The 57,671-nt window shown below is 45.9% G+C and carries 51 protein-coding genes and 3 pseudogenes (2 of these 54 running past the window's edge); 44 read left to right on the forward strand and 10 right to left on the reverse strand.

The window, feature by feature from the left end; genetic code table 11:
* From BV11031_RS01200 to BV11031_RS01215, 4 genes are all read left to right on the forward strand, one after another.
* A protein-coding gene (locus BV11031_RS01200; protein WP_010329964.1) for a homoserine dehydrogenase crosses the window boundary here: on the forward strand, positions 1 to 644 show its end. It extends 658 nt beyond the left edge of the window; 644 of the gene's 1,302 nt are visible here — the last part of the coding sequence; its start codon lies off the left edge, out of view; it ends in the stop codon at positions 642 to 644.
* Positions 644 to 1,702 carry a threonine synthase gene (gene thrC / locus BV11031_RS01205; protein ID WP_010329963.1) on the forward strand — a complete coding sequence of 353 codons (1,059 nt, stop codon included), beginning with the start codon at positions 644 to 646 and terminating at the stop codon, positions 1,700 to 1,702. Before BV11031_RS01200 ends, thrC begins: the two co-directional genes overlap by 1 nt.
* Positions 1,699 to 2,628, forward strand: a complete 930-nt coding sequence (gene thrB / locus BV11031_RS01210; protein ID WP_010329962.1) for a homoserine kinase — start codon at positions 1,699 to 1,701, stop codon at positions 2,626 to 2,628. Before thrC ends, thrB begins: the two co-directional genes overlap by 4 nt.
* A gap of 106 nt (positions 2,629 to 2,734) precedes the next feature.
* Positions 2,735 to 4,708 (forward strand): S9 family peptidase, encoded by a 1,974-nt coding sequence (locus tag BV11031_RS01215; RefSeq protein ID WP_010329961.1) that lies wholly within the window; start codon positions 2,735 to 2,737, stop codon positions 4,706 to 4,708.
* 40 nt (positions 4,709 to 4,748) lie between these two features.
* Here BV11031_RS01215 and BV11031_RS01220 read toward each other — a convergent pair whose 3' ends face one another.
* A complete protein-coding gene (locus BV11031_RS01220; RefSeq protein ID WP_180298684.1) occupies positions 4,749 to 5,084 on the reverse strand; it encodes a NifU family protein in 336 nt (111 codons plus the stop codon).
* 97 nt (positions 5,085 to 5,181) lie between these two features.
* Between BV11031_RS01220 and BV11031_RS01225 the strand changes: the two genes are divergently transcribed.
* Entirely contained in the window at positions 5,182 to 5,508 is a 327-nt protein-coding gene (locus BV11031_RS01225) for a YuzD family protein (protein ID WP_010329959.1), read from the forward strand.
* A gap of 25 nt (positions 5,509 to 5,533) precedes the next feature.
* On the opposite strand, the gene BV11031_RS01230 is transcribed toward BV11031_RS01225, so the two are convergent.
* Positions 5,534 to 6,601 (reverse strand): NAD(P)/FAD-dependent oxidoreductase, encoded by a 1,068-nt coding sequence (locus BV11031_RS01230; RefSeq protein WP_010329958.1) that lies wholly within the window; start codon positions 6,599 to 6,601, stop codon positions 5,534 to 5,536.
* 262 nt (positions 6,602 to 6,863) lie between these two features.
* Here BV11031_RS01230 and BV11031_RS01235 point away from each other — a divergent pair, with 262 nt between their 5' ends.
* From BV11031_RS01235 to BV11031_RS22835, 10 genes are all read left to right on the forward strand, one after another.
* Positions 6,864 to 7,100, forward strand: a complete 237-nt coding sequence (locus BV11031_RS01235; protein WP_003222913.1) for a YuzB family protein — start codon at positions 6,864 to 6,866, stop codon at positions 7,098 to 7,100.
* Positions 7,101 to 7,234: 134 nt separating this feature from the next.
* A complete protein-coding gene (locus tag BV11031_RS01240; RefSeq protein WP_121643212.1) occupies positions 7,235 to 8,449 on the forward strand; it encodes a NupC/NupG family nucleoside CNT transporter in 1,215 nt (404 codons plus the stop codon).
* A gap of 120 nt (positions 8,450 to 8,569) precedes the next feature.
* The gene (dapF, locus tag BV11031_RS01245) at positions 8,570 to 9,424 is read left to right on the forward strand and encodes a diaminopimelate epimerase (protein WP_010329957.1); all 855 of its coding nucleotides are present in this window, start codon (positions 8,570 to 8,572) and stop codon (positions 9,422 to 9,424) included.
* A 78-nt stretch (positions 9,425 to 9,502) separates the two neighbouring features.
* Positions 9,503 to 9,865 carry a HesB/IscA family protein gene (locus BV11031_RS01250; RefSeq protein WP_010329956.1) on the forward strand — a complete coding sequence of 121 codons (363 nt, stop codon included), beginning with the start codon at positions 9,503 to 9,505 and terminating at the stop codon, positions 9,863 to 9,865.
* A gap of 551 nt (positions 9,866 to 10,416) precedes the next feature.
* The gene (locus BV11031_RS01255; RefSeq protein WP_010329955.1) at positions 10,417 to 10,989 is read left to right on the forward strand and encodes a hypothetical protein; all 573 of its coding nucleotides are present in this window, start codon (positions 10,417 to 10,419) and stop codon (positions 10,987 to 10,989) included.
* Between the two features lie 65 nt (positions 10,990 to 11,054).
* Positions 11,055 to 11,390, forward strand: coding sequence for an uberolysin/carnocyclin family circular bacteriocin (locus BV11031_RS01260; protein WP_003222927.1), 336 nt, complete (start codon positions 11,055 to 11,057; stop codon positions 11,388 to 11,390).
* Between the two features lie 82 nt (positions 11,391 to 11,472).
* On the forward strand, positions 11,473 to 13,128 hold the full coding sequence (locus tag BV11031_RS01265; protein WP_010329954.1) for a hypothetical protein: 1,656 nt from the start codon (positions 11,473 to 11,475) through the stop codon (positions 13,126 to 13,128).
* Positions 13,121 to 13,825 (forward strand): ABC transporter ATP-binding protein, encoded by a 705-nt coding sequence (locus BV11031_RS01270; protein WP_010329953.1) that lies wholly within the window; start codon positions 13,121 to 13,123, stop codon positions 13,823 to 13,825. The genes BV11031_RS01265 and BV11031_RS01270 overlap by 8 nt, the downstream gene beginning before the upstream one ends.
* Complete coding sequence (locus BV11031_RS01275) at positions 13,822 to 14,349, forward strand: stage II sporulation protein M (RefSeq protein ID WP_010329952.1); 528 nt, start codon at positions 13,822 to 13,824, stop codon at positions 14,347 to 14,349. Before BV11031_RS01270 ends, BV11031_RS01275 begins: the two co-directional genes overlap by 4 nt.
* 16 nt (positions 14,350 to 14,365) lie before the next feature.
* Positions 14,366 to 14,587, forward strand: coding sequence for a DUF5970 family protein (locus BV11031_RS22835; RefSeq protein ID WP_003222937.1), 222 nt, complete (start codon positions 14,366 to 14,368; stop codon positions 14,585 to 14,587).
* 72 nt (positions 14,588 to 14,659) lie between these two features.
* Here BV11031_RS22835 and guaC read toward each other — a convergent pair whose 3' ends face one another.
* A complete protein-coding gene (gene guaC / locus BV11031_RS01285; protein WP_010329950.1) occupies positions 14,660 to 15,640 on the reverse strand; it encodes a GMP reductase in 981 nt (326 codons plus the stop codon).
* A gap of 277 nt (positions 15,641 to 15,917) precedes the next feature.
* Between guaC and BV11031_RS01290 the strand changes: the two genes are divergently transcribed.
* Positions 15,918 to 16,058: a hypothetical protein gene (locus BV11031_RS01290; RefSeq protein WP_010329949.1), complete on the forward strand. Its 141-nt coding sequence runs from the start codon at positions 15,918 to 15,920 to the stop codon at positions 16,056 to 16,058.
* A gap of 39 nt (positions 16,059 to 16,097) precedes the next feature.
* Here the strand turns inward: BV11031_RS01290 and yumC are convergent, their stop codons facing one another.
* A complete protein-coding gene (gene yumC / locus BV11031_RS01295; RefSeq protein WP_010329948.1) occupies positions 16,098 to 17,096 on the reverse strand; it encodes a ferredoxin--NADP reductase 2 in 999 nt (332 codons plus the stop codon).
* Between the two features lie 333 nt (positions 17,097 to 17,429).
* Here yumC and BV11031_RS01300 point away from each other — a divergent pair, with 333 nt between their 5' ends.
* The 4 genes from BV11031_RS01300 to spsC all read left to right on the forward strand — a co-directional run bounded on the left by BV11031_RS01300 (position 17,430) and on the right by spsC (position 20,098).
* Positions 17,430 to 18,650: an NAD(P)/FAD-dependent oxidoreductase gene (locus BV11031_RS01300; protein WP_041952577.1), complete on the forward strand. Its 1,221-nt coding sequence runs from the start codon at positions 17,430 to 17,432 to the stop codon at positions 18,648 to 18,650.
* A gap of 172 nt (positions 18,651 to 18,822) precedes the next feature.
* A complete protein-coding gene (locus BV11031_RS01305) occupies positions 18,823 to 18,966 on the forward strand; it encodes a YuiA family protein (RefSeq protein WP_003243733.1) in 144 nt (47 codons plus the stop codon).
* Positions 18,967 to 19,017: 51 nt separating this feature from the next.
* On the forward strand, positions 19,018 to 19,338 hold the full coding sequence (locus BV11031_RS01310) for a YuiB family protein (RefSeq protein ID WP_010329945.1): 321 nt from the start codon (positions 19,018 to 19,020) through the stop codon (positions 19,336 to 19,338).
* A 103-nt stretch (positions 19,339 to 19,441) separates the two neighbouring features.
* Positions 19,442 to 20,098 (forward strand): stationary phase survival protein SpsC, encoded by a 657-nt coding sequence (gene spsC / locus BV11031_RS01315; RefSeq protein ID WP_082246354.1) that lies wholly within the window; start codon positions 19,442 to 19,444, stop codon positions 20,096 to 20,098.
* A 28-nt stretch (positions 20,099 to 20,126) separates the two neighbouring features.
* On the opposite strand, the gene BV11031_RS01320 is transcribed toward spsC, so the two are convergent.
* Positions 20,127 to 20,603 carry a divergent PAP2 family protein gene (locus tag BV11031_RS01320; RefSeq protein WP_010329943.1) on the reverse strand — a complete coding sequence of 159 codons (477 nt, stop codon included), beginning with the start codon at positions 20,601 to 20,603 and terminating at the stop codon, positions 20,127 to 20,129.
* 157 nt (positions 20,604 to 20,760) lie between these two features.
* On the opposite strand from BV11031_RS01320, the gene BV11031_RS01325 reads away from it, so the two are divergent.
* The gene (locus BV11031_RS01325; protein WP_010329942.1) at positions 20,761 to 22,263 is read left to right on the forward strand and encodes a leucyl aminopeptidase; all 1,503 of its coding nucleotides are present in this window, start codon (positions 20,761 to 20,763) and stop codon (positions 22,261 to 22,263) included.
* Positions 22,264 to 22,406: 143 nt separating this feature from the next.
* Complete coding sequence (locus tag BV11031_RS01330) at positions 22,407 to 23,735, forward strand: Na+/H+ antiporter family protein (RefSeq protein ID WP_010329941.1); 1,329 nt, start codon at positions 22,407 to 22,409, stop codon at positions 23,733 to 23,735.
* A gap of 69 nt (positions 23,736 to 23,804) precedes the next feature.
* Here BV11031_RS01330 and BV11031_RS01335 read toward each other — a convergent pair whose 3' ends face one another.
* Positions 23,805 to 24,407, reverse strand: a complete 603-nt coding sequence (locus BV11031_RS01335; RefSeq protein WP_010329940.1) for a biotin transporter BioY — start codon at positions 24,405 to 24,407, stop codon at positions 23,805 to 23,807.
* A gap of 101 nt (positions 24,408 to 24,508) precedes the next feature.
* On the opposite strand from BV11031_RS01335, the gene BV11031_RS01340 reads away from it, so the two are divergent.
* From BV11031_RS01340 to BV11031_RS01375, 8 genes are all read left to right on the forward strand, one after another.
* Positions 24,509 to 25,105 carry a sulfite oxidase-like oxidoreductase gene (locus BV11031_RS01340; RefSeq protein WP_010329939.1) on the forward strand — a complete coding sequence of 199 codons (597 nt, stop codon included), beginning with the start codon at positions 24,509 to 24,511 and terminating at the stop codon, positions 25,103 to 25,105.
* 214 nt (positions 25,106 to 25,319) lie between these two features.
* On the forward strand, positions 25,320 to 26,186 hold the full coding sequence (besA, locus tag BV11031_RS01345; protein WP_010329938.1) for a ferri-bacillibactin esterase BesA: 867 nt from the start codon (positions 25,320 to 25,322) through the stop codon (positions 26,184 to 26,186).
* 200 nt (positions 26,187 to 26,386) lie between these two features.
* Complete coding sequence (locus tag BV11031_RS01350) at positions 26,387 to 27,172, forward strand: 2,3-dihydro-2,3-dihydroxybenzoate dehydrogenase (protein ID WP_010329937.1); 786 nt, start codon at positions 26,387 to 26,389, stop codon at positions 27,170 to 27,172.
* A 24-nt stretch (positions 27,173 to 27,196) separates the two neighbouring features.
* Positions 27,197 to 28,393: an isochorismate synthase DhbC gene (dhbC, locus tag BV11031_RS01355; RefSeq protein ID WP_010329936.1), complete on the forward strand. Its 1,197-nt coding sequence runs from the start codon at positions 27,197 to 27,199 to the stop codon at positions 28,391 to 28,393.
* Between the two features lie 28 nt (positions 28,394 to 28,421).
* Positions 28,422 to 30,041, forward strand: a complete 1,620-nt coding sequence (locus BV11031_RS01360; RefSeq protein ID WP_010329935.1) for a (2,3-dihydroxybenzoyl)adenylate synthase — start codon at positions 28,422 to 28,424, stop codon at positions 30,039 to 30,041.
* 28 nt (positions 30,042 to 30,069) lie between these two features.
* On the forward strand, positions 30,070 to 31,002 hold the full coding sequence (locus BV11031_RS01365; protein ID WP_010329934.1) for an isochorismatase: 933 nt from the start codon (positions 30,070 to 30,072) through the stop codon (positions 31,000 to 31,002).
* 19 nt (positions 31,003 to 31,021) lie between these two features.
* A complete protein-coding gene (locus BV11031_RS01370; RefSeq protein ID WP_010329933.1) occupies positions 31,022 to 38,161 on the forward strand; it encodes an amino acid adenylation domain-containing protein in 7,140 nt (2,379 codons plus the stop codon).
* Between the two features lie 15 nt (positions 38,162 to 38,176).
* The gene (locus BV11031_RS01375; RefSeq protein WP_010329932.1) at positions 38,177 to 38,386 is read left to right on the forward strand and encodes an MbtH family protein; all 210 of its coding nucleotides are present in this window, start codon (positions 38,177 to 38,179) and stop codon (positions 38,384 to 38,386) included.
* Between the two features lie 41 nt (positions 38,387 to 38,427).
* On the opposite strand, the pseudogene BV11031_RS01380 reads toward BV11031_RS01375, so the two are convergent.
* The 3 genes and pseudogenes from BV11031_RS01380 to BV11031_RS01390 all read right to left on the reverse strand — a co-directional run bounded on the left by BV11031_RS01380 (position 38,428) and on the right by BV11031_RS01390 (position 41,726).
* Positions 38,428 to 39,106: pseudogene (locus tag BV11031_RS01380) on the reverse strand (DUF2278 family protein).
* 112 nt (positions 39,107 to 39,218) lie between these two features.
* Positions 39,219 to 40,355, reverse strand: a complete 1,137-nt coding sequence (gene ald, locus BV11031_RS01385; RefSeq protein ID WP_010329931.1) for an alanine dehydrogenase — start codon at positions 40,353 to 40,355, stop codon at positions 39,219 to 39,221.
* 101 nt (positions 40,356 to 40,456) lie between these two features.
* Positions 40,457 to 41,726 (reverse strand): annotated as a pseudogene (locus tag BV11031_RS01390) (PucR family transcriptional regulator).
* Positions 41,727 to 42,205: 479 nt separating this feature from the next.
* Between BV11031_RS01390 and BV11031_RS01395 the strand changes: the two are divergent.
* From BV11031_RS01395 to BV11031_RS01435, 9 genes are all read left to right on the forward strand, one after another.
* Positions 42,206 to 42,499 (forward strand): WXG100 family type VII secretion target, encoded by a 294-nt coding sequence (locus BV11031_RS01395; RefSeq protein ID WP_003220661.1) that lies wholly within the window; start codon positions 42,206 to 42,208, stop codon positions 42,497 to 42,499.
* 70 nt (positions 42,500 to 42,569) lie between these two features.
* Entirely contained in the window at positions 42,570 to 42,809 is a 240-nt protein-coding gene (yukD, locus tag BV11031_RS01400) for an ESX secretion system protein YukD (protein ID WP_010329928.1), read from the forward strand.
* A 14-nt stretch (positions 42,810 to 42,823) separates the two neighbouring features.
* A complete protein-coding gene (gene essB / locus BV11031_RS01405; protein ID WP_010329927.1) occupies positions 42,824 to 44,176 on the forward strand; it encodes a type VII secretion protein EssB in 1,353 nt (450 codons plus the stop codon).
* 60 nt (positions 44,177 to 44,236) lie between these two features.
* Complete coding sequence (gene essC / locus BV11031_RS01410; RefSeq protein ID WP_010329926.1) at positions 44,237 to 48,724, forward strand: type VII secretion protein EssC; 4,488 nt, start codon at positions 44,237 to 44,239, stop codon at positions 48,722 to 48,724.
* Positions 48,721 to 51,957 carry a type VII secretion protein EsaA gene (gene esaA / locus BV11031_RS01415; protein WP_010329925.1) on the forward strand — a complete coding sequence of 1,079 codons (3,237 nt, stop codon included), beginning with the start codon at positions 48,721 to 48,723 and terminating at the stop codon, positions 51,955 to 51,957. Before essC ends, esaA begins: the two co-directional genes overlap by 4 nt.
* A gap of 31 nt (positions 51,958 to 51,988) precedes the next feature.
* Positions 51,989 to 52,444 carry a type VII secretion protein EssA gene (gene essA, locus BV11031_RS01420; RefSeq protein WP_082246358.1) on the forward strand — a complete coding sequence of 152 codons (456 nt, stop codon included), beginning with the start codon at positions 51,989 to 51,991 and terminating at the stop codon, positions 52,442 to 52,444.
* 63 nt (positions 52,445 to 52,507) lie between these two features.
* The gene (locus tag BV11031_RS01425) at positions 52,508 to 53,239 is read left to right on the forward strand and encodes a (S)-benzoin forming benzil reductase (protein WP_010329923.1); all 732 of its coding nucleotides are present in this window, start codon (positions 52,508 to 52,510) and stop codon (positions 53,237 to 53,239) included.
* 196 nt (positions 53,240 to 53,435) lie between these two features.
* Positions 53,436 to 53,966: an HD domain-containing protein gene (locus BV11031_RS01430; RefSeq protein ID WP_010329922.1), complete on the forward strand. Its 531-nt coding sequence runs from the start codon at positions 53,436 to 53,438 to the stop codon at positions 53,964 to 53,966.
* A gap of 190 nt (positions 53,967 to 54,156) precedes the next feature.
* Positions 54,157 to 54,393, forward strand: coding sequence for a YuzF family protein (locus BV11031_RS01435; protein ID WP_010329921.1), 237 nt, complete (start codon positions 54,157 to 54,159; stop codon positions 54,391 to 54,393).
* Positions 54,394 to 54,433: 40 nt separating this feature from the next.
* On the opposite strand, the pseudogene BV11031_RS23240 reads toward BV11031_RS01435, so the two are convergent.
* A pseudogene (locus BV11031_RS23240) lies at positions 54,434 to 54,825 on the reverse strand (DUF2283 domain-containing protein).
* Between the two features lie 114 nt (positions 54,826 to 54,939).
* On the opposite strand from BV11031_RS23240, the gene BV11031_RS01445 reads away from it, so the two are divergent.
* The 5 genes from BV11031_RS01445 to BV11031_RS01465 all read left to right on the forward strand — a co-directional run.
* Complete coding sequence (locus tag BV11031_RS01445) at positions 54,940 to 56,049, forward strand: AI-2E family transporter (RefSeq protein ID WP_010329919.1); 1,110 nt, start codon at positions 54,940 to 54,942, stop codon at positions 56,047 to 56,049.
* Between the two features lie 59 nt (positions 56,050 to 56,108).
* Positions 56,109 to 56,330, forward strand: coding sequence for a spore germination protein (locus BV11031_RS01450; RefSeq protein ID WP_010329918.1), 222 nt, complete (start codon positions 56,109 to 56,111; stop codon positions 56,328 to 56,330).
* Positions 56,331 to 56,404: 74 nt separating this feature from the next.
* Positions 56,405 to 56,656, forward strand: coding sequence for a YueH family protein (locus BV11031_RS01455; RefSeq protein WP_010329916.1), 252 nt, complete (start codon positions 56,405 to 56,407; stop codon positions 56,654 to 56,656).
* Between the two features lie 70 nt (positions 56,657 to 56,726).
* Positions 56,727 to 57,125, forward strand: coding sequence for a YueI family protein (locus BV11031_RS01460; RefSeq protein WP_010329915.1), 399 nt, complete (start codon positions 56,727 to 56,729; stop codon positions 57,123 to 57,125).
* 96 nt (positions 57,126 to 57,221) lie between these two features.
* Positions 57,222 to 57,671, forward strand: partial view of a cysteine hydrolase family protein gene (locus tag BV11031_RS01465; protein WP_010329914.1) — the 5' portion only. It continues 102 nt past the right edge of the window; only the first 450 of its 552 coding nucleotides appear in the window; the start codon lies at positions 57,222 to 57,224; the stop codon falls past the right edge of the window.

Consider the following 57,671-nt stretch of genomic DNA (forward strand, 5'->3'; position numbering starts at 1 on the left):
TGGAAGACGTAAAGGTAAAAGGAATCTCGCAAATTACAGATGAGGACATCAGCTTCAGTAAACGCCTTGGCTATACGATGAAGCTGATCGGGATTGCACAGCGTGACGGCAGCAAAATTGAAGTTAGCGTACAGCCGACACTGCTTCCTGACCATCATCCGCTTTCTGCCGTGCATAATGAGTATAACGCTGTTTATGTTTACGGCGAGGCTGTCGGTGAGACGATGTTTTACGGGCCGGGAGCCGGAAGCATGCCGACCGCGACATCCGTTGTTTCTGACCTTGTCGCTGTCATGAAAAACATGCGACTCGGCGTAACCGGCAACAGCTTTGTTGCGCCGCAATACGAGAAAAACATGAAGTCGCCGTCTGATATTTACGCACAGCAATTTTTAAGAATTCACGTCAAAGATCAGGTCGGCTCATTCTCAAAAATTACGTCTGTATTCTCAGAGCGGGGCGTGAGCTTTGAAAAGATCCTTCAGCTGCCGATTAAAGGCCATGATGAGCTGGCGGAAATCGTAATTGTCACGCACCATACATCAGAAGCAGATTTCAGTGATATCCTGCAAAACCTAAATGATTTGGAAGTCGTTCAAGAAGTCAAAAGCACATATCGTGTAGAAGGGAACGGTTGGAGCTAATGTGGAAAGGACTTATCCATCAATATAAAGAATTTTTGCCTGTAACAGATCAAACACCGGCGCTTACTTTACATGAAGGAAACACGCCTCTCATTCACCTTCCCAAGCTGTCAGAGCAGCTCGGTATTGAGCTTCATGTCAAAACGGAAGGCGTCAATCCTACGGGATCATTTAAAGACCGCGGAATGGTCATGGCGGTGGCGAAAGCAAAAGAGGAAGGCAACGACACGATTATGTGCGCGTCTACAGGAAACACTTCCGCTGCTGCGGCTGCTTATGCAGCCCGCGCCAACATGAAATGCATCGTCATTATCCCGAACGGCAAAATCGCGTTTGGGAAACTCGCTCAGGCTGTCATGTATGGAGCCGAAATTATTGCGATCGATGGAAACTTTGATGATGCGCTTAAAATTGTCCGTTCTATCTGTGAGAAATCACCGATTGCTCTTGTCAACTCAGTCAACCCTTACCGCATTGAAGGCCAAAAAACAGCTGCCTTCGAAGTGTGCGAACAGTTGGGAGAAGCACCGGATGTGTTGGCGATCCCGGTCGGAAACGCTGGAAACATTACAGCGTACTGGAAGGGCTTCAAGGAGTATCATGAGAAAAACGGCACTGGCCTTCCGAAAATGCGCGGATTTGAAGCGGAAGGCGCGGCGGCAATCGTGCGCAATGAAGTGATTAAAAATCCGGAAACAATAGCGACAGCCATTCGTATCGGAAACCCTGCAAGCTGGGACAAAGCTGTAAAGGCAGCTGAGGAATCCAACGGAAAAATTGACGAAGTCACTGATGATGAAATCCTTCACGCGTATCAGCTCATCGCCCGTGAAGAAGGTGTGTTTGCAGAACCGGGTTCTTGCGCGTCGATCGCAGGAGTGCTGAAACAGGTGAAGTCCGGAGAGATTCCGAAAGGGAGCAAGGTCGTCGCTGTATTAACAGGAAACGGTCTGAAAGATCCGAACACAGCGGTCGATATTTCAGAAATCAAGCCGGTCACACTGCCGACTGATGAAGACAGCATTCTTGAATATGTAAAAGGAGCGGCGCGTGTATGAACGAAGCCGACATGCTGTTCACTATCACTGTTCCCGGAAGCACGGCTAACCTAGGCCCCGGCTTTGATTCAGTTGGGATGGCACTCAGCAGGTATTTAAAGCTTACCGTCTTTGAAAGCGGCAAATGGTCTTTTGAAGCTGAAACAGAAACAGTCGCTGGAATTCCGGCGGGTACAGATAATCTGATCTATCAAGTGGCAAAACGGACAGCAGATTTGTACGGCAAAGAAATGCCGCCAGTCCATGTGAAGGTGTGGAGCGACATCCCGCTCGCACGCGGCCTTGGCAGCAGCGCCGCAGCGATTGTAGCGGCCATTGAATTGGCTGATGAATTATGCGGATTAAAGCTGTCTGAAGCGGACAAGCTGCATATAGCCAGCCTTGAAGAAGGACACCCGGATAATGCTGGCGCTTCACTCGTTGGCGGGCTTGTCATCGGCCTGCATGAAGATGATGAGACACAAATGATCCGTGTTCCGGATGCCGACATTGACGTTGTCGTTGTCATTCCTTTTTACGAGGTGCTGACAAGAGACGCAAGAGACGTGCTTCCGCAGGAGTTTCCATATGCGGACGCTGTAAAAGCAAGTGCCGTCAGCAATATCCTTATTGCGGCGATCATGTCCAAGGATTGGCCGCTTGTCGGGAAAATCATGAAGAAGGATATGTTCCATCAGCCGTACCGGGCAATGCTTGTCCCTGAGCTGTCAAAAGTAGAACACGTCGCCGAGATGAAGGGGGCATATGGAACAGCTCTCAGCGGAGCAGGCCCGACGATTCTCGTGATGACTGAAAAAGGTAAGGGAGAAGAGCTGAAAAAGCAGCTCGCGCTTCACTTCCCTCATTGCGAAGTTGACGCTTTGACCGTACCGAAAGAGGGAAGTATCATAGAGCGAAATCCTTTATATCAAGTGAAAAGTGTATAGATGTGTCAAGCGTTCCTCTGCGTCAGCGGAGGGCGCTTTTTTCTGCTGGAGATAAAGGAGTTTTTATTTAGAAAAACGAAATAGATGTACAAAGGAGGAGATAAATATGAAAAAGCCGATAACCGCAGAAGGCATCACAGCGATTGTCTCTGTGACCGATCCGCAATATGCTCCAGACGGCAGCCGTGCCGCATACGTGCAGTCGCAAGTGAATCAAGAGAAGGATTCGTATACATCAAATATATGGATCTATGATACAAAAAGCGGCCGATCTGTTCCTTGGACGTACGGAGAAAAGCGGAGTACGGACCCAAGATGGTCTCCGGACGGGCGTACGCTTGCCTTCATATCTGATCGAAAAGACGATACCGCACAGCTGTATCTCATGGGCTCTGAAGGCGGGGAAGCAAAAAAACTGACAGATATCCCGTATGGCGTGTCAAAGCCGGTATGGTCCCCGGATGGCGAGTCGGTTCTTGTCACTGTCAGTTTGGGAGAGGGAGACAGGATTGATGATCAAGAGAAAAAAGAGCCGGACAGCTTTGAACCTGTTGAAGTGCAAGGCTTGGCATATAAACGGGACGGTAAAGGGCTGACAAGAGGTGCGTATGCCCAGCTTGTGCTTGTCAACGTAAGGACTGGCGAGGTAAAGCAGCTGACAAACCGCAAAGCTGATCATGGTGATCCTGCTTTTTCTCCTGATGGCAAATGGCTTGTTTTCTCAGCGAATATGACGGAAACGGATGATGCCAGCAAGCCGCACGATGTCTGCATGTTGTCGCTGGAGACTGGAGAGCTTAAGGAGGTTACATCCCAACGCGGCTCATTTGGGCCAAGTTCATTTTCACCGGACGGAAGGTATCTCGCTTTGCTTGGACATGAACAGGAATATCTGAATGCAACGCTGGAAAAAGCGTGGCTCTATGATTTAGAACAAGACCGCCTCACATGCCTGACTGAAATGCTTGACGTTCACTTAGCGGATGCGCTCATTGGAGATTCACTGATTGGGGGAGGCGAGCAGCGCCCCATTTGGATGAAGGACAGCCAAGGGTTTTATGTCATCGGCACAGACCAAGGCAGCACGGGAATCTACTATATTTCCATTGAAGGCCTTGTGTATCCGATTCGTCTCGAAAAAGAGTACATCAATGGTATTTCCCTTTCACCTGACGAACAACACTTCATTGCCAGTGTGACAAAGCCGGACAGACCGAGCGAGCTTTACAGCATCCCGCTTGGACAGGAAGAGACACGGCTGACTGGCGCGAATGACAAGTTTGTCGAGGAGCATGTGATTTCAGTACCTGAAGATATTCAATATGTCACAGAGGACGGGGTGACGGTGAATGGCTGGCTGATGAAACCTGCACAGATGGAAGAGGAGACATCATATCCACTTATTCTTAACATACACGGCGGTCCGCACATGATGTACGGGCATACATATTTTCATGAATTTCAAGTGCTGGCGGCGAAAGGATACGCGGTGGTTTATGTTAACCCGAGAGGAAGCCACGGCTACGGGCAGGCATTTGTGAATGCCGTCAGAGGGGATTATGGCGGAAAGGATTATGAGGATGTGCTGCAGGCTGTGGATGAAGCTATCAAAAGAGATCCGCAGATTGATCCTAAACGGCTTGGTGTCACGGGCGGGAGCTATGGAGGTTTTATGACCAACTGGATCGTGGGGCAGACGAATCGTTTTAAAGCCGCTGTCACCCAGCGCTCGATTTCAAATTGGGTCAGCTTTCACGGCGTCAGTGATATCGGCTATTTCTTCACAGACTGGCAGCTAGAGCATGACATGTTTGCAGACACGGAAAAGCTTTGGGACCGATCCCCTTTAAAGTACGCAGCAAACGTGGAAACACCGCTTTTGATTCTGCATGGCGAGCGAGATGACCGGTGTCCGATCGAGCAGGCGGAGCAGTTATTTATCGCTTTGAAAAAAATGGACAAGGACACCATGCTCGTCCGTTTTCCGAAAGCATCGCACAATTTGTCACGCAGCGGACACCCGGAACAGCGGATCAAGCGCCTGAATTATATCAGCTCATGGTTTGATCAATATCTCTAATAAAAAGCCAGGCTGATCAAATATCAGCCTGGCTGCTTTATTAAAAGACTTGTTCTACTTCAACGACACCCGGCACTTCTTCAAGAAGAGCGCGTTCAATTCCGGCTTTCAGCGTAATTGTTGAACTTGGGCAGCTGCCGCATGCGCCTAGAAGGCGAAGCTTAACGATGCCTTCATCTATGTCTACAAGCTCACAGTCACCGCCGTCACGAAGTAAAAACGGACGAAGTTTGTCCAGTACTTCCTGCACCTGTTCTTTCATTTCAACTTCAGTCATGACATTCGCTCCTTTCGTCATCATAAAACCATTATATTCAGTGTAACAATAAAAATCTATTGTTTGGTTTGAAAAGTTGCTTTCCCTATTATAGCACATTCAGACTTGAACACAAAAACGGTTTTTTTCTATCAAAACATCTCTTCGCTCTGTATACTGAAAAGAAAGAACTTACAGGCAGAAGGGGGCGTTGCCAGTGACAAAACCAGTCATGCTTAGCGTGTACGGCGCAGAAACCATTTGCGCTAGCTGTGTCAATATGCCGACAGCCAAAGATACATACGAGTGGCTTGAGGCTGCGCTGAAAAGAAAATATCCAAAACAGCCTTTTGTGATGCAATACATTGATATTTATGAGCCGCCTGACAATGAACATGCGAAAGAGCTTGCAGAAAAAATCAAAAATGATGAGTATTTTTATCCGCTTGTGCTCGTAGAAGACAAAATTGTCGGTGAAGGCAATCCGACATTAAAAGACGTTTATGAGGAAATGGCGAAGTATGGGTATACAGAAAACCGCTGACAAGATCAGCGGTTCTTCTCTATCATTAACCGTTATGGTGTTTGTACATCCACAGCAATCCGGATTTCAGCATGCGCGGAACACGGCCGATCAGCGGGCGGTCAGCAACAAGGCCGAAGCCGGCTTTTTTTCCGAGTGAGCCAAGAACGCCTTTCAGCTTGAACTGCGGCATTGATTCTGGAAGGGCTTCTCCATTCCAGCGTTTTTGCAAGATTTGGACAATCTGCTCTGCTTGAGCCTCGGCCAGCTGGGCGCTCGGTGCATGCGGGAGGCTGGCGCAATCGCCGACAACATACAGGTGCTCATCATCGGGAAGATTGTGATGCGGCGTTAATACGATACGCCCTTGTGCGTCTTTCTCCACATCTAAATCCCTGACGACTTTGTTCGGCTGTATGCCGGCGGTCCATACGATGGCGTCCGCAGAAATCGGATCCTCGTGGTTATACACAACACCTTCTTCTACTTTGGTGATATTTGCCCTGTTAATAATGCGGACACCGTGCTCTTCGAACCATTTTTGCACATATTTGCTCAAACGCTCGGGAAAGCTTGATAAAATAAGATTGCCGCGGTCAAACAGAATAATGTTCAGGTCATCACGGCTTTCTCTCAATTCACTTGCAAGCTCAACACCGCTTAAGCCCGCGCCGACAATGGCGACAGTGGCATTAGCGCTCAGGTTATTCAGCTTTTGATACGTTTCGCGGGACTGGTCGATCGTTTGAATGCTGTAGGTGAATTCAGGCGCTCCCGGCACGTTGTGATATTTATCTTCACAGCCGAGCCCGATCACGGCGTCATCATAAGAAATCGGTTCACGATCTTGGAACAGCACTTGTTTTTGTGCAATATCAATTGATGAGATATCACCATATTGGACATCCAGGCGAGGGTGCTCTGGGAATGACACTCTGATATGATGGTCAGAAATTGTGCCTGCGGCAAGGGCATAATATTCTGTTTTCAGGCAGTGATAAGGATTTCTGTCAATTAACGTGATAGAAACATCATCAGGCAGCTGGTTTGGCAATAAGCGATGAAGAACACGCATGTTCCCGTAACCTCCGCCGATCAAGACCAATTTTTTCATTTGAATTCCCCTTTAATCCGAAGAGTATGATAGACACATTGAAGAAAATACGAACTATGTAAAATAACATCTAGAATTATATCGAATTTGATGTAAAATCACAATAATAGTTTGAAAATAACCTACAAATTAGCCTGAAATCACAAATTAGTAAAACGTTATTTGATTAATGATATGTTACGATAATAAATTTTGAAGAATCCATTGTCTTTGACGAATCGTGAAAAATTCGCGATAATGGACATATGTGAGGTGAAACCACATGAATCCAATGATTGAATTTTGTGTTAGCAATCTGGCTCACGGCTCTCAGGAAGCCCGGGCGATTCTAGAGAAAGATCCAAATCTGGATGTCCTTGAATACGGCTGTTTAAGCTACTGCGGGACATGCATGGAGTCGCTTTTCGCTCTTGTAAATGGGGAAGTTGTCATGGGTGAAACGCCTGCTGAGCTCGTGGAGAATATATATACCTTTATTGAAGAAAACCCAATGTTTTGAAGAAAAGGGCCTAGGACAGGCCCTTTTTTATTTTGTCGTACAAAAGAACTAAAAAATGTGTAGACATCAAAAACGATTATTGTTATCGTATAAAAGATTTGTTTTAAATAATGTTAAGAGGTGTAGGTGTATTCATGAGTGTTCTGTGGGGACTGCTGGGCGCAGTTGCGATCATGGCTATCGCGTTTTTATTTTCGGAAAAGAAAAGCAATATTAAAATAAGAACCGTCATCGTTGGTTTATGCACACAGGTGGCGTTTGGATACATCGTGTTAAAATGGGAAGCGGGACGCGCTGTTTTTTTATGGTTTTCAAGCCGTGTACAGCTTCTGATTGATTATGCGAATGAAGGGATCAGTTTTATTTTTGGTCCGCTTCTAAAAGTCGGCGATAGTCCGGCATTCGCCTTAAGTGTACTGCCCGTTATCATTTTTTTCTCCGCATTGATTGCCGTTTTATATCATTTGAAAATCATGCAGCTCATTTTCCGTGTTATTGGCGGCGGATTGTCGAAGCTTCTAGGGACAAGCCAAACGGAATCTCTTGCAGCTGCTGCTAATATTTTTGTGGGACAATCAGAATCCCCATTAGTGATCAGGCCCCTGATTGCCGGGCTGACGCGCTCTGAGTTATTCACGATTATGACAAGCGGTCTCTCGGCTGTTGCGGGTTCAACCTTGTTTGGATACGCGCTTCTCGGCATTCCGATTGAATACTTGCTGGCGGCCAGCTTTATGGCTGCTCCTGCGGGTCTTGTCTTTGGTAAATTGATTATTCCTGAAACAGAAAAGACGCAAACCGTAAAAAACGATTTCAAAATGGATGAAGGTGAAGGCGCAGCCAATGTCATCGACGCAGCTGCAAAGGGAGCGTCAACCGGATTGCAAATCGCCTTAAACGTCGGAGCAATGCTGCTTGCATTCGTAGCATTAATCGCCGTAGTAAACGGTGTTCTCGGCGGGGTGTTCGGCTTGTTCGGCTTACAAGGCGTCACATTAGAATCCATTCTCGGCTATGTGTTTTCTCCAATCGCCTTTTTAATTGGCGTGCCTTGGCATGAAGCGTTGCAGGCGGGAAGCTATATCGGGCAGAAATTGGTGCTGAATGAGTTTGTCGCTTATTCTAATTTCGGTCCGCACATCGGCGAGTTTTCTAAGAAAACCGCTACCATTATCAGCTTCGCGTTATGCGGATTCGCCAATTTCTCATCTATTGCCATTATGCTCGGTACGCTTGGCGGTTTAGCGCCGAGCCGCCGTTCGGATATCGCGCGCCTCGGCTTGAAGGCTGTTCTTGCTGGAACACTAGCCAATCTCCTCAGCGCAGCGATTGCCGGCATGTTTATTTAAACGATAAAAGCTCCTTGCGATATGCAAGGAGCTTTTATGTATGAAAAACGGGGGATAATTGTATTGTGTCCGTTTATAATAGCTTTTATACTAAGGGAAAGAAAAAAGTTGGAGGCACCTATGAACTCATTTCGATTTACCAAAATGCACGGACTTGGAAACAGCTATATCTATGTGAATCAATTTGAAGAACAGCTTCCGGAAGAAAAACTGTCTGAGATTGCCGTTCAGGTTTCTTCTGTTTATACAGGGATCGGTTCCGATGGAATGATCCTAATATGCCCTTCGGATCAAGCGCCTGTTAAGATGCGGATTTTTAATAATGACGGGTCTGAAGGGAAAAACTGCGGCAACGGCCTGCGCTGCGTCGCAAAATACGCGTATGAGCATAAGCTGGTGGAGGAAACATCTTTTCTGATTGAAACCCTCTCCGGGCTTGTGAAAGCGGAGGTTCAAGTTGAAAACGGAAAAGTGAATGTGGTCACTGTCGATATGGGCGAACCGCGCCTGACAAAAGCCGAGCTTCCGATGCTTGAAGGCGGGGAAGAGCACACGATTAATGAAACCATGACATTTGGTGAAGTAGAACTAACAGGCACTGCTGTTTCAATGGGAAATCCCCATATCGTTTTTCCAATCGCTGACATTGAACAGGCACCCCTGACGACACTGGGTCCGGTGATTGAGAAAGATCCGAGATTTCCGGAAGGCGTCAATGTGGAGTTCGTCGAAACCGTGAATGAACAAGAACTGCATTTCCGCGTCTGGGAACGGGGGTCAGGCATTACCCAGGCATGCGGGACAGGAGCGTGCGCAGCGGCCGTCGCATCTGTATTAAACGGTGTATCAAAACGAAATCAGGACATCACGGTGCATTTAGCAGGCGGAGATTTGGTGATTAACTGGAAAGACGACGGCCACGTGATGATGACAGGGCCGGCTGAAACCGTTTGTGAGGGCGTCTATTTCTTGTAAAACACGTTGTTTGAGAATTAGGCCAATCATGTTTATAATAAAAGACAACATCCGGTTTTAAAAAGGAGGTTCACAAAGATGAGCAACCCGGTAACGATTACAGAAGCAGCAGCTTTGCATATAAAAGATATGATGAAAGAGCATGAGGAAGAAAACGCGTTTCTGCGTGTCGGCGTCAAAGGCGGCGGCTGCAGCGGACTATCTTACGGCATGGGCTTTGAGCATGATAAGGCCGAATCGGACAGTATGTTTGATGAGCACGGCATCACTGTTCTTGTTGACAAAGAAAGCCTAGACATCATGAACGGCACCGTGATTGATTATAAACAATCCATGCTCGGCGGCGGCTTCACCATTGACAATCCAAACGCCATTGCTTCATGCGGCTGCGGTTCTTCGTTTAGAACAGCGACGAATACAGGTACGCCTGAAGAATGCTAGGCGCTGAGCTTGATTTATCGGGGTTTGTTCCCCGTAAATGTTTCTGAGTTAGGCACCGTTTGATGCCGGAAACAGTCTTGGAAGGGGCGGATTTTATTAGAAAATCTGTGCTTAACCCTTTATCATTCGAATAAAAACATAATTTTTAAAGCCTTTCTTAACGATGAAACTCAAACCATCGTTAAGAAAGGCTTTTTTATTTGAATGAAATCAACAACGGAGAAGCTCGTGTTTTTGAGAATCGGTCTTTAGAGGCAGCATCTTGGGCATTGAATTTTAAATATCCATCAATTTTATTATGAAAAGTAACAAATAGATTGGCAATCACCTATTGAACTCTATAGATAAAAGACTGAATAAAGAATATATAGGCGTATTTATATACCGGATAAAAAAGAAAGAGCAATCAGGACTAAAAAAACAGAAAAATTCTTTTTGGTAAATAGTTCTAAAGTCACATCTTATAAAACTTAGTTGATTTTTTCATAGGATTATACTAAATTGTAAAAGTATAGAATGTTTAATCTATTTTGTAAGAAAAGGATGATAATATGATAGGTCAATTGAGTAATAAAAAAATATTTTTAAGTTCTTTTTTCATAATTTTGATCTGTTCATTACTCTTCCAATTTAGTATTTCAGATAAGGTTATGCACATATATTACTCTTCTGTCGGTGAAAATACCTACGATATCGGGGAGAAAAGTGTGCGTACAATTGTCATGTTTCTGCAAGGATTTATGATCTTCACAACTTTCATAGAGATTTTAATTGGCGGATTTATATTATTTATTGTTGCTTTTATTCTTGGTTCAAAGAAACCAAAAAAAATATATTTGCTTCTTTATACATTAACTTCTTTAATTTCGGCGTTCAAAATGTTAATTCTTTCTGTTGTTAACTATTTGACTGCCGATTCCTCACTTATATATTCAGCCAGCGGTTCTGAATTAAGTTTGCAGCTGCTGGACCCATTTCTGCTTATATCCATTGCGGCTCTATATGTTGCTGCAGGGAAACTTACTGATCTCGACAAGAGCAAGAGAATCATTTTGACGGGTTGTTTTGTTTTAATAAAGCTCTTTAATATTTTCTTTAATTACTTTATGGTGGATAAAATTTAGCTCGGGAGAGAGTCATTTTAGCTAAATTTTATTATATATTAAAAAGAAGAATAGGAGATGTTATGATGAACTTAGTAAAATCTAATAAAAAATCTTTCGTTTTATTTGGTGCTGCTCTTGCTGCAGCAACATTGGTTTATGCACTTTTATTAACTGGTACAGAATTAAATGTGGCGGCGGCTCATGCATTCTCAGCCAACGCTGAATTAGCATCGACTCTTGGAATCTCTACAGCAGCGGCTAAAAAAGCAATTGATATCATTGATGCAGCATCAACAGTTGCGTCTATCATTTCTCTAATCGGTATTGTTACAGGTGCAGGTGCTATTTCTTATGCAATTGTTGCAACAGCAAAATCAATGATTAAGAAATACGGCAAAAAATATGCAGCCGCTTGGTAAAATCAATCAATAAATAATTGCTCTTTTTGTACAAGCTGCAAAAAGAGCCTCTCTCCCAAATACATATGTAAGGATTGAAAGTATGATAGGAAAACAAATTGCAGCTCTTATCAAGTATAATACTCTGTCATCGTTTCGTAAAAGAAAGGAAGATTGGGGAATTCCTCAACTAAGCAATAAGCTACTGTCTACTATTATTATTTCTTTATTATGTTTTTATTTCATTTTGTTAGGATGCGGTGTTGTATTTGGAACGAAACTGATTAATCTGCCTGTCAGCGCCTGGGGTCAATTTGTTTTAATAGCAGTTTCACTGGAGCAATTATTTTGGGCAGCCGGTTTCTTTAAAGAAAATCATCATGCATTTCTTCTGGATACACGTAAAGTCATTCATCAATTAAAAAAGGTTCGTTTTTTACAACTGTTTTCTGTTTTTGTCAGTCAGGCACTCAAAAAAACCATTATCATATGGTATCTTTTTGTTTTTCCTGTTTTTTTGTTTTTAAGCACTGCTGGGTTGTCTAAATCTAAAACAGCTATCGTATTTCTCTTAGGCCTAGTTTATTTTTTCTTTAGTTTATTTTTATCAATGCTGTTTTCGTATATTGGTTATGTTCTTACAAATATTTGGAGTAAGTTGTTTTACTTTAAGATCATGAAGGGGATTTTATTTAGCCTCAGTTTGTTGGTTCCACTTGCAGTTGGATATGCTGTTTATCTTCTCGTATTTGGGGACTATACAATAAAGGATATTTCAGGGTTTATGGAATCACCTGCTTTTAGAAACATATTAATGAACACGCCGTATGTATTTTTAGCAATGCGTTCCCACTCTGTTTTGGTCTTCGCTGGGGTGTTTGCTGGTGCAGTCCTTTTGGCGGTGGGGCTGTTTAAGTTGTGGTCCGCTACCCTGAAGAAAATGGATCTTATCCCTTATATGCATTTAACAAAAGCTGATTATGCGCCAAAGCTGAAATTGCATAGTAAAAATAAAATATTTCATGCTGTTTTCCAAAAGGATCTATTATTTCTATCGAGAATTGACGGGTTTTTTATTCGAAACTTTGGTAGCATGCTTTATCTGTTCATGTTATTTCTAGGTTTTTGTATTCCGCTCCTCTCTCATCATTTTACTGGCTATTCGACAGCGGCAATTGTAACAGCTTCGGTCATTATTGCTAACTTTTCTTATCAGCTTGTTGGAGATGCACTAAAAACTGTATTGTCAATTGATGGAGAAATAAAAAATCAGCACCTGTTTCATTGGAATATCAAAAATGCTTGGCAATTGGTACTTCCAAAAGTATGTATTTATAATCTTGCAGCTTTTATATATTCATTTATCATTTCCATTTTGATAACAGTGTTTTTTCCGTCTTCTGCTGCGCTTGCGATATACTTGTTTATTGTATTTTTATGTTCAGGTTTTTTATACAGCCTTGTCCAAATTTCAAGCACTGCCCTGTATCCCAAGAAAAACTGGGAACATTTATACGAAATTGGAGAAGCGGGGAAGGCAAAGACCTATAACAACTTATACAGTGCTTTGATTTTCATTGTGTCACTGCAAATCGCAGCAATCACGTCGTATTTTATTTATAAAAAACCAGAACTTGAAACACTAATCATTCATTCTTCTTCAAGTATTTTTATCCTGTTTACTCTATTAAACTATGGAGTCATGTTTCTTTTTCTTCGAAGAATCAATATGGCGGAAAGGTTTGCGAACAATGATTAGATTAGAAAATATACAAAAAAACTATAGTGAAAAACCGGTGTTAAGAGATATTTCTTTTGAAGTGAAAAAAGGGTCAATCTATGCTTTGCTGGGGACAAATGGGGTCGGGAAAACAACGACTTTAAAAATTATTTCTGGCTTACTTAATCCGACTTCAGGGCGCGTCATGATTGATGGTAAGGAATTGGATTCAGAGCAGGGAGGACAACTGTCAGCTGATATTGGTTTTGTACCTGATCATGCCTTTTTATATGATTATTTAACGGGAGTCGAATACTTGCGTTTTACTGCCGAAATGTTTCAAGTTCCGTCTCAGCAGGCAAATGATTATATTGACAAAATGTTAGAGAAGCTGAAGCTTGCTCAAGATGGAAATCAGCTTATTAAAACATATTCACATGGAATGAAACAAAAATTATCAATAGCAGCCGCACTCATTCATCAGCCTAAAATCTTAATTCTTGACGAACCCCTGACAGGCATTGATTTAATCAGCGGCAAGACGATACGCATGTTGTTAAGGGAGTACGTCAAAAAAGGAAATACGGTTTTGTTATCGACTCACTTGCTGGAACTGGCCCATTCTTTGTGTGATACGATTGGTATTATTCATGAAGGGACTTTTGCGGCTGAGTATCAATCATCAAAATATTCATTAGAAGAAATTGAAGAATTGGCTGAGAGTATTTATACATGATGAATCGAATCTCATCGTCAATCAAGATGTCGTTCATTCCGTTAACCGCATCATTGCTGTTTTTTTTAGGCGGTGTTATCGCTGCCATATTTTCTGATCAGTTTTTTTCAACAGCGCCCTATAATGGTTCGTCAGGCGCAGTTGAATTGTTAAAGAATAATGCAATGGCTTGTCTGTTTTTAGCGGCAGGTTTTTTTACTTTTGGCTTAACCTCGATCTTTTATTTATTCACCAATGGATTTATTTTAAGCGGCTCAATTATAGAAAATCTGCATAATGGGGTCCCTTTATATCAGATTATTTTACTGCTAATTCCTCATGGTATATTTGAAGTTCCTGCGTTATTATTAAGTGGCGCCATTGGTTTTAAGGGGATTGAATTGGTCATTAGGCTATGCTTTTCTAAGGAAAAAAAGGTAATGACCTCTACCTTTACGCATATCGGAATTTTGATACTGGTTATTATGTGTTTACTAATCGCCGCTGCAATTGTAGAAGCTTATATCACACCAATATTTAAGTAAAAGGGGCAGAAATCATATGAGAAGCAAGTTATCATTGATAGGTGTGCCGATTGTTATGATTATCGGTTATATCATTTCTTTATCCTTTGAGTGGTTATTTCCTGTTCTTACATTTGGAGTAGCTGGATTATATCTATTTATATTTGCTCCAATACATAATAAACTCATTCGTTACTTTTTTTTATTTGTTTTTCTGATTAATCTTTTATCGAGTGTTGCTCTCTATTTGAAAGTTTAGCAAAAAAATGACATTCAGTTTATGAATGTCATTTTTTTATCTTTATTTGAAAGTCCACTTTGGTCTTTTTGTTTAAAACTTGTCACCATTAAAAATAGAGTTTTTCACGATAACGTAATCGACATTTCGAATAGCATCGAGTTTGTTCCCGCCTGCATAAGAAATAGCAGACTGTAGATCCTGCTCCATTTCAATCAGCGTATCCTTGATTGAGCCTTTATGTGCCACGTGCATTTTCTTGCCTTCTACATTTTTCTTTTCGCCTTTTTGGAATTCAGAGGCTGAGCCGAAGTATTCTTTGTAGAGCTTTCCGTCTTTTTCGATCGTTTGGCCTGGTGATTCTTCGTGGCCGGCAAATAGTGAACCGATCATGACCATTGTGGCGCCGAAGCGGATTGATTTTGCGATATCTCCATGTGTGCGGATGCCGCCATCCGCGATAATTGGTTTGCTGGCAGCTTTGGCACACCAGCGCAGTGCAGCTAATTGCCAGCCGCCTGTGCCGAAGCCTGTTTTGATTTTCGTAATGCATACTTTTCCCGGTCCGATGCCGACTTTAGTGGCATCCGCTCCAGCATTTTCAAGCTCTCTGACTGCTTCCGGCGTTCCGACATTGCCGGCAATGACAAAGGTGTCAGGCAAATGTTTTTTGAGGTGCTGGATCATTTCAATAACGGCATTTGAATGACCGTGAGCAATGTCGATTGTCACGTAATCGGGAGTCAGGTTTTCTTCTGCCAGCTGGCGGACAAATTCGTACTCCTCTTCTTTGACACCCACGCTGATAGAAGAGAATAATCCGCGTGCGTTCATATCTTTCATAAAATCTATTCGTGTTTCAGGTTCAAAGCGGTGCATCACATAAAAGTAGCCATTTTCGGCTAATTGAATGGCCAGCTTTTCATCTATAATCGTCTGCATATTGGCAGGAACGACAGGCAATGTAAACGTACGTCCACCTAAACGTACGGATGTATCACATTCTGAACGGCTGTTTACAATACATTTTGCAGGAATTAACTGAATATCTTCGTAATCAAATACGTTTTCCATCATTTTCACTCCTAAAAACGAATATTTAAAAGAATAATATATAAATCGTTCGCCTTGTATAATGTACTCTGTTTTATTTAGGATGTCAAACGTTTTATTTGCTTGCAGGGGTGTGCAAGTGCCTAAGCTTGTCATGCACAGTGAGTTTGGGTATGATAGTTTTAACGAATGGTCCTAGAGAGCGGATGAAAAACGCGAATTATATACGTTCAGCAAAGCTTGGTCGTTCAGCACCAAGCTTTCTTTATGACATGAGCGTGCGAAAGGAGCGAATGAGATGACGCAAAACGAAGAAAAAACACCGAAGTCGCAAAAGATCCAAGATCGCATTATCATGGCAATGATCTGGATCGTCGCAGCCCTTGTGATTGCGCTGGTTCTTGGAACTGCATTGAATTATATCAATATCTTCAAATAAAAAAAGGAGCTGTGTCGCTGACACAAACTCCTTTTTTTCTTATTTATTTTCAAAAAGACTTGTTGAGTGAAGAGGCTGTACACGGGCTTTCGGATCCATGTAAGCCTTGGCGTTGTTCACTGCTGTCGGTGCCTCGCCGAAGCCGCTTGCGATCAGGTTGACTTTTCCTTCGTATGTACAAATGTCACCTGCTGCAAAGAAGCCTTCGATGTTTGTTTCCATCGTTGATTTGACGACAATGGAATTTTTTTCGATGTCCAGACCCCAGTTTTTGATCGGTCCAAGAGATGACACGAAACCGTAGTTGACGATTAAGTCATCGATTTCTAAAATCTCTTTGCGATCGCCTTTCACTTCTTCAAGCACTAGCTGTTCAATTTTGTCTTCACCAATCAGCTCCGCAGGGACGAATGGCGTCAGGACATTAACCTTCGACGCATGAAGGTTTTCCACACTGTGCTCGTGCGCGCGGAACTTATCGCGGCGGTGAATGATGGATACTTCTTTTGCGATTGGCTCAAGCATAAGCGCCCAGTCAACCGCTGAATCTCCGCCTCCAAGGATCGCAACGCGTCTGCCGGCGAATTTTTGCAAATCGTCAACGAAGTAGTGAAGGTTTTTGCCTTCATACTGCTCGGCATTTTCAAGTTCCAGCTTTCTCGGTTTGAATGCGCCGTTTCCTGCAGTGATAATCACTGTTTTGGAGTAGTGGATTTCTTCATTTGTCACAAGCTTAAACACACCGTCCGCTTGTTTTTCAACAGATTCAACCGCTTGCTCCAGGCAGATGGTTTGGTCGAATTTCGCCATTTGCTCTTTTAGGTTGTTGATAAGCTCTTGGGCGCGGATTTTCGGGAATCCCGCTACATCATAAATATATTTCTCAGGGTATAGGGCGCTAAGCTGTCCGCCGAGCTGAGGCAGGCTTTCGATAATTTTGACGCTTGCCTGTCTCATGCCTCCGTAAAAAGCGGTGAATAAGCCGACCGGTCCCCCGCCTATAATGGTAATATCATAAACCTTTGTATCCTCTCGCATACGAAAATGGCCTCCTAAATGAAAATTGTTATTAATTATACCATATTGCCGTTAAAATTGACGAGTCAGCAGAAAAAATCGCAAGTGTATGTTATGCGCATCCGTCCTTGAAAAAATTTCCGCAGGCAGATACGATGATAACCAAATAAATTGATCTTTTTCTGAATGTTTCTTGGGCCAGACGGATAAATATGATAATAGTGCTATGGGGAAGGACTTCCACAAAAAACTTTTTCAATATATTTCATAAAATCCCGCCAATAAGCTGAAGCTAACACAAATGATGATTTTATTATGCGTCTAACAAAAGCAAAAAAAGAGAAGGTGGATGTGATGGCATTGAATAAGCCCAAAATCGTGATTTTAGGTGCAGGATATGGCGGATTGATGACGGTAACTAGGCTGACAAAGTTTGTGGGACCGAATGATGCTGATATTACGCTTGTGAATAAACACAATTATCATTACGAAACGACATGGATGCATGAAGCGAGCGCAGGTACGCTCCACCATGACCGCTGCCGTTATCAGATAAAAGATGTAATCAACCAGTCGCGGGTCAATTTTGTACAGGATACTGTAAAGGCAATCAAAATTGAAGAGAAAAAAGTGGTGCTTGCAAATGGAGAGCTGCAGTACGATTATGTAGTCATTGGACTCGGCGCAGTACCTGAAACGTTCGGCATTAAAGGGTTGAAGGAATATGCGTTTCCGATTGCCAACATCAACACCTCGCGCCTGCTGCGGGAACATATCGAGCTGCAGTTTGCGACTTACCATACGGAAGCGGAAAAACGGCCGGACAGGTTAACGATCGTTGTAGGCGGAGCCGGATTTACGGGGATTGAATTTCTTGGCGAGCTGGCAGCACGCATACCGGAGCTCTGCAAGGAGTATGACATTGACAGAAGCCTCGTGCGAATCGTATGTGTGGAAGCCGCGCCGACCGTATTGCCCGGCTTTGATCCTGAGCTTGTCGATTATGCCGTTCATTATCTTGAGGAAAACGGAGTTGAGTTTAAGATCGGCACGGCTGTGCAAGAATGTACACCGGAAGGAGTCAGAGTCGGCAAAAAAGATGAAGAACCAGAGCAAATCAAATCGCAAACCGTGGTATGGGCGGCAGGCGTCCGCGGCCATCCGATTGTGGAAGAAGCGGGTTTTGAAAATATGCGCGGCCGTGTCAAAGTCAATCCTGATCTTCGCGCACCCGGTCATGACAACGTCTTTATTCTCGGCGACAGCTCGCTGTTTATGAATGAAGATACAGAGCGCCCGTATCCGCCGACTGCGCAAATTGCGATGCAGCAGGGGATAACGGTTGCTAAAAACCTTGGGAGGCTTATTAAAGGCGGAGAGCTTGAACAATTCAAGCCGGACATTAAAGGAACCGTCGCTTCCCTCGGCGAGCATAACGCGGTTGGAGTCGTGTATGGCAGAAAGCTGAAAGGCACGCCGGCTTCGTTTATGAAAAAAGTCATCGATAACCGCTCACTGTTTATGATTGGCGGCCTCGGACTGACGCTGAAAAAAGGCAAGTTTAAGTTTTTCTAAAAACCCGCTTCCGCGGGTTTTCTTTATTAAAAAAAGCCAAAACAAAAAGATAACGAGAGAAAAACAAGTATGTTTCCGCTTACATCAAAAGATTTGTCACATGATCTGACTTTATGATTGACAGCTTGATATGATATATTATCAGAAAATTAAGAAAAAGGGTGATGATCAGATGAAAACTGCGACGACAACCGCTTCACATGCATGCCCATTTTGCTCAGGAAAAGGGTATTTTCAATTGATCCTCGGCGGTTCAGAGACTTGTCCATCTTGCCAGGGGACAGGAAAAGACAGTCATTCTTTTTCCAGCCGTTGACTTTTTTTCACCCCCCGCGTTACACTAAAAACAACGCAGGGGGTGGAATAGTTGATTAGTCTGCCAGTCGTCATCATCTCAATTGTTCTGTTTTTTGTTTTGTTTTTTGGAATCGGTTTCTTATTAAATATGCTGCTGAGAATGTCTTGGATTATGGCTGTAATCTATCCAATTGTATGCCTTTTTATTATCAGCAAGGATAGGCTGATCAGCTATATACAGTCTCCGGGAGAATCTTTTGCCGGCCTATTTCATCGTATCGTATCATTAGCGGCTGCCGATGTGCTGATTTTAGCAAGCGGTTTGGCTGGCGCTGTCGTATCTGGTATCGCGATCAATATGCTCAGAAAAAGAGGATATCAAATGTTTTAAATGCCGCTTTCTTCTAAAGAAAGCTTTTTTTGTGCTTTCTGCTCATTCATCATGTTGAATACTGCTCTCTCCAATTGGGAATAATGATTCGGAGGAGAGGTGAATGATGTTGAATATGATCAGACGTTTGCTGATGACCTGTTTATTTCTGCTTGCATTTGGCACGACATATTTATCAGTGTCAGGAATCGAAGCGAAGGACTTGTCAAAATGGGTGCAGGAACATCAAAAAAAGCACTTGAAGCATGCTGGACTGACATTAAAAGCATTGCAGCAGAAAAAAACACAAACGATATCCGCGGCCAAGGATCAAACAAAACCGTTAGAAGAAGCTTTTGATTGGGACGAGTATCCGGTTCAAAAAGTAACAGCAACAGGCTACACAGCAGGAGCTGAATCGACGGGAAAAAAACCCGGCGATCCATTATATGGGCTTACATATTCAGGTGTAAAAGTGAAACGGGATTTATACTCCACGGTTGCCGCTGATCCGTCCGTTTTCCCGATCGGCACGATTTTATTCATTCCGAATTACGGTCTTGGAGTTGTGGCAGACACAGGATCTGCTATTAAGGGAAACCGCCTTGATCTGTACTTTGAAACCGTCAAAGATGTGTACAATGAATGGGGCAAAAAAACCCTTGATGTATATGTGATTAAAAAGGGAACGGGAAAGGTCACCGAGGATGAGCTCGAGAAGCTTAATGAAACAAAATCTTTGCAAGTGTTCAGGAATCAATATAAAACTGTGAAAGAATAAAACGCTCCAGCTGCCGCTGGAGCGTTTTTCATATGAACAAGTAAGCGAGTATCAATGTAAGTAAGATACCTGTTAAACCTCCGAAAAAGACCTCGATCGGCTGGTGTCCGAGAAGTTCCTTCAGCTTTTTTTGCTTTTCTTTTTCTTCAGCCTTCGGGAAGTCCTTTGCTTCATTTACGAAGCGGTTAAAATCAATGACAAGCTTATTGATGACTGTTGCCTGTTCACCGGCGTGGCGTCTGACGCCAGTTGCGTCAAACATGGTAATGACGGCGAAAATGGCAGAAACCGCAAAGAGGGAGGAGTCTAATCCATGCTCCAAGGCTACGCCTGTAGAAAGCGCAGTGACCGCTGCCGAGTGTGAGCTCGGCATGCCGCCTGTGCTTGTGACCAGCGACCAGTCTAGTTTTCTGGATGCGATAAACTGTATGGGCACTTTGATGACCTGAGCAAAAATAATCGCGGCCAGACTTGATAATAAAGGGAAGTTTGTTAAAAGTTCCATTGGCGACATCCTTTCTATTTGAAAAAATCCTTCGTATTTCAAAAGAAAAAAACAAGTCTTAGACTGTTGTTTGATAAAATAAGTGTAATGGAAAGAATGTTTTTCCTATTATACCATTGTTCATAACAAATACCCATTACGTTAGGAGTGTAAGCATATGTTTTATGCGATTCAGCCATTAGAGCATACGGATACCCTTGTGGTTGGGCTTTTTCAAAAAAGCCAGCTGTCAGGAAAAGCGCTGGAAATTGATGAAATGCTGGAGGGCCATCTGACACAGCTTTTGAAAGATGGTGATGTCTCTTCTAAACCAAATCAAGTATCAAAAGTATACCCTCCATCTTCTGCGGGTATGAAACGGATTTATTTCGTTGGTTTGGGAAGAGAAGCCAATTATTCATTTGAACAGGCGAAGGAATGTTTTGCCCATGTTTTTCAAGCGATTCATAAAGACCGAAAACAAGAAGCTTCTGTCCTGCTTGACACTTTTATTTCGGAAGACGTGCCTGCCGCGGATGCCGCTCATGCTTTAGCTGAGAGCTGCCTGCTTGCTTCCTATGAGGTGCAGGATTATAAGCACAAATCAAATGAGCCGGACAAACAAATGGAAGCCGTGTACGCCGTCACAGATGAAGATACACAGGAAGTGCAGGCGGGGCTTCGCGTCGGCCAGGCATACGGCCAAGGGGCAAATTCGGCTAGAACCCTAGTGAATATGCCCGGAAACATGCTGACAGCGACTGACCTTGCTTCATATGCGGAAGAGCTTGCGGCGAAATATGATTTTGAGTGTGAGATATTGGAGAAATCAGAGATGGAAGAGCTCGGCATGGGCGGAATACTTGCGGTAAACCAAGGCTCGGCCGAACCGCCGAAGATGATTGTTTTGAAGTATCAGGGCAAAACGGAATGGGAGAATGTCGTCGGACTTGTCGGAAAAGGAATTACCTTTGACACAGGCGGCTACTCCATTAAAACGAAATCTGGAATTGTCGGCATGAAATCTGATATGGGAGGAGCAGCTGCGGTTCTTGGCGCAATGGAAACGATCGGAGAGCTTCGTCCCGAGCAAAACGTGTTGGCTGTCATTCCTTCAACCGATAATATGGTCTCAGGCAGCGCGATGAAGCCTGATGATGTGATCGTATCATTAAGCGGAAAAACAATTGAAATCCTCAATACGGATGCTGAAGGAAGGCTTGTGCTTGCAGATGGCATTACATACGCGAAACAGCATGGGGCGTCAGTTCTTGTTGATGTAGCTACGCTGACCGGCGGCGTTGTTGTGGCATTAGGGAGAGAAACGACCGGCGCTATGACAAATGATCAAAGCTTTTATCGGCAGGTAGCTGATGCTGCGGAAGAATGCGGCGAGGCGATCTGGCAGCTGCCGATAACAGAGAAGGATAAAAAGCGAGTGAAGAGCAGCCAAATGGCCGATCTCAGCAATTCGCCGGGACGCGAAGGACATGCGATTATGGCAGGGACGTTTCTTGGTGAATTTGCCGAAGCAACGCCTTGGGTGCATCTTGATATTGCGGGTACGGCGACATCAAATAAAGCAAGCTGCTTCGGGCCATCTGGCGCGACCGGCGTTATGGCCAGAACACTTGCCACACTGGCGGAGCGATTTACATCGGAAGAGGAGAAAAGCGAATAATATTAAATCCCTGCTGAGAAGTGCGGCGGGGATTTTTTCTTCCAAAATCTTTAGTTGACTAAAGTGTATCGGTTATGATACGATACGTTCATACTTTATTTATCTACTACATTAGCAAACTAAAGGATTTTTGGAGGGTTATTATGAACGCAGTCGTCATCGCAGTACTGCTTATGCTTGTCTTAAGCCTGCTGCGTGTCAATATTGTTATCGCATTAATCATAGGGGCTCTGGCCGGAGGATTAACAGGCGGGCTCGGACTTGGAGAAACGGTTAAAGCTTTTACAGACGGGCTCGGCGGAAATGCCACCGTTGCAGTGAGCTACGCCATGCTTGGCGCGTTTGCTGCGGCTTTAACGAAAACGGGTCTTCCGGACGCAATGGTGGAAGCCTCCGTTAAATTGATCGGAAACAAAGAAGACACCCGCAAAAAAGCGCTGTCCAAAGTGCTGATTGTGCTGATTATTTTAATCATATCTTGTTTTTCGCAAAACGTGGTTCCGGTTCACATCGCATTTATCCCGGTGCTGATTCCGCCGCTTTTGAAAATCTTTAATGAACTTGAAATAGACCGCCGTCTGATTGCGTGTGTGATTACATTCGGTTTAACGGCGCCTTATATTTTAGTGCCGGTCGGTTTCGGCCAAATCTTCCAGGGCATGCTCAAGGATAATGCGGCAGCTGCCGGATTAAACGTATCCCTCGGTGATATTCCTTACGCTTTAATGATCCCGGTTGCGGGTATGGTTGTAGGTCTGATCCTATCAATCATCGTATTCCGTAAACCGAAAACATACGAAACAAAAGAAATATCTGGTGCGGCCGCTTCTCCATATACGAAAAAAAGCCTGGCGATCGCGGTTCTTGCCATCGCAGTGTCACTCGGCGTCCAGCTCTATTTATCACAGTCGCTGGGAGTAGAAGGGATGATTATGGGTGCGCTGGCGGGTCTGATCATTCTGTTTGTCAGCGGCGTAATGAAGCGTGATGAAGCGGATTCGCTGATTACTGATGGAATGGTTCTTATGGCCTTTATCGGTTTTGTCATGCTCGTTGCAGCCGGGTTTTCAAATGTATTGACGAAAACCGGAGATGTCGAGTCATTGGTTAAAACAGCGGCCGGCATTATGGGGCACAGTCAATTAGTGGGCGCACTGCTGATGCTTATTGTCGGCTTGTTCATTACAATGGGAATCGGTTCTTCTTTTGCGACGATTCCGGTTATCACAACGATCTTTGTGCCTCTATGCATGCAGCTCGGATTCAGCCCGATGGCCACGGTTGCGATTATCGGAACGGCAGCTGCGCTTGGCGATGCCGGTTCACCTGCCAGCGACAGTACACTTGGACCGACTTCAGGTTTGAGTGCGGACGGCCAGCATCACCACATTTGGGATACTTGTGTGCCGACCTTTTTATTTTATAATATCCCGCTTATCATTTTCGGCTGGATTGCGGCGATTGTTTTATAGGAAAAAGGCTCCCCTTTACTGAGGAGCCTTTTCTCGTTATGATAAAAAACCGTACGGTAGAATGATTTTTCACGTGGACGATATGTGATTTCTGTTAAATCCGGTTGCTTTTTGAATAGAGCGGTAGATCGCAGGTGCGATAAACGCCAGCACCACAGCCAGCGCCGTGTCTTTTACCATAAACCAAGTCATAAAGCCCCAAGCCGTGACGTAGCTCACTGGCGTATGAATCCATAGGTTCAGTGCAAGATACATGTAGGTAGTCCCGATGATATACATGATGGCCGTCCCAATAAGAGAAGCCATTAGAAATCGGGTGTTGCCCGGCTGCGCTTTGCGCTCTAAAAACCATCCAGCTGCAAATGCTGCCGGGATGTATGAGAGAATAAACCCGCCGCTTTTTCCTACAAATGGTGCGAAGCCCGCTGAAAATTGAGCAAACACGGGAGCTCCGGCCAATCCGACAAGCGCATATACAATCATGGCAATACCTGCTCGTTTGCTGCCGAGAAGCAAGGCTGCCAAGAGACAGAAGAACGGCTGCATCGACAGCGGAATGCCGGCTACTTGTAAAAAGGGCGCCACTGAAGTAAGATTGGCGCCGACGGCCATAAGTGCGGCGAACATCCCAATCAGCGCCATATCTCCCGCACGAAGTCTATGTTGTTTCATTGTTGTTCCCCCTTAGGTTTACATTCACAATCATAGCGTAATAAACAACAGAAAGATTGTCAACATAATTTGAAATAAGGTTAACAAAGAGGAGGTTTTGTATGTATTTCGGAAAAACAAAACAATCCGATCAATCGGGGAGAGTACCGCCAAATCAAAACGTCACAACCTCATTTCCCGTGCTTCATACGGGAAATGTTCCATATTACAAGGATATGGCCAAATGGAATCTTCAAATATACGGATTGGTTGACCATCCGATGCTGCTAAGCTTTGAAGATGTCAAAGCCTTTCCTCAGTACGAATCGAAAAATGACATCCATTGCGTCACGGGGTGGTCACGGCTTGATAATGTATGGCAGGGCGTGCGGGCTCGTGATCTAGCGGAAAAAGCGGGTGTCAAAGAAGAAGCGGGCTACGTCATTTTACATGCGGAAGAGGGGTGGACGACCAATCTGCCGCTCAATGACTTTTTAGCGGAAACCTCCCTTCTGGCCTATACGCATAATGGCGAACCCTTAACGCCTGAACACGGCTTTCCGCTGCGGGGGGTGTTTCCGCATCTGTATTTTTGGAAAAGCGCCAAGTGGCTGCGCGGCATCCAATTTACGAAAGAGAACCATCCTGGCTTTTGGGAGCAGAACGGTTATCACATGAGAGGCGATCCTTGGCAAAATCAAAGATTTACTTGGGATTAAGGTTCTATTTCGTGCAGGACAATTTGCATCCTTATCAGGTTTTTATTTCCATATCATTAGTCTTCAGGTACCTTATTTGATGAAGGTGCCTTTTTTATTCGGGAAAAAGTTGACTTTCTTTGGAAGAAAACCTATTATTTGAGTTGTCTAGTTGATAGTGAAAATCATTATCACAAATTGTGGTTTTAGTTTAAGGAGAGGAATGTCGTACTGCATGAAAGAGAAAATCGACCGGGCGAAAGGCGGGACACAAAACGCATATACCATTCCTGGTACGGAAGTGCGTATCATGTCTTCACGCAATCACAACCGTACCTATCAAATTTTCATTTCGAAACCGAGTACGCCGCCTCAGCGCGCTGGTTATCCTGTGATTTATCTGCTGGATGCCAATTCTGTCTTCGGAACGATGGCGGAAGCCGTTCGAATACAGGGGCGCCGTCCTGAAAAAACCGGGGTGATCCCTGCTGTAATTGTCGGCATTGGCTATGAGACAGCAGAACCGTTTTCCTCAGCGCGTCACCGGGATTTTACAATGCCGACGGCTGAATCAAAGCTGCCGAAAAGGCCCGACGGAAAAGATTGGCCGGAACATGGCGGAGCAGAGGGGTTCTTCAGTTTTATTGAGGAGGATCTGAAACCAGAGATAGAACGAGATTACCAGATTGACAGAAACAGACAAACAATCTTTGGCCACTCACTTGGCGGGCTGTTCGTGCTGCAGGTGCTGTTAACAAAGCCGGATGCGTTTCAAACGTATGTCGCGGGAAGTCCTTCTATTCATTGGAATAAACCATTTATTCTCGATAAAACGGACCATTTTGTCTCCCGCTTAAAGAAAAACAATCAGGCTATCAATCTCCTGCTTGCCGCAGGAGAATTGGAGCAGCATCATAAAAGCCGGATGAACGATAATGCGAGGGAGCTTTACGAGCGGCTGGCCGTTTTATCTGAACAAGGCATACGGGCAGAATTTTGCGAGTTTTCAGGAGAAGGGCATATTTCTGTTCTTCCTGTTTTGGTCAGCCGGGCGCTGCGTTTTGCGCTTCACCCTGACGGCCCGCATATGTCAATGGGCTGAGACATTCTCAGCCTTGCTTCTAAAAATAAATAGTCATCACTGAAATTATATTTGACTGTCACATGACATTTGGATATGATTATTTTTATAATTGATAATGATAATCATTATCAATAGGTTGCGCTTTTCTTTTTGAGGCGCCATAGTCTTTTTCACTGGATGCCCGTTCGGCATCTGAAGTAAAGAAAGGAATTGATGATATGGATGCTATGGGTATAAAGGGCAAAATTGCTTTGATAACAGGAGCTGCCCAAGGAATAGGTGAAGCTGTTGCGCGGACGCTTGCCGATCAAGGCGCGCACATTGCGGCAGTCGATTATCATCCTGAAAAGCTTCAAAAGGTTGTGAATAGCCTCAAAGACGAAGGCTGCCATGCGGAAGCCTTTCCTGCGGATGTGAGAGACAGCGCGGCGATTGACGAGACCACGGCGCGCATCGAACGTGAAATGGGGCCGATCGATATGTTGGTGAATGTAGCGGGTGTCCTTTGCCCGGGGCTGATCCATACACTCAGTGATGAAGAATGGGAGGCCACGTTCGCAGTGAATTCGACCGGCGTGTTTAACGTCTCGCGTTCAGTCAGCAAATATATGATGGACCGGAGATCAGGTTCGATTGTAACGGTCGGATCGAATGCTGCCGGTGTGCCGAGGACATCAATGGCGGCATATGCTTCTTCAAAGGCTGCGGCTGTGATGTTTACGAAATGTCTTGGCCTTGAGCTTGCAGAATATCATATCCGCTGCAATATTGTATCCCCCGGTTCAACAGAAACAGACATGCAGTGGTCATTATGGACCGATGAAAATGGAGCAGAGCAAGTCATAAAAGGATCACTTGAGACATATAAGACTGGAATCCCGCTCAAAAAACTGGCTCAGCCTTCGGATATTGCGGGTGCCGTGCTTTTTCTGGTTTCTGGCCAGGCTGGGCACATTACCATGCATAATTTATGCGTAGATGGCGGCGCGACCTTAGGCGTGTAACTCATTTAAAGGAGGTTTATGAGAATGCTGAAACAAAACGTTATATCAGAAACAAAAGCGGAGCATGTGCTTCACGAGTATCAGCCGGGTGATTTTTTCATCGCATCCCCTCATCGCGTGCTGTTAGCGAAAGGTGTAAGGGAAATCGTACCGAAGGCAGAAGGGCAAAACCAAATTGAAACCCTTTCCAGACGTATTACAGAAACGCTGCGTCAAGCGAAGCAATCGGGACAAAGCCGCCCGCTTGTTGTCGGAGCCGTTCCTTTTGACCATGTAAAAGAAGCTCGGCTTATTGTTCCTGAAGAGGTGCGCTCATCAGGACCGCTTCAATTTGATTACGCGGAGAATGAACAGCAGCCGGAACATACATACCACATAGAGCCTGTTCCTGCACCGGAAGAATACAAAAATGGCGTCGAGCAAGGACTGGCACGCATTGCCAATGGCACGCTCAGCAAGATCGTCATGTCCAGAACGCTGCATTTGACATCGTCAGAACCGATTCAGACGGATGAACTGCTTCGCCATCTGGCGCGGCATAACACGCACGGCTACACATTTGCCGCAGACGTGTCCAGCCAAGCGGAACCGTCTTCCCGCCGAACATTGCTCGGTGCAAGTCCAGAGCTTCTCGTTTCAAGAATGGGAACCCATGTCGTTTCCAATCCATTAGCCGGCTCAAGGCCTCGCAGTGATGATCCTGTGGAAGACCAGGGCCGGGCTGCTGAATTGCTTTCTTCCGCAAAGGATCTCCATGAGCATGCGGTTGTGGCTGACGCGGTTGCGGCAGCGCTGCGGCCTTTCTGCCGGACGCTGGATGTCCCGGATAAGCCTTCGTTGATCCAAACGGAGACGATGTGGCATCTGTCCAGTGTGATTAAGGGAGAACTTTCCGATCCGTCTGTAACCGCACTGGAATTGGCTGCCGCGCTCCATCCGACACCAGCCGTCTGCGGGACACCGACTGATCTTGCAAGAGAAGCAATTCTCAGCATTGAACCTTTTGACCGCGGTTTCTTCACGGGCATGCTTGGCTGGTGCGATGATGCGGGGGACGGAGAATGGATCGTGACGATCCGCTGTGCAGAGGCAAAAGAACGCTCGCTTCGCCTGTATGCAGGAGCCGGTGTTGTTGCCGGATCAAAACCCGAGGACGAGCTTCAGGAAACATCCGCGAAGTTTCGGACAATGCTGCGGGCGATGGGCGTGAATCATATATGATCAGAATGAATTGCTGGAGGGATGCAACATGTTGAATGGATGTACGCCTTGGCCTGATGAGATAGCTGAGGCATATCGGAAGAATGGCTGCTGGGCCGGTGAGACGTTTGGGGATTTGTTAAGGGACCGGGCTGCCAAACATGGAGACCGCATCGCAATTACTTGCGGAAATGCCCATTGGAGTTATCAGGAGCTTGACACAAGGGTTGATCGCCTGGCTGCCGGTTTTCAGAAGCTCGGCATTCAACAGATGGATCGTGTTGTGGTGCAGCTGCCGAATATCGCAGAGTTTTTTGAAGTCATTTTCGCGCTCTTCCGTCTGGGGGCGCTCCCGGTCTTCGCACTGCCTTCACATCGAAGCAGTGAAATTACATATTTTTGCGAGTTTGCTGAAGCGGCTGCTTATATCATTCCCGACTCTTATTCCGGCTTTGACTACCGTTCACTTGCCAGACAGGTTCAAAGCAAATGGCCATCTTTAAAACATGTCATTGTCGCAGGTGAGGCAGAGGAATTTTTGCCGCTGGAGGATTTGCATACAGAACCTGAAACCTTTCCTGAGGTCAAAGCTTCGGACGTGGCTTTCCTTCAGCTTTCTGGCGGAAGCACCGGCCTCTCGAAACTGATTCCGAGGACCCACGATGATTATATTTACAGTCTGAAGCGGAGTGTAGAGGTCTGCTGGCTCGACCACAGCACGGTGTATTTGGCGGCATTGCCGATGGCGCACAATTATCCGCTGAGCTCTCCTGGAGTTCTCGGCGTATTATACGCTGGTGGAAGAGTGGTATTATCTCCTTCTCCAAGTCCGGATGACGCATTTCCTTTGATTGAACGGGAACAAGTCACGATTACCGCTCTCGTTCCGCCTCTTGCGATGGTATGGATGGAGGCGGCATCCACACGCGATGACGACCTATCCAGCCTTCAAGTGCTGCAGGTCGGCGGCGCCAAGTTTAGCGCTGAAGCTGCGCGAAAGGTAAAAGCTGTATTCGGCTGTACGCTGCAGCAGGTGTTCGGAATGGCAGAGGGTCTGGTCAATTATACGAGACTGGATGACTCTGAGGAAGTCATTGTCAACACCCAAGGAAAACCGATGTCCCCATTTGATGAAGTGCGTGTTTGGGATGATCAGGATCGTGACGTAAAACCCGGTGAAACAGGGCATCTGCTGACGCGTGGGCCGTACACGATTCGGGGTTACTATAAGGCAGAAGAGCATAACGCCGCTTCATTTACGAAGGACGGTTTTTACCGCACAGGTGACATCGTCAGGATGACACCAGGCGGCTACATTGTCGTTGAAGGCCGTGCGAAGGACCAAATTAACCGCGGGGGAGAAAAAGTGGCGGCTGAAGAGGTAGAAAATCATCTGCTGGCGCATCCGGATGTCCATGATGCGGCAATGGTCTCCATGCCTGACCAATTTCTTGGCGAAAGATCTTGTGTGTTCATTATTCCCCGGGATGAAGCCCCGAAAGCCGCAGCGCTCAAAGCGTTTTTGAGAGAACGCGGACTGGCTGCATACAAGATCCCCGACCGCATTGAATTTGTTGGCTCCTTCCCGCAGACAGGGGTGGGAAAAGTCAGCAAAAAAGCGCTTCGAGAAGCCATTGCCGAGAAGCTTCTTGCAGGTTCAAAAAACTAAAACAAACAATTTGAGAGGGAGTGTTCAAATGGCTATACCTGCCATTCAGCCGTATCAAATGCCGAAAGCGTCTGATATGCCGAAAAACAAAGTTTCATGGGTGCCTAATCCCAATCGGGCAGTTCTGTTAATACACGATATGCAAAACTATTTTGTCGATGCTTTCACGGCGGGATCGTCACCAGTAACAGAGCTTTCAGCAAATATACGGAAGCTGAAGGATCAATGTGCCCAGCTTGGAATTCCTGTTGTCTATACCGCGCAGCCTGGAAGCCAAAACCCGGCTGATCGGGCGCTGCTGACAGACTTTTGGGGTCCGGGGTTAAACAGCGGCCCTTATGAGGAGAAAATCATCACCGAACTGGCACCGGAAGATGCTGATCTCGTGCTGACAAAATGGAGATACAGCGCGTTTAAGAGAACGAATCTGCTTGAGATCATGCGCAAAGAGGGGCGCGATCAGCTGATCATTTCGGGGATTTACGCCCATATTGGCTGTCTTGTTACAGCATGTGAAGCATTTATGGAGGACATTGAAGCCTTTTTCGTGGGAGACGCGGTTGCTGATTTTTCATTAGAAAAACATCAAATGGCGCTTGATTATGCGGCGGGGCGCTGCGCATTTACCGTGATGACTGACAGTCTTCTCGATCAGCTGAAGAATGCGCCTGCACCTGCTCAGAAAACGTCCGTAACGACTGGCAAAGAAGTGTTTACATGTGAGAACATCCGTAAACAAATTGCTGAACTCCTTCAAGAAACACCTGAGGAAATTACAGATCAAGAGGATTTGCTCGAACGCGGGCTTGATTCGGTAAGGATCATGACATTGGTAGAACAATGGCGCCGTGAAGGAGCTGAGGTGACATTCGTTGAACTGGCTGAACGCCCGACGATCGAAGACTGGCAGAAATTGCTCACAACCCGCCAGCAAGTGCTGCCAAACGCGGATTATTTATAAAGGGAGGGTAAACAAACGGATGCCTGATACAAAAGACCTTCAATATTCTTTGACCGGAGCGCAAACCGGCATATGGTTTGCACAGCAGCTTGATCCGGACAATCCAATCTACAATACGGCGGAATATATAGAAATCAATGGAACACTCAATATTGCTCTTTTTGAAGAAGCTTTGCGGCGTGTGATAAAGGAAGCGGAATCGCTGCATGTCCGCTTCGGTGAAAACATGGACGGGCCTTGGCAGATGATGAACCTGTCTCCAGATGTACAGCTGCATGTCATTGATGTCAGCTCTGAGCCTGATCCGGAAAAAACAGCATTACACTGGATGAAGGCCGATTTGGCAAAGCCAGTCGATTTAAGACATGACCCTTTGTTCAATGAAGCTCTGTTTTTAGCCGGACCTGATCGTTTCTTTTGGTATCAGCGCATTCACCATATTGCGATTGACGGCTTCGGTTTTTCCCTCATTGCCCAGCGTGTGGCAAGTACGTATGCCGCGCTTATGAAAGGACAATCAACTGATGGTCGTTCCTTTGGTTCTCTCCGGGCCATTTTGGAGGAGGATGCAGATTATCGCGCATCAGAGCAGTACGAGAAGGATCGCCAATTCTGGCTGAATCGTTTTGCTGATGAACCTGAGGTTGTGAGTTTGGCTGATCGGGCGCCAAGAACATCTAACCGTTTTCTTCGTCATACGGCGCATCTGCCTCTATCTGATGTAAACACGTTAAAAGAAGCGGCGCGCTATTTCTCAGGAACCTGGCATGAAGTCATGATTGCGGTGACAGCTGTTTATGTGCACCGCATGACTGGCTCTGAGGATGTTGTGCTCGGTCTTCCTATGATGGGACGGATAGGGTCCGCATCACTGAAAGTGCCGGCTATGGTGATGAATCTTCTCCCTCTCCGGCTTTCCGTCAGCTCTTCGATGAGCTTTTCTGAACTTATTCAGCAAATTTCCCGGGAAATCCGCAGTTTACGGCGACATCATAAGTATCGCCATGAAGAGCTTCGGCGAGATCTGAAATTGATAGGAGAAAACCATAGGTTATTTGGACCGCAAATGAACCTCATGCCATTTGATTACGGGCTCGATTTTGCCGGGGCCCGGGGAACAACGCATAATCTCTCAGCCGGTCCTGTCGATGATCTATCAATCAATGTCTATGACAGAACGGACGGCAGAGGGCTGCGGATTGATATAGACGCGAATCCTGAGGTTTACAGCGAGTTTGATATTCAGCTTCATCAGCAGCGTATTTTGCAGTTGCTGCAAACGGCTTCAGCCGGGGAAGACATGCTGATAGGGCAAATGGAGCTTCTATTGGCAGAGGAGAAAAAACAAGTCATTCGTGAATGGAATGAGACGGCAAAATCTGAGAAGCTGCTCAGCCTTCGGGACATGTTTGAAAGGCAGGCAATCCTTACACCTGAACGTATCGCTCTCATATGTGATGGCGTTCAAGTAAACTATCAAGAGTTAAATGAAAAGGCAAACCGTCTCGCGCATCTGTTGATCGAAAAAGGGCTTGGACCGGAGCAATATGTCGCTTTGGCGCTGCCGCGTTCCCCAGAGATGGTAGCTTCGATGCTTGCTGTACTAAAGACTGGTGCGGCGTATCTTCCGCTCGATCCCGAGTTTCCGGCCGATCGAATTTCTTACATGCTCAAGGACGCAAAACCTTCATGCATCTTAACGACTGAGGAAATAGCAGCCCGTCTGCCTGATGACCTGTCTGTTCCGCAGCTTGTGCTTGATCAGACTGTGACGCAGGAGATTGTAAAACGTTATTCGCCTGGCAATCCCAATGTATCGGTTTCTCTTGCCCATCCTGCGTATATCATCTATACCTCAGGATCAACAGGAAGGCCGAAGGGTGTCGTTGTTACGCTGAAAAGCTTGAGTAATTTTCTGCTGTCCATGCAGGAGGCATTTTCTCTAGGAGAAGAAGACAGGCTGTTGGCTGTGACGACTGTCGCTTTTGATATTTCGGCATTGGAGTTATTTCTTCCGCTTATCAGCGGGGCGCAAATCGTGATCGCTAAGAAAGAAACGATCCGTGAGCCACAGACATTAGCTCAAATGATTGAATATTTCGATATCAATATTATGCAGGCGACACCGACACTATGGCATGCTCTGGTGGCGAATGAACCTGAGACACTTCGGGGGCTCAGAGTGCTTGTTGGAGGCGAGGCGCTGCCGAGCGGCCTTTTGCAGGCGCTACACGAGCTCCAGTGTCCAGTCACGAACTTATACGGCCCGACTGAAACAACGATTTGGTCTGCAGCAGCTTTTCTTGAAAAAGGGGTGAAGGGCGTTCCGGCGATTGGCAAACCGATTTGGAACACGCAGGTATATGTGCTTGATCACGGTTTGCAGCCGGTGCCGCCGGGCGTTGTCGGAGAGCTTTATATTGCAGGAACCGGCTTGGCCAGAGGTTATTTCCGCCGCCCTGATTTAACGGCTGAGCGCTTTATTGCAGATCCATACGGACCGCCGGGGACTCGGATGTATCGAACCGGAGACCAGGCCCGCTGGCGCGCTGATGGCTCTTTGGACTATATCGGACGGGCGGATCATCAAATTAAAATCCGCGGATTCCGAATTGAACTTGGAGAAATTGATGCCGTGATTGCCAAGCATCCGGACATTGAACAGGCCGCGGTTGTCGTTCGGGAAGATCAGCCGGGAGACAAACGATTGGTTGCATATATGGTTGCTGCAGAAGCTATTGATACTGCCGAGCTTCGCCGTTATGTGGGCGCCAGTCTTCCAGATTATATGGTGCCGGCGGCATTTGTGGAGATGGACGAACTGCCATTAACACCTAATGGCAAGCTTAATCGAAAAGCGCTGCCAGCGCCTGATTTTAGTACATCTGTCAGCGATCGGGGACCGAGGACGCCACAAGAAGAGATATTGTGTGATTTGTTTGCCGAGGTTCTTGGTTTGGCACGCGTCGGCATTGATGACAGTTTCTTCGAGCTTGGCGGTCATTCTCTTCTTGCAGCCCGTTTGATGAGCCGCATTCGTGAGGTAATGGGCGCCGAACTCGGTATCGCCAAGCTCTTTGACGAACCGACAGTAGCCGGACTAGCTGCCCATCTTGACCAGGCGCAGAGTGTGCGTCCCGCGTTGCAAAGAGCTGAGCGGCCTGAAAAGATCCCGCTATCTTTTGCCCAGCGCCGGCTGTGGTTCCTCCATTGCCTGGAAGGGCCGAGCCCCACTTATAATATTCCGGTTGCTATCCGTTTGTCGGGTGAGCTGGATCAAAGTGTGCTGCAAGCGGCACTTTATGATCTCGTCTGCCGCCATGAAAGCCTTCGGACGATCTTCCCCGAATCACAGGGGACATCCTATCAGCATATTTTAGACGCTGATCAAGCCCGGCCTGTTTTACATGTTACAGAAATGGCTGAGAAGGAACTTTCTGAGCGGCTTGCCGAAGCTGTGCGCTACAGTTTTGATCTTGCAGCTGAACCTGCTTTTCGTGCCGAGCTTTTTGTCATCGGTCCTGGCGAGTGCGTGCTGCTCCTCCTCGTGCATCATATTGTCGGAGATGGCTGGTCCTTAACGCCTCTGACCCGAGATCTTGGGGCGGCATATGCGGCTCGCTGCCACGGAAAAGCTCCTGAATGGGCGCCCCTTGCTGTGCAATATGCAGACTATGCGCTTTGGCAGCAAGAACTGCTTGGAAGCGGCGATGATCCAAATAGTTTGATTGCCGGACAGCTTGCTTTCTGGAAAGAAACCCTCAGGAATTTGCCTGATCAGCTTGAACTGCCAACAGATTATTCACGTCCGGCTGAGCCGAGTCATGATGGGGATACGATTCATTTCCGCATTGAGCCCGAGTTGCACAAGCGATTACAGGAGCTGGCCCGCGCAAATAGGGTGAGTCTGTTTATGGTGCTTCAATCCGGTCTCGCCGCTTTATTGACAAGGCTTGGGGCGGGCACTGATATTCCGGTCGGCAGTCCGATCGCGGGGCGGAATGATGATGCGCTGGGCGATTTGGTGGGGCTGTTTATCAATACATTGGTGCTCAGAACCGATACGTCCGGTGATCCAAGCTTCCGTGAGCTTCTTGACAGAGTGAGGGAAGTGAATCTGGCAGCCTATGAAAATCAGGATCTGCCGTTTGAGAGACTCGTTGAGGTGCTCAATCCGGCTCGATCGCGTGCGACGCATCCTTTATTCCAAATCATGCTTGCGTTCCAAAACACACCGGATGCTGAACTGCATCTTCCTGACATGGACAGCAGCCTGCAGATCCATAGTGTCGGTTCTGCCAAGTTTGATTTGACGCTTGAAATCAGTGAAAACCGTCTTGCTGACGGGACTCCAAACGGATTGGAAGGGCTGCTCGAGTACAGCACGGATCTTTTCAAGCGGGAAACTGCACAAGCTCTTGCTGACCGTCTGATGCGCCTGCTTGAGGCTGCCGAATCTGATCCCGACCAGCACATCGGAAATCTGGACATCCTTGCACCAGAGGAGCGCAGCAACATGGTGACAGATTGGCAAAGTGTTTCTGACAAGCTTCCGCACGCATGTTTGCCGGAGCAGTTTGAGAAGCAGGCTGCTTTAAGCCCGGATGCCATTGCCGTTGTGTATGAAGATCAGGCGCTGAGGTATGCTGAGCTGAATGAACGAGCAAATCGGCTTGCCCGAATGCTGATCAGTGAAGGCGTCGGGCCGGAGCAATTTGTCGCTTTGGCACTGCCTCGGTCATTGGAAATGGCTGTCGGGCTATTGGCGGTGCTGAAAGCCGGCGCAGCTTATTTGCCTCTCGATCCTGACTATCCGGCAGACCGAATCGCTTTTATGCTGAAGGATGCGCAGCCGGCGTTTATCATGACGAACATAAAAGCTGCAGCGCACATTCCGCCAGCGGAAAATGTGCCGAGAATCATACTGGATGATCCCGAACTTGCAGAGAAACTAAACAGATACCCTGCTGAGAATCCAAATAATACAGATAGAATTCAGCCGCTTTCTCCTTTGAATACGGCGTATGTCATATATACATCAGGCTCAACGGGTGTTCCAAAAGGTGTGATGATTCCTCACCAAAACGTTACGCGTTTATTTGCAGCCACTGATCACTGGTTCCATTTCAGCTCAGACGATATCTGGACCATGTTCCATTCCTATGCGTTTGACTTTTCGGTGTGGGAGATTTGGGGTCCTCTGCTGCATGGCGGACGTCTTGTGATCGTGCCTCATCACGTCAGCAGATCGCCAGAATCGTTTCTCCGCCTGCTTGTCAAAGAGGGGGTGACCGTTCTGAATCAGACACCGTCCGCTTTCTATCAGTTGATGCAAGCGGAACGGGAGCAGCCGGATCTCGGTCAGGCACTCAGTCTGCGCTATATCATTTTTGGCGGGGAAGCGCTTGAACTCAGCCGTCTAGAGGATTGGTATAAAAGCCACCCTGAAAATAGACCGCAGCTGGTCAATATGTATGGGATTACAGAAACGACGGTGCATGTCAGCTATATTGAATTAGACCGAGAAATTGCGGCTTTACGGGCAAACAGCTTGATCGGCTGCGGCATTCCCGATCTTGGCGTATATGTGCTGGATGAGCGCTTGCAGCCGGTGCCGCCGGGTGTTGCCGGAGAGATGTATGTATCAGGAGCGGGATTGGCAAGAGGCTATCTAGGGCGGTCTGGCCTAACAGCGGAACGCTTCATAGCCGATCCGTTCGGTCCTCCGGGCACTCGGATGTATCGAACTGGAGATGTGGCCCGCCTCCGCGCTGACGGCTCTCTCGACTACGTCGGCCGTGCCGATCACCAAGTGAAAATTCGGGGCTTCCGGATTGAACTGGGAGAGATTGAAGCTGCGCTCGTTCAGCATTCGCAGCTTGAAGATGCGGCAGTAATCGTGCGTGAGGATCAGCCGGGAGATAAACGGTTGGCAGCTTATGTCATACCTTCTTCGGAAGAAACGTTTGATCCGGCGGAACTGCGCAAATATGCTGCTGAGAGGCTCCCGGATTACATGGTGCCTTCTGCCTTTGTGGCGATGGAAGAATTGCCGTTGACACCGAATGGAAAGCTTGACCGTAAAGCGCTGCCCGCTCCGAATTTCACAGCAGCAGTGACAGGACGCGGACCAAGAACACCGCAGGAAGAAATTCTCTGTGACCTGTTTATGGAGGTGCTTCACTTGCCGCGTGTCGGTATTGATGACCGTTTCTTTGATGTAGGCGGCCATTCCTTGCTTGCTGTTCAGCTGATGAGCCGCATCCGTGAAGCGCTCGGCGTTGAACTCAGCATCGGCATCCTATTCGAAGCGCCGACTGTTGCCGGGCTTGCTGAAAGACTTGAAATGGGATCAAGCCAAAGCGCACTTGACGTTCTGCTGCCTCTCCGAACAAGCGGAGACAAGCCTCCTTTATTCTGTGTGCATCCGGCAGGCGGTCTCAGCTGGTGCTATGCCGGTTTGATGACGAATGTAGGAACCGATTATCCGATCTACGGATTGCAGGCACGGGGTATCGGTCAGCGCGAGGAGCTTCCGGAAACTCTTGATGACATGGCTGCTGATTATATTGAACAAATCAGAACGGTTCAGCCGAAAGGCCCGTACCATCTGCTGGGCTGGTCCCTTGGCGGGAATGTTATTCAAGCAATGGCAACCCAGCTGCAAAATCAAGGAGAAGAAATATCTCTGCTGGTGATGCTGGATGCCTACCCGAACCACTTCCTTCCTATAAAAGAGGCGCCGGATGATGAGGAAGCGCTTATTGCCCTTCTGGCGTTAGGCGGGTACGATCCAGACAGCTTAGGGGATAAACCGCTTGATTTCGAAACGGCGATTGAGATTCTCCGCCGTGACGGCAGCGCGCTTGCGAGCCTGGATGAATCAGTCATTTTAAATCTGAAGAACACCTATGTCAATTCTGTCGGCATTTTAGGCTCATATAAGCCGAAAACCTTCCGTGGAAATGTCTTGTTTTTCAGATCTACAATCATTCCTGAATGGTTTGATCCGATTGAACCAGATTCGTGGAAGCCTTATATTAACGGACAAATTGAACAAATCGACATCGACTGCCGCCATAAAGATCTTTGCCAGCCCGAACCGCTCGCTCAAATCGGCAAGGTTCTCGCTGTCAAACTGGAAGAAATGAATAAATAAAGGGGGAAGAAAGAGATGGTAAATCCTTTTGAAGATGCGAATGGCACGTATTTAGTGCTGATTAATGAGGAGGGCCAATATTCTCTGTGGCCCGGTTTTATCGATGTGCCGAGCGGCTGGACAGTCGTTCATGAGCAGAAAGGGCGTGAAGCTTGTCTGGACTATATCCAATCGCATTGGAGCGATATGAGGCCAAATAGCCTAAAAACGGTTGAAAATGTGTAATTGCAAAAAAGAGACTGCTCGCCGCAGTCTCTTTCTTCTATTTACGCAGGCGTTTGGGTATGATCACAATCTCTGACCGGGTTTCCGTTTTCATCCGTACACCAAGATTGGGATAAAAATGCTAAAAACACAGCGGCCCACTGATCGGCAAATTGAATCAGAATGCCTCCGTCATGCCATGAACCGTTGTCTTTTTTCCAGCGGCTATCCATTGCATTTCCTTGATTCATATGGATATTGTGCATGCCGTTAGTCGGAGTAAATCCGAATATTTTATCTGCAGCCTGTTCCGGCCCGAATTTTGAGCCAAAAAAGATAAACCGGCGCTTTCTCTACTAGCGCTTTCTTCATGTACGTTTCAATGAAATCATTTAAATCATTATCAGGCCCCGTAATTTCATGCCGCAAAGGCTTCATTTCCCGCGAGTCAAACAAATGGCCCCGCACGTAATCCAGTGCGATTTCACGGTTTGCCTCAGTGATCCTTGCGTATCCATACGGCATGTTCGGAAGGGTGGTGATCGTGCTTGAATCAAACTGATCATCTGCCACATACAATACTTCAGATTCCTCAGAGCTGGACATCACATTGATGGCGCACCTGTAATACGTATTCTCCTCACCAAGCACTTTGACTTGGAAATGAGGACTGTCATCATCTGTTTCCCGCTTCATGTCTAAGACAATGCCTTTTAAAACGCCATATTGCTGAACAGCCATATGAATCCCCCTTTATGATCGAGTTCATCGTCTTAGTTCGTGAAATGGTTCCTCTTTTCCTTTTAAAAGATAAAAAAGCCTGCAGAAAATCTTTCTGCAGGCTTCATGTGAATTAAGCACCCGCTACAGATGACTCATCCTCTAAAGCCTTCTCTGCAGGTACATACTCGTATCCTAAATCCTTTGCCACAGCCTCATAGGTCACGTGTCCGTTCGCTGTGTTTAAACCGGCTCTCAGTGCCGCATTGTCTGCGAGCGCTTTTGCTGCTCCTTTGTTCGCGATTTGCAGCGCGTATGGAACAGTAACGTTTGTCAGCGCGATTGTTGATGTCCGAGGGACAGCGCCCGGCATGTTTGCCACAGCGTAGTGGACAACGCCGTGTTTTTCATATGTCGGCTGATCATGTGTGGTAATATGGTCGACAGTTTCGACGATGCCGCCTTGGTCAATCGCAACATCGACAATCACTGAACCAGGGTTCATTTGTTTTACCATTTCCTCGGTGACAAGAGTCGGAGCTTTAGCACCCGGAATTAATACCGCGCAAATGAGAAGATCCGCTTCCGCCACAGCATCTGCGATATTGACCGGATTTGACATTAACGTTTTCAGCTGATGGCCGAAAATGTCATCAAGCTGGCGCAGGCGGTCTGCGTTTAAGTCGATGATAGTCACGTCTGCACCGAGTCCGACAGCCATTTTCGCAGCGTTTGTGCCGACGGCGCCTCCTCCGATAATCGTTACTTTGCCGCGGGAAACGCCTGGCACTCCGGCAAGCAAAATGCCTTTTCCGCCCTTGGGTTTCTCCAAAAATTGAGCTCCGATTTGCGCTGCCATTCTGCCTGCAACCTCTGACATTGGCGTCAGAAGCGGCAATGACCGGCCGTCACTAACCGTTTCGTATGCGATCGCCGTAACGCCTTTTTCTTTCAAGGCCTGTGCAAGCTTAGGCTCAGCTGCCAAATGAAGGTACGTAAACAGCACAAGTCCTTCACGGAAGTAGACGTATTCTTCCGGCAGCGGTTCTTTGACCTTCATGACCATTTCAGCGTTCCATACCTGTTTCGGATCAGCAATGATTTCCGCTCCTGCTGATTCATAGGCTTCGTTTTCAAATCCGCTTCCAAGGCCCGCGCCTGTTTCAACGAGCACCCGGTGGCCGTTTGAAATGAGCTGAGAAACGCCCCCAGGTGTTAGTGCCACACGGTTTTCGTTGTTTTTTATCTCTTTAGGAACCCCTATGATCATATCTGTCTCCTCCTGTACATGTGATGTTTTTAGTGTAGCTTGATTCTTTAGAAAATTCTTTGTTTGAATAAGAAAATAAAAAAACATGGATTTGTGAAATTTCACAAATCCATGTGCCGAAGCTTGATATCTAAATAAATGGTGAATTTTTGATTTACATTTTTTAAATCGATTTCAGCGATCTGGCTGATACGTTTGAGGCGGTAATTCAACGTATTAACATGTATATTTAACACCTTGGCAGCGTTATTCACGTTGCTGTCAGCTTCTATAAAACGTTCTAGTGTTTCTACCATATTTGACTGGTGGTCCCGGTCATACTGTTCCAGTTTGGAAAGCGAATAATTGAAATATCCCGTCTGCTTCCGTTTTTCATCTAAGACATCTAAGTATTGATAAATGCCTAGCTCAGAAAAGCTGAAAAGATGCTGGGTCTCTTCTGCAAACCGTTCCTTCGCTTTTAAAACGGACAATGCTTCCTGATAGGAGCGGGAGACAAAAGAAATAGAGTTGTATATTCCGCCAAAAGCGATTGAAGCGCCTTCTATTTTATACCGTTCCTTCAGCTGTCGTTGCGTACTGAAAGCAAACTGTTTTAAATCTTGAAAAGGACGGTCTGTTTTGGGCGCGGTCAAAATAATGAGTTCATTGGAATCCACGGTCGTCAGCAGCACGTGAACCTGCTGGGTTGTTTCCTGCAAATATTGCAGCTGCTGTTCAATTTTTTCCGTCAGCTCACCGTTTATCCGGATGATCATCACGGAAAACTCAGAAGGAGCAACCATTCCAAGCTTGTGGAACCCATCGGCCATGTCGCGCTCCTGGTGAATATGACCAGTAAGCATTTTCCAGAAAAACTCTTGGCTTCGTTCTTCATTTTTCGTTTTTCTGATTTGGAGCTTGAGAAGCTTGTTTCTCACTGCTTTTGCCGCCATTTGCAGTGTCATGAGATCATCGTCAGACAATGTCTTTTGGATCTCAAGCGCCCATATGAAGCCAAGCACTTGGTTGTTTTTCCAAATCGAAATGGCAACACGGTTACTGAGCCCGACCTCATCTATCTGCTGTACTCTGATCGGCTGTTCCGTTTTTAAAAGAGTTGGGATCGTCCCGTCTTTCCACAACTTGTTAATGACCTTCTCCGGCACTCTTCTGCCAATGATTGTAGCGGTTCGGGCAGGGTCTGTGCAGTCGCTGTGTGTACTGTAGGCAAGCAGTTTGTGGTTGACATCCTCTATAGTGACGGGGCAACGCAGCACGTCGCTGATATGATCAGCCACATCTTCAAGTCGGTCAAAACTGTATTGAAACGGATCATTCGGCATGGTCATAAATCTCCCTACTTTTTCATGCTTGATTTCTCTTTGACATCTCATCCTCTACCTTTTATTATGATTGTTGTTGTTTGTGAAAATCAACAACAAAGAACGAAAGCAAAATAACCGAGTAAACGGTATACTAAAGAAACGTACGATGCTTTATATATTATGAAAGCTTACCTTGTTATAATTTCAAGAAGGTCATCAAACGACGAGAGTAAAAGAAAAACTGAACCTTTCAGAAATGGTGCTGTAGCATCAAATTTTCTGAAAGGTTTTTTTTGGGAGTTGGAGAATCATTTGGGTCTTTTGGATTATTCGAAGGATGAAGAGAAGATTAAGAAAATGAACCTACTTGTTTAACAATATATGTCATTTTTAAGTGATGTGGGATAAACCATTGGACTCATTTTGTAAAATTAAAACATATTTGTTTGACTGTGCCGAAAAACTGTTTTTATAATAATGACGTTCTAAAAATAAGTGAATTAGCCCATATTTAGGCTGATGGCACAGGAGGTAATGAGGAATATGGCAGGATTAATTCGTGTCACACCCGAAGAGCTAAGAGCGATGGCGAAGCAATACGGCGTTGAGAGCCAGGAAGTATTAAATCAGGTTGATCGTTTAAACCGTATGATCTCTGATTTGAAAAGCATGTGGGAAGGTGCTTCAAGTGAAGCGTTCGCAGATCAATACGAGCAGCTCAAACCTTCATTTATCAAAATGTCAGATTTGCTTCAAGATGTGAATCAGCAGCTTGATCAAACTGCAAATACACTTGAGTCTACTGACCAAGACATCGCAAATCAAATTCGCGGATAACAGTATGAAAGGGAAGGAGCGCCTGATTCAAGAGAAGACGGCGCTCTTTCTATGTAAGGGTGATCCTAAAATGTATATAGATATTACGATAGATTTGAAACATTATAACGGCAGTGTCTTTGATCTCAGATTGTCAGATTACCACCCGGTGAAAAAAGTAATTGATATTGCTTGGCAGGCTCAAAGCGTAGCTATACCTCCGCGCGAAGGGCACTGGATCAGAGTGGTTAATAAGGATACGGTGTTTTCCGGAGAATGCAAGCTGTCAGATTGCGGCATTACAAACGGAGACCGGCTTGAAATATTATGAAAGGATCTGGTTGAATGTCGGATAAACAAAAATCATATGTAGAAAACCAATTAGAAGCCGTTGCCGAGACAACAGATGCCGGCTATACATTTACCTTTCAGCGGGAAAAAATAAAGCTTCTGGACGGTCTCGAAGCCAACGTGATCAAAGATGTAAATCCTTTTTTTCATAAAGAGATCGATGTGACGGATGATGAAGTGATCATCACAATCCAACCTCCTCCCTCCTATAAAGCATTCCGCTTCATGAAAGCTAAAGATAAAAAAAGCAAATGGCAGTTTGCCTATCAGCTTGTTCAAGCTGTACAGCATCACAATCTGTCGAGGCTTAATGTGATTGTCGCTCCTGAAAACATTGTATTCGATAAAGGCCTGACGCCTTATTTTCTTCATTACGGCGTAAAAGAAAGCATTCCTCCATACGGGCAAGATGAGGAAAGAGTGTGGCGGGAGCTGAAAGCCGCAGCGGCTTTGGCAGTTGACGGCGCTTTTGCGTTTGAAGACTACCTGAAATTCAATGAAACGCTGACGTTCTCCGAAGAAGCTAAGGCGATATTGGATGCAGCGTCCTATGAAGACCTGCTCGAACTGATTCAAACCCATATCGATCAGCTTGAAGCCAAAGCGAAAACATACATACATATTCCGAGAAAGAAGTGGAACATTCAGCGATACATCGGCCTGGGGCTTATTGTTTTGCTGGTCCCGGCGCTTATTTATTCGATGTACGCCTTATTTTTCGCACAGCCAAAGCATCAGGCGATAGTGGACAGCAACCGCGCTTTCTTAAACAAGCAGTACAGTGAGGTGATCAGCACACTGTCAAAATACGATCCGGAGAGCCTGCCGGAATCGGTGCAGTATCAGCTGGCGACGTCTTATGTTGAGGTTGAAAATCTAGGGAGTGCAAAAACTAAAAATATTGAAAATAATTTAGTCACACTTCAATCAGACCCTCAGCATTTCTTGTATTGGATTGATTATGGCCGAGGGAATTACAAAGAAGCTATCAGTATTGGCCGTAAACTTGAATACAATGATTATATTTACTTTGGCCTTGCAAAATATAAACAGCAGCTTTTATCTGAAGATACAAATGATGAAGACATACAAAAAGAACTCGATTCAGTTAATAGTGAACTTGAAAAAGCAAAAAAGGAGCATGACGAAAATCAAGAACAGTCTAATACTGACACATCTTTAGTTGATACAACCGAAGAACAAACACAAACAGACGAACAAAAACAACAAGCTGAAGAAAAAGCGGCAGAAGAAAAAGCCGCAGCCGAAGAAAAAGCGAAAAAAGAAGAACAAGCGAAGAAAGAAAAAGAAACAGAAAAGAAAGATGAGAAAAAAGATGACAAATAACGTGAGACATGAAGCGCAGGTCATCGCATGCTGCCGTTTGGCCGTTAGGGGGTTCGCCATTTGAGTCTATTATGGGTGTTTTACCAAAATAACGTTCAAAAACTGAAGCTGTCTGACCTCCCGTCGTCCCACCCGGCGACAATTGGGCCTGATGTGAAGGATTCCGTTACGATCGGCACTATTCCGTTTGAACACGGAGTGATTTCTCTTCAAAGAAAGGAATCTGAAGGCCAATACGAAGTTTTCCTGGGAAATGATTGTGTCGGCATGATTAAGCCGGATGGATCATTTTCTCTACAAACGGATCAGCAGGATATACGATTCATCTTGACGGACAGTGAGACTGAGAAATCCGTTTATTTTACGGGGAATCGTGATGAAATCATCTGTTCATCAGAAGACACGAATGCGGATATTTACCTGAATCCGCAAGATATTGCTTTCGCGGAAGAAAGCACGTTCTCTTTGCTTCGTGTCGGCCCAAGCTGGTCGGTTCAACCTGAAAGCGGGACGGTCTTTTTAAACGGAGAGAAGATTAACGCCAATACAACGCTCCAGCCGGGAGATGAAATCTTCTGGAACTTTACGCAAATGAGAGTGACGGAACAAGATCTTTTAGAAGTGGTTCATTTTGCACCGTTTGAAACAGCATTAACAGAAACGGTCAAACCGAGCACAGAGATGCAGAAAAAATATCCGCAGTACAGAAGAACGCCGCGAATGGTATACGACCTGCCGGATGACCGCGTGTCCTTCAGTTTTCCCTCTCAAGAGAGCGATCAAACCAATAGAGGGCTGTGGCTCGTCATTCTGCCTCCGCTTGTGATGCTGATCGTGATGGGCGTTGTCGCCATCATCCAGCCGCGCGGCATATTCATCCTCGTTTCTCTGGCGATGTTTATGATGACTCTCATTACCTCGACGGTGCAATATTTCCGCGATAAAAACCAGCGGAAAAAACGCGAGGAAAAACGGGAGCGTGTGTACAAGCTTTACTTAGACAATAAGCGGAAAGAGCTTCAGGCGCTTGCTGAAAAGCAAAAGCAGGTACTTGAATTTCACTTCCCTTCATTTGAGCAAATGAAATACTTAACAAGTGAAATCAGTGACCGGATCTGGGAAAAATCGCTTGAAAGCAAGGATTATCTCCAGCTGCGGATTGGGACGGGAACAGTCCCTTCAAGCTATGAAATCAATATGAGTGGCGGAGACTTGGCCAATCGTGATATCGACGACCTCATGGAGAAATCGCAGCAGATGCAGCGTATCTATAAGGACATCCGCAATGCGCCGGTTACGGTCGATTTGGCGGAAGGTCCGATGGGGCTTGTCGGTAAATCGCAAATTGTGAAAAATGAGATTCACCAGCTGATCGGACAATTGTCGTTCTTCAACAGCTATCACGATTTGCGGTTCGTATTTATTTTTCATGAAGAAGAGTATAAAGACTGGGAGTGGATGAAGTGGCTGCCGCAATTTCAAATGCCCCATATTTATGCGAAAGGATTTATTTATAATGAGCAAACCCGAGATCAGCTTCTGTCCTCACTTTATGAATTGATCAGAGAGCGCGATCTCGAAGATGATAAAGAAAAACTGCAGTTCAAACCGCATTTTATATTTGTCATCACAAATCAGCAGCTGATCTCAGAGCACGTCATTCTCGAATATTTAGAAGGGCAGCATGAGCATCTGGGCATCTCTACAATTGTTGCTGCGGAAACAAAGGAAAGCTTGTCGGAAAACATTACGACTCTTGTCCGCTACATCAATGAGCACGAAGGGGACATTTTAATACAAAAGAAAAAAGCGGTAAGAATTCCGTTCCGCCTCGATCATCATCAGCGCGGGGACAACGAACGGTTCTCACGCACGCTGCGGACGCTGAATCACCAGGTCGGCATTACGAATTCCATTCCGGAAACGGTATCGTTCCTGGAGCTTTTCCATGCGAAGGAAGTCAAGGAAATCGGCATTCAGCAAAAATGGCTGACAAGTGAATCAGCGAAGTCGCTGTCAGTGCCGATCGGCTATAAGGGGAAAGATGACATTGTTTACTTGAACCTTCACGAAAAAGCCCACGGTCCGCACGGGCTGCTTGCAGGGACGACGGGATCAGGGAAAAGTGAATTTCTCCAGACGTATATTTTGTCACTTGCGGTGCATTTTCACCCGCATGAAGCGGCTTTCTTATTGATTGACTATAAAGGCGGAGGAATGGCGCAGCCATTTCGCAATATTCCTCATCTGCTCGGCACGATCACGAATATTGAAGGAAGCAAAAACTTCAGTATGCGTGCGCTCGCTTCTATTAAAAGCGAATTGAAAAAAAGACAGCGCCTGTTTGACCAGTATCAAGTCAACCACATCAATGACTATACAAAGCTGTATAAGCAGGGAAAAACAGAAGTGGCAATGCCTCACTTGTTCTTAATTTCTGATGAGTTCGCCGAGCTGAAGAGCGAGGAGCCTGATTTTATCAGGGAGCTTGTCAGTGCCGCGCGTATCGGGCGAAGCCTGGGTGTTCATTTGATTTTGGCGACACAGAAGCCGGGCGGCATCATCGACGACCAGATTTGGAGTAACTCGCGCTTTAAAGTGGCGCTGAAGGTTCAGGATGCCACCGACAGTAAAGAAATTTTGAAAAACAGCGATGCCGCCAACATTACCGTGACAGGACGCGGGTATTTACAGGTCGGCAACAATGAAGTGTATGAGCTGTTCCAATCCGCTTGGAGCGGAGCGCCTTACTTAGAGGAAGTCTACGGAACAGAGGACGAAATCGCGATCGTCACGGATACGGGCTTGATCCCGCTTTCTGAAGTGGATACCGAAGATATCGCGAAAAAAGACGTTCAAACCGAAATCGAAGCCATAGTTGATGAAATTGAACGCATCCAAGATGAAATGGGAATCGAGAAGCTGGCAAGCCCATGGCTGCCGCCGCTCGCGGAACGGATTCCGCGGACTCTTTTCCCTTCAGGCGAAAAAGATCATTTCCATTTCGCATATGTCGATGAACCTGATCTGCAAAGACAGGCGCCAATTGCTTATAAGATGATGGAAGACGGAAATATCGGCATATTTGGCTCTTCCGGCTACGGAAAATCAATTGCCGCCGCTACGTTCCTGATGAGCTTTGCGGATGTATACACACCTGAACAGCTTCATGTCTATATCTTTGATTTCGGAAACGGAACGCTTCTGCCATTAGCGAAGCTGCCGCATACCGCGGACTACTTCCTGATGGACCAATCACGAAAAATTGAAAAGTTCATGATTCGGATCAAGGAAGAAATTGACCGCCGTAAACGCCTGTTCAGGGAAAAAGAAATCAGCCACATTAAAATGTACAATGCGCTGAGCGAAGAAGAGCTTCCGTTCATTTTCATCACCATTGATAACTTTGACATCGTCAAGGATGAAATGCATGAGCTTGAATCGGAGTTTGTCCAGCTTTCCAGAGACGGGCAGAGCTTGGGCATCTACTTCATGATGACAGCAACGCGGGTGAATGCTGTCCGCCAATCATTGTTAAATAATCTGAAAACCAAGGTTGTCCACTATCTCATGGATCAATCTGAGGGATATTCGATTTATGGACGGCCGAAGTTCAATCTTGAACCGATTCCAGGGCGCGTCATCATTCAAAAGGAAGAACTTTATTTCGCGCAAATGTTCCTTCCTGTTGACGCGGATGATGATATCAGCATGTTCAACGGGCTGAAAGCAGACGTTCAGAATCTTCAGGAGCGCTTTGCTTCACTGGAGCAGCCGGCACCGATTCCGATGCTGCCTGAGAGTTTGTCGACGAGAGAATTTTCTCTTCGCTTCAAGCTGGAACGCAAGCCGTTATCTGTACCGATCGGGCTTCATGAAGAAACAGTCAGCCCAGTCTATTTTGATGTGGGCAAGCATAAGCACTGCCTGATTTTAGGCCAGACCCAGCGCGGGAAAACAAACGTCTTAAAAGTCATGCTTGAACATCTGATTGATGATGAAACCGAAATGATCGGCCTGTTTGACTCGATTGACCGTGGCTTATCCCATTATGCGAAGGAATCGGATGTCTCATACTTGGAAACGAAAGAAGACATTGAGCAGTGGGTAGATACAGCAGAAGACATTTTCAAAACAAGAGAAGCCATGTATGTAGAAGCCGTCCGTCAGGGGGACGCGCAAAATCTGAGATTCTCACAAGTAGTGCTGATGATTGACGGAATTACAAGATTCCAACAAACAATTGATACGAGAATACAAGATCGTCTGGCAAACTTCATGAAATCATACGCGCATCTTGGCTTCAGCTTTATTCCGGGCGGAAACCACAGTGAATTCTCAAAAGGCTATGACTCCTTGACGACAGAGATGAAGCAAATCCGCCACGCCATTCTGCTGATGAAAAAATCTGAACAAAATGTCATTCCTCTTCCATACCAAAGACAGGAGCCTGAAATTCAGCCGGGCTTCGGATATGTTGTGGAAAACGGGAAGGAGCAAAAAGTTCAAATTCCTTTATGTTCTGCTGAAAGGGAGAGTGCTAGATGACAGAACAACGTAAAAGCTTGATCAAGTTAATATCCGCCGTCATTATCATTTTACTGCTGCCGATTTTGTTTTTCCGTTTTATCGGGGAAGACCCGGCGAAAAAAGTAGCGAATTCAACGCGGCAAATCGCGGTGGTGAATGAAGACACAGGCGTATTGAGCGAAGAAGTGAAGTCTGATGAAGAGGACAAATCCGCCCAGTTCGGCAAGGAAGTAGCGGCCGTTCTGGGGGCGCGCCCTGATTATTCGTGGACGGTCGTAAACCGAAGCGCGGCCGAGACCGGTCTCGCATCAAAGAAATACGATGCGATCGTCTACATTCCATCAGACTTCTCAAAAAACATTTTAAGCTATGATAAAGACCGCCCTCAAAAAGCAACGCTCGAATTCAGCATTCAGGATAACCTGAATGCGGTCAACAAAGAAAAAGTGCAGCGTGAGCTCGAGGATGCGCAAAAGAATATGAACAAAAAAATGTCGGCCTTATATTGGAATTTTGTGTCACAAAAAGTAGACAACATCAGAGGAGAATTTGACAATATCGTCAATAAAGAATCTGAATTCCAAAATGTCATGTACAACTTTTACAAACCTAGCTCAAATGATTTAGCAGGTGAAATCAAACAGCAAAAAGATTTAATCGATGAGCTGAAGAAATCAATGAATGAAGCGCAAGGCACGACAAAAGAAAAAGCTTCAACAGCGGAAGAAGCCAAAAACACGCTGAAAGAATTCGTTGATACCGTTGAAAGGTATAAAGAATATCAAGAAAATCAGAAAAAACTGCTTTTGACAGCCCAAGATGCCACTCAGCAGCAAATCCAGACAGGTCTGGATGCCATTCAAGCTCAGCAAAAGGCGAACCAATTCAGCGAACGCATGAGCGGACTGGCAACAGGAATCAGCCAAGTGAAAACACAGCTTGCACAAACAAGTACAGTGTTGGCAAAAGCACAGCAACTGAGAGAGGGACAAGTGCCCCAGCAGGAACTTGGCATGGCAAAAATCCAAAGTAATTTAATTGAACAATATCAGGCCGCTTCAAGACAAACGGCATTAAATCAGGTTTATGATCTGCTTGTACCAGCGCGTCAGGCGCTGACAGTTGCGAAAGGGGATGACCCAGTCGTAGACGACGGCTCTGACAATGATGAGCAAGATAAAGATAAAGAACCGAAGGAAGAGAATCCCGAAGACCTGAAAATCGATCTTGAAAAACAGCGGGAAGAACTGAAAAGCATCGCCGCTGACATTCAGGACATTTCAGACAATCTGAAGGAGGCTGAAAAAGAGAAGCCGGCACCAGAGGACCCGGTAACAGATGAACCGTCCACTGACGCCCCGGCAAACCCTGATGACGGAACCAACACAAATCCCGATACACCACAGGGAGACACCGGAAACGGTGACAACAGCAGTGATACTGGAACGGACGGACAAACGGACGGCAACACTCAGGATCAGGACCAGCAGCCGGGAACAGACGGCCAGGATCAGAACGGCGATGCCACTAACGGCGAGTCAGACAGCGGACAAACCGAAACGGACACATCTGCCGAACAAACTGCATCATCTGACGCAACCCTTCAAATGATCCAGCTGGCAAATGAAGATGGAAACGGAGATACTGGAGATACAGGAAGCGACGGTGGCACGACTCAGCCTGAGGACGAAGAACAAACCGGAAACGATGAGATTTCTGATATCGCAAAAGCAAAAGAACAGCTCAGCAAAGCGTCTGAGCGAATGAAGCAAATTGAAGAAGAACTCAAAGAAAAAGAAACTGCCCATAATGAAGAGCTGAAAAAGAAATTAGAAGAACTTAAAGAGCAAATGGATGGTCTCAATGATGAAATTGATGACTTGAAATTTAAAGTGAAACAGCTCGAAACGAAACTCGGAAACCTTGAAGCGAAACGGAAGCGGGAGTTTGAAGGGATTTACAGCGCGATTCGCGATCTGGAAAATAAAGATCAGCTTCAATTCTCCGGAGAAATCAAGACAGAAAATATCAATGCTTTAATGAGATATTATAAATATCTATCTGTATATGACTCTATATTATCCGGAACCATAGATAGCATGGCAAAAACCAATGCGATTAATGGTCAGGAAGGCAACGTCAAATCAATCCTGGCTCTCACACCGGAAGAATCAGCCAGCTGGGAAGATCTCAAAAACAACATGATGCTAACGGATGAAGACATTAACAGCTTCATCGACGGCATGACCAAATTCACGGAAGACTACAGCGGCTTCATCCGTGACTCACAAGCAGGTGTTCTTGACGAACTGACGAACATCTCTGAAAGCGCCGCAAAAGCGTCGGAACAGCTGGTAACAGGGGCAACGCAAGAAGCTGCGACGTTCAGTAACGACGGGCTGTCTGGCACAATGGCACTGAGTGTCCAAGATACGGTCGGCCAGGAAGTGCTGCAAATGTCAGACATGGTGGGGTCATTGTCTGATCGCCAGTCAGGCATTATTGACTACACAACCAACATGCAGCAAAGCGTCAATGATGTTCAGGCGAAAGCCGACACATTAAACAATAACTGGGGGAAAAATGTCGCCTCCACAAAGCTTGTACGCAGCGACGTATACGGCATATTGGGAAATACATTAGTAGACGGGCAAAACAACGGCTATGTATATGATTACTTGGCGAATCCGCTTAAAATCAGCGGAGAGGTTCCAGAGGAAAAAACACAGACGGTGCCGCCGGTTGTCATTCTAGTCATTGTATTGATCAGCAGCTTGTTAATCGGCTATTTCAGCTCGTATTACCAAAACGCGCCGCTTCTCGTCAAAGGAGCGCTATTCGGAATTCTGAATATCCTTGTCGGACTCATGATCAGCTTGTTCGGTTTGAATATTTATTCGCTGCCGGACGATCAGACGATTAAGTGGTCTGTATTTACAATTCTTCTGCTCGTGGCAAGCTCAGCCTTCATCCGGGCGGCGTTCAGATTCGGTTCAATTCCTGGATGGGTTGCTTCAGCGGCGATGATTCTATTCTACGTCGCACCGCTTATTGATTTGATTATGCCGAACTTTACATTTGAAGACCCTGTGTCGAAAGTATTTATCGACATCCAGTATGGCACAGGGCACTTGTTTACAATGGGAATAACGGTTCTGCTAGTCATTACGGTGATTGCCGCGGCTCTGCCGCTTGTGATCCGGCTGATGGCCGAAAAAACAGCAGAAAGCGATGAAACGTATGAAGCGTAATCGCATCATGGAAAAGGGGATCATGATTTGTATGCTCTCCTTTTCCCTTTTCATACCCTCTGCCGCCGCTGCCGAAACCGAAGAAAACACAGATGTCGCGCCAAACCAATATAAGAAAAAAGACATCGAAATCGACACAAATTATTTGCATGAAGATTCCTACTATGAAGAGAAAACAGAACTGCCAGAGGAACAGAAGGATATCACCTTTGATCAACCGGAGGACAAGGACGCCGAGCTGATAAAAGGTTTGTTTACATCAACAGATGCCGAGGAATCCAACACGATTGCGGCCCAGTCGAAACAGCTCGGGATTACGTTTGCTGAAAAACCAATCACAAAGACGTCATCCACGGAAACAAAGGAAGAAGAAGCAACATCTTCACTGCTGCTTCCGATTTTGTATGTCGTGCTGATTCTGCTCGGCATTGCGGGGATTGTGTTCCTCATCCCGAAAGTCACAGCGCAGGAGAACAAAAAGGCGTAGGCCGTGTGCTTGTATTGTGCAAAAGCGGTACCGTACAATAGGAACGGAAGGAGGAGGTTTCCAATGGAACTTTATATCATTACCGGAGCGTCAAAAGGACTGGGAGAAGCCATTGCCATACAGGCTTTAGAGAAGGGCCATGAAGTCCATGCCTTGTCCAGAACAAAAACTGATCTCTCTCATGAAAAACTGACGCAGCATCAAATAGACCTTATCAATCTCGAAGAAGCTGAACAGCAATTTGAAACGTTGCTTTCATCCATCAATCCAGATCGTTATTCAGGTGTTGCCCTGATCAATAACGCCGGAATGGTAACGCCGATCAAACGCGCCGGCGAAGCGTCACTTGACGAGCTGCAGCGCCATTATCAGCTGAACCTGACAGCGCCCGTGCTCTTGAGCCAGCTGTTTACAAAACGGTTTGCTTTATACAGCGGCAAAAAGACAGTTGTCAACATTACGTCGGGCGCCGCCAAAAATCCATACAAGGGCTGGAGCGCATATTGCAGCTCAAAAGCCGGGCTCGACATGTTTACGAGGACATTCGGATTTGAACAAGAGGATGAAGAACTGCCGGTGAACATGATTTCCTTCTCGCCAGGTGTTATGGATACTGAGATGCAAGCCGTCATCCGTTCTTCATCGAAAAAGGATTTCCACGACATCGAACGGTTCCGGACATTAAAGGAAACAGGAAGCCTTCGCAGTCCGGCCTATATTGCAGGCACCCTGCTTTCTTTATTAGAAAAAGGCACGGAGAATGGCCGCGTTTACGATATAAAAGAGTTTTTGTAGAGCAGATATTTTCTGCTCTTTTTTTTATGAAACAGGCAATCGCCCGCGCACTCTGTTGAACAGCCGCATATACTGACTGAAACGCTGCTTTTAGGGTATAACAATGATGACAAGAAGACAAAATGATGTGACATAAGAATTGAGTTTCTCTGCAGATTATGTTAGGATGCTAAAAATATCTAAAGGAGGGGTTTCCATGAGAAAGGTTAGATTAATGGATGTTTTCACCCATCCAATTGCACAAAAGTATCTCCAACGTTCCGGTGTGGCACATGCGATTGCCTGCGCTTACCATGCGTACAGGCTGTCTATAAAGGCTGACATCAACCCTGATTTAGCTGCAAAAGCGGCGCTGCTGCATGATATCGGCCATTATGAATGGTATACAGACGGCAAGTGGGATTATGAGAAATACAAAAGAAATGACATTCATGCCATCAAAGGAGCGGAACGGGCGCATAAGCTTTTAATTCGGCTTGGCGAGGAACCGAAAGCCGCAAAAGAGATTGCCCTTGCCATTTTGCTTCATACCGATTCCTATTTGCCTGAAGGCGAATTAGAGAAAAACACGCTGCAGCAGATTGTCAAAAAAGCGGACGAACTTGATGAAGAGCCGGGCGGCCACCATCATTACCGCCAGATTGATTCTTCAACGGCACGTGAAAAAATAGAAAAGCTGGACCACTACATCGACCAAGCCCAGGCATCGACGATAAAGTCTGTATAAGCCTAGCTTGTTACACACGGAACAGCGCCAGCTTTCTTCGCTGTCTCCGCTTCACCGCCATTTCTTTTACTCCCGCTTCCAAATCTCTTCTCCTATAGGATCCGCACCCCTTGGTTTTATCAGGAAAGCCTGTGTCATTATCCATCATAATGGCATAAGCTGAGATAAAACATAAAAAGGGGATTAAAGTATGGTCAACCAAGGTAGTCCGCAACTGGTCTCTTTAGTCGATCCTTATGTCTATCAGACCATTAAAAAGCTCATCGGCTCAAGGTTCGTGATACAGACAGTACGAGATACGGTCAGAGGCAGACTGATCGATGTAAACCCTGACCATATCACAATTGAAGGAGCCAGAAATTCCGTTTGTTTGATCAGGATCCAGCACATGATTTCCGTCACGCCAGATTACAGTGAGCGGGTTTAACAGTGCTTGCGCATGAAAAATAGGCGTACACCGTGACGTCCTATTTTTCAGTTAAGCGCTGCAAAAACGCACTGTGGTACATCGTTTCATCAAGATCAAATCCGGCAAATCCCTGATAGCGGGCATCTGAAAAACAAAAAGTGACACCGTTCACTGTATAACTGGAACGTACTGAAGCATGTTGACGGACACGAAAATGATAGCCGCCTGAATCTTTTACATATATCCGGGATGTCCCGGCATAAGGGGTACAGAGCAAAGCTGCCTCACAAAAACGTTCGAAATCCTGCAACTTTGCCGTCTAGGGCCGATATCCAGCAGGATATAATCATGGACTTTAAGCTCCTATGACTGTATATTCCAGCACTTATTCGGAGGAAGAAGATGAATATTAGCCAGTTCTGACTCTTTATCATATGTCACGGCCTTCATCACCAACACTCCTTTCATCACATTAAGAGTTCTGATATGAGTTTATTTTTGTTACAATGATGGGGGATAAGCCCTTTTAACTGACAGACAAAGAAAAACTAGGAGGAACAAAGCTTGTTGAAATCAAAAGTCCATTTTTGGACATTGCAGATTTTATTTGTGTTGCTGATTATTTATGTTGCAACAAAGGTTTCATTTGTGTTTCAGCCGTTCATTGTTTTTATCTCGACACTGTTTTTCCCGATGCTGATTGCGGGAATTTTGTATTTCATTTTTAATCCGGTCGTCCGCCTGCTTGAGAAAAAAATCCCGCGGACATTATCCATTCTATTGATCTATTTACTATTCATCGGTTTGCTTGCTTTCGTTTCAGCGTCAGTCGGACCTGTCGTTACATCGCAAGTGACCGGGCTGTTTAACAATCTTCCTGATTATATAAAACAGATTCAGTCGCTGACAAACGACTTGTCCCATTCTCAATGGTTTACGTGGATGATGAATCAGGATTATGTATCAATATCAAAAATCGAACAGTCGTTGACAAGTTTTCTCCAAAACCTGCCGCAAAATATCACGTCCAGTTTATCTGCGGTGTTTGGCGTCGTGACAAACATCACGCTTGTCATTATCACTGTTCCATTTATCCTTTTTTATATGCTGAAAGACGGACACCGCTTTCCGCACTTGGCAGTAAAAATTCTCCCGGCTTCTTATCGGACGGAAGGCTTGAAGATTTTTAAAGATTTATCCGATACGCTTGCGGCTTATTTTCAGGGACAGCTGTTAATCTGTCTTTTTGTCGGAACAGCGTGTTTTATCGGGTATTTAATCGCAGGTGTGCCATACGCCCTGATTCTTGGGATTGTGATGGCGATTACCAATATCATTCCTTATGTCGGGCCTTTTCTCGGTGCTGCGCCGGCTGTCATTGTCGGTTTTATGGACTCGCCTGCCAAAGCGCTGTTCGCGATTATTGTGATTGTCGTCGTTCAGCAGCTCGACGGGAATCTGCTGTCTCCTCTCGTGATCGGGAAGCGGCTCAATACGCATCCGCTTACGATTATTTTGCTGTTGATCGGAGCGGGAAGCTTCGGCGGCATTCTCGGCATGATTTTAGCGGTGCCGGTGTACGCGGTAATGAAGGAAATCTTTCTGAATATTGTCCGCCTCATCAAACTGCGTTCGCGCTCACGCCTTGAAGAAAACGCGAAGCCCGCTGAATAGGCGGGCACCATTTGCGCCTCTTTGCATATGATGCTGTAAATCAATGCGGAGGTGGGGAAATGCCTGCGATTGTAGGTCCGATTTATATTATGTCAATATCAGGTGATGCGGCGGCAAGCTTTGGGGATGTGTTTGCGATTTCGCCGAAAAGCGTCGATCACTCAGGCGCGGGCTCGGGTGCGTTTCAGCTCGGTGATTTTGTGAACATCAATAACCAAACGAGTAAAACTCTCTTCAAAGATGCCGATATCATTGATGAAACAGTTTCGTTTAACGGGTAACAGCCTTTTCAGGAGAGGCTGTTGCTTTTTTATTGTATAATATGGGTAGTCTTTGAATAGAGAGGTCATGTTTGATGAAAATCAGAAAAGCGAATATCAATACGCAAACCGGAATGATCACAGACGTGTATTTGCACGAAAACAGAAAAGAACTGCGCACCCTTGTAGCGGTTCCGCAGCTGGAGTGGAGCACGATTATTTCTTATGAAGAAGATAAAGCGGCTCTGCCTGAACGCCTGGAAACCTCTTTGCGCCGGCATACGGAGGAAGAAGATACGGCAGGTGAGCTGGCCAAAAAAATCATTCATTGGGTAACAGAAATGTAAACGGCCTTGAAAGTTTAGCTCCTGCCTGATCAGGTGATAATAAAGACAAACAAGACGGGAGGACGAGCTTTTGAGTCATGATAAAATGGATCTTTATTTGCAGCAAGGAATGTATGGCCCCTTAGAAACAAAGCCTGACGAACGCCACTTGTTTTTAGGCTCATTAAGGGAAAGAGTGCTCTTGGCACTGACGAAAGGACAGGTCCTCAGAAGCAAACCGTATGAAGAAGCGGAGCGAACGCTCAAAACCAGCAAAAATATCACTCTTTTGATTAATGGAAAGCTTCAGTATCAGTCTTATTCTCCTTATATCCAAATGGCGAACCGGAACGGAGTGCCTTTCAAGATCGTATCTGATCTTCAGTTTCGTACGCCTCTAGGGCTAGTCATTGCGGCTGATACCGCTGTGAATCGTGAATCGATATATATTCAGGACGACATTTTCAACCGGTCAGTGCTGAAATCTTAAAAGACAAACGAACCGTTTGTCTTTTTATTCATGGCAATTCACTTACAACTGGAGATAAGATATAATGTTCTCATACTGATGGCGGGGAGGCCGGCTATGAAAAAAGCACTTATTTGCATTGATTATACAAATGATTTTGTCGCAAGTGACGGAAAATTGACCTGCGGAGAGCCCGGCAGAATGATTGAAGAGGCGATCGTCAATTTGACTGAAGACTTCATCACAAACGGTGATTACGTCGTATTTGCAGTAGATTCTCATGATGAAGGGGATCAATATCACCCTGAAACCCGTCTTTTTCCTCCGCATAATATCAAAGGCACGAAAGGAAAAGATCTGTACGGAAAGCTTTTGCCTCTGTATCAGAAACATGAACAGGAACCAAATGTATACTACATGGAAAAAACGAGATATTCTGCTTTTGCGGGTACTGATTTAGAGCTCAAACTCAGAGAGCGGCAGATTGGCGAACTGCATCTTGCCGGCGTCTGCACAGATATTTGTGTGTTGCATACAGCGGTTGACGCATACAACAAAGGGTTTCGG

Source organism: Bacillus vallismortis, from assembly GCF_004116955.1.
In the GTDB taxonomy this organism is placed as follows: domain Bacteria; phylum Bacillota; class Bacilli; order Bacillales; family Bacillaceae; genus Bacillus; species Bacillus vallismortis.

Bases quoted from the DNA above. Each gene is read 5' to 3' on its own strand.
- thrC (WP_010329963.1), top strand. From the start codon at position 644: ATGTGGAAAGGACTTATCCATCAATATAAAGAATTTTTGCCTGTAACA.
- thrB (WP_010329962.1), top strand. From the start codon at position 1,699: ATGAACGAAGCCGACATGCTGTTCACTATCACTGTTCCCGGAAGCACG.
- BV11031_RS01215 (WP_010329961.1), top strand. From the start codon at position 2,735: ATGAAAAAGCCGATAACCGCAGAAGGCATCACAGCGATTGTCTCTGTG.
- BV11031_RS01220 (WP_180298684.1), bottom strand. From the start codon at position 5,084: ATGTGCTATAATAGGGAAAGCAACTTTTCAAACCAAACAATAGATTTT.
- BV11031_RS01230 (WP_010329958.1), bottom strand. From the start codon at position 6,601: ATGAAAAAATTGGTCTTGATCGGCGGAGGTTACGGGAACATGCGTGTT.
- BV11031_RS01235 (WP_003222913.1), top strand. From the start codon at position 6,864: ATGAATCCAATGATTGAATTTTGTGTTAGCAATCTGGCTCACGGCTCT.
- BV11031_RS01240 (WP_121643212.1), top strand. From the start codon at position 7,235: ATGAGTGTTCTGTGGGGACTGCTGGGCGCAGTTGCGATCATGGCTATC.
- dapF (WP_010329957.1), top strand. From the start codon at position 8,570: ATGAACTCATTTCGATTTACCAAAATGCACGGACTTGGAAACAGCTAT.
- BV11031_RS01250 (WP_010329956.1), top strand. From the start codon at position 9,503: ATGAGCAACCCGGTAACGATTACAGAAGCAGCAGCTTTGCATATAAAA.
- BV11031_RS01255 (WP_010329955.1), top strand. From the start codon at position 10,417: ATGATAGGTCAATTGAGTAATAAAAAAATATTTTTAAGTTCTTTTTTC.
- BV11031_RS01260 (WP_003222927.1), top strand. From the start codon at position 11,055: ATGAACTTAGTAAAATCTAATAAAAAATCTTTCGTTTTATTTGGTGCT.
- BV11031_RS01265 (WP_010329954.1), top strand. From the start codon at position 11,473: ATGATAGGAAAACAAATTGCAGCTCTTATCAAGTATAATACTCTGTCA.
- BV11031_RS01270 (WP_010329953.1), top strand. From the start codon at position 13,121: ATGATTAGATTAGAAAATATACAAAAAAACTATAGTGAAAAACCGGTG.
- BV11031_RS01275 (WP_010329952.1), top strand. From the start codon at position 13,822: ATGATGAATCGAATCTCATCGTCAATCAAGATGTCGTTCATTCCGTTA.
- BV11031_RS22835 (WP_003222937.1), top strand. From the start codon at position 14,366: ATGAGAAGCAAGTTATCATTGATAGGTGTGCCGATTGTTATGATTATC.
- guaC (WP_010329950.1), bottom strand. From the start codon at position 15,640: ATGGAAAACGTATTTGATTACGAAGATATTCAGTTAATTCCTGCAAAA.
- BV11031_RS01290 (WP_010329949.1), top strand. From the start codon at position 15,918: ATGACGCAAAACGAAGAAAAAACACCGAAGTCGCAAAAGATCCAAGAT.
- yumC (WP_010329948.1), bottom strand. From the start codon at position 17,096: ATGCGAGAGGATACAAAGGTTTATGATATTACCATTATAGGCGGGGGA.
- BV11031_RS01300 (WP_041952577.1), top strand. From the start codon at position 17,430: ATGGCATTGAATAAGCCCAAAATCGTGATTTTAGGTGCAGGATATGGC.
- BV11031_RS01305 (WP_003243733.1), top strand. From the start codon at position 18,823: ATGAAAACTGCGACGACAACCGCTTCACATGCATGCCCATTTTGCTCA.
- spsC (WP_082246354.1), top strand. From the start codon at position 19,442: ATGATGTTGAATATGATCAGACGTTTGCTGATGACCTGTTTATTTCTG.
- BV11031_RS01320 (WP_010329943.1), bottom strand. From the start codon at position 20,603: ATGGAACTTTTAACAAACTTCCCTTTATTATCAAGTCTGGCCGCGATT.
- BV11031_RS01325 (WP_010329942.1), top strand. From the start codon at position 20,761: ATGTTTTATGCGATTCAGCCATTAGAGCATACGGATACCCTTGTGGTT.
- BV11031_RS01330 (WP_010329941.1), top strand. From the start codon at position 22,407: ATGAACGCAGTCGTCATCGCAGTACTGCTTATGCTTGTCTTAAGCCTG.
- BV11031_RS01335 (WP_010329940.1), bottom strand. From the start codon at position 24,407: ATGAAACAACATAGACTTCGTGCGGGAGATATGGCGCTGATTGGGATG.
- BV11031_RS01340 (WP_010329939.1), top strand. From the start codon at position 24,509: ATGTATTTCGGAAAAACAAAACAATCCGATCAATCGGGGAGAGTACCG.
- besA (WP_010329938.1), top strand. From the start codon at position 25,320: ATGAAAGAGAAAATCGACCGGGCGAAAGGCGGGACACAAAACGCATAT.
- BV11031_RS01350 (WP_010329937.1), top strand. From the start codon at position 26,387: ATGGATGCTATGGGTATAAAGGGCAAAATTGCTTTGATAACAGGAGCT.
- dhbC (WP_010329936.1), top strand. From the start codon at position 27,197: ATGCTGAAACAAAACGTTATATCAGAAACAAAAGCGGAGCATGTGCTT.
- BV11031_RS01360 (WP_010329935.1), top strand. From the start codon at position 28,422: ATGTTGAATGGATGTACGCCTTGGCCTGATGAGATAGCTGAGGCATAT.
- BV11031_RS01365 (WP_010329934.1), top strand. From the start codon at position 30,070: ATGGCTATACCTGCCATTCAGCCGTATCAAATGCCGAAAGCGTCTGAT.
- BV11031_RS01370 (WP_010329933.1), top strand. From the start codon at position 31,022: ATGCCTGATACAAAAGACCTTCAATATTCTTTGACCGGAGCGCAAACC.
- BV11031_RS01375 (WP_010329932.1), top strand. From the start codon at position 38,177: ATGGTAAATCCTTTTGAAGATGCGAATGGCACGTATTTAGTGCTGATT.
- ald (WP_010329931.1), bottom strand. From the start codon at position 40,355: ATGATCATAGGGGTTCCTAAAGAGATAAAAAACAACGAAAACCGTGTG.
- BV11031_RS01395 (WP_003220661.1), top strand. From the start codon at position 42,206: ATGGCAGGATTAATTCGTGTCACACCCGAAGAGCTAAGAGCGATGGCG.
- yukD (WP_010329928.1), top strand. From the start codon at position 42,570: ATGTATATAGATATTACGATAGATTTGAAACATTATAACGGCAGTGTC.
- essB (WP_010329927.1), top strand. From the start codon at position 42,824: ATGTCGGATAAACAAAAATCATATGTAGAAAACCAATTAGAAGCCGTT.
- esaA (WP_010329925.1), top strand. From the start codon at position 48,721: ATGACAGAACAACGTAAAAGCTTGATCAAGTTAATATCCGCCGTCATT.
- essA (WP_082246358.1), top strand. From the start codon at position 51,989: ATGCTCTCCTTTTCCCTTTTCATACCCTCTGCCGCCGCTGCCGAAACC.
- BV11031_RS01425 (WP_010329923.1), top strand. From the start codon at position 52,508: ATGGAACTTTATATCATTACCGGAGCGTCAAAAGGACTGGGAGAAGCC.
- BV11031_RS01430 (WP_010329922.1), top strand. From the start codon at position 53,436: ATGAGAAAGGTTAGATTAATGGATGTTTTCACCCATCCAATTGCACAA.
- BV11031_RS01435 (WP_010329921.1), top strand. From the start codon at position 54,157: ATGGTCAACCAAGGTAGTCCGCAACTGGTCTCTTTAGTCGATCCTTAT.
- BV11031_RS01450 (WP_010329918.1), top strand. From the start codon at position 56,109: ATGCCTGCGATTGTAGGTCCGATTTATATTATGTCAATATCAGGTGAT.
- BV11031_RS01455 (WP_010329916.1), top strand. From the start codon at position 56,405: ATGAAAATCAGAAAAGCGAATATCAATACGCAAACCGGAATGATCACA.